The 53,334-nt window shown below is 69.1% G+C and carries 57 protein-coding genes and 1 pseudogene (2 of these 58 running past the window's edge); 40 read left to right on the top strand and 18 right to left on the bottom strand.

Annotation, left to right across the window (positions count from 1 at the left end):
* Both ACMGFE_RS14540 and ACMGFE_RS14535 read left to right on the top strand, forming a co-directional pair.
* On the top strand, positions 1-585 hold the 3' portion of the coding sequence (locus ACMGFE_RS14540) for a protein-L-isoaspartate(D-aspartate) O-methyltransferase (RefSeq protein WP_436925933.1). The gene continues 42 nt to the left of window position 1, outside the view; 585 of the gene's 627 nt are visible here — the last part of the coding sequence; the start codon falls outside the window, past its left edge; the stop codon is at positions 583-585.
* 133 nt (positions 586-718) lie between these two features.
* The gene (locus tag ACMGFE_RS14535; RefSeq protein WP_436925932.1) at positions 719-1,465 is read left to right on the top strand and encodes a protein-L-isoaspartate O-methyltransferase family protein; all 747 of its coding nucleotides are present in this window, start codon (positions 719-721) and stop codon (positions 1,463-1,465) included.
* A 40-nt stretch (positions 1,466-1,505) separates the two neighbouring features.
* On the opposite strand, the gene ACMGFE_RS14530 is transcribed toward ACMGFE_RS14535, so the two are convergent.
* Positions 1,506-1,955, bottom strand: a complete 450-nt coding sequence (locus ACMGFE_RS14530; RefSeq protein WP_436925931.1) for a DUF7382 domain-containing protein — start codon at positions 1,953-1,955, stop codon at positions 1,506-1,508.
* Positions 1,956-2,121: 166 nt separating this feature from the next.
* Here ACMGFE_RS14530 and ACMGFE_RS14525 point away from each other — a divergent pair, with 166 nt between their 5' ends.
* Entirely contained in the window at positions 2,122-2,514 is a 393-nt protein-coding gene (locus ACMGFE_RS14525) for a fluoride efflux transporter FluC (protein WP_436925930.1), read from the top strand.
* Positions 2,502-2,858 carry a fluoride efflux transporter CrcB gene (crcB, locus tag ACMGFE_RS14520; RefSeq protein ID WP_436925929.1) on the top strand — a complete coding sequence of 119 codons (357 nt, stop codon included), beginning with the start codon at positions 2,502-2,504 and terminating at the stop codon, positions 2,856-2,858. The genes ACMGFE_RS14525 and crcB overlap by 13 nt, the downstream gene beginning before the upstream one ends.
* 47 nt (positions 2,859-2,905) lie before the next feature.
* Here crcB and ACMGFE_RS14515 read toward each other — a convergent pair whose 3' ends face one another.
* Complete coding sequence (locus ACMGFE_RS14515) at positions 2,906-4,234, bottom strand: outer membrane protein assembly factor BamB family protein (protein WP_436925928.1); 1,329 nt, start codon at positions 4,232-4,234, stop codon at positions 2,906-2,908.
* Positions 4,235-4,395: 161 nt separating this feature from the next.
* Between ACMGFE_RS14515 and ACMGFE_RS14510 the strand changes: the two genes are divergently transcribed.
* The 5 genes from ACMGFE_RS14510 to ACMGFE_RS14490 all read left to right on the top strand — a co-directional run bounded on the left by ACMGFE_RS14510 (position 4,396) and on the right by ACMGFE_RS14490 (position 8,211).
* Positions 4,396-4,572, top strand: a complete 177-nt coding sequence (locus ACMGFE_RS14510) for an HVO_0416 family zinc finger protein (RefSeq protein ID WP_415379021.1) — start codon at positions 4,396-4,398, stop codon at positions 4,570-4,572.
* 607 nt (positions 4,573-5,179) lie between these two features.
* Entirely contained in the window at positions 5,180-5,530 is a 351-nt protein-coding gene (locus tag ACMGFE_RS14505) for a winged helix-turn-helix domain-containing protein (RefSeq protein ID WP_135366341.1), read from the top strand.
* A gap of 190 nt (positions 5,531-5,720) precedes the next feature.
* Complete coding sequence (locus tag ACMGFE_RS14500; RefSeq protein WP_436925927.1) at positions 5,721-6,020, top strand: DUF7521 family protein; 300 nt, start codon at positions 5,721-5,723, stop codon at positions 6,018-6,020.
* A gap of 102 nt (positions 6,021-6,122) precedes the next feature.
* Entirely contained in the window at positions 6,123-7,979 is a 1,857-nt protein-coding gene (locus ACMGFE_RS14495; protein WP_436925926.1) for a UvrD-helicase domain-containing protein, read from the top strand.
* Between the two features lie 82 nt (positions 7,980-8,061).
* Positions 8,062-8,211, top strand: a complete 150-nt coding sequence (locus ACMGFE_RS14490; RefSeq protein ID WP_436925925.1) for a hypothetical protein — start codon at positions 8,062-8,064, stop codon at positions 8,209-8,211.
* 34 nt (positions 8,212-8,245) lie between these two features.
* Here the strand turns inward: ACMGFE_RS14490 and ACMGFE_RS14485 are convergent, their stop codons facing one another.
* Complete coding sequence (locus tag ACMGFE_RS14485; protein WP_436925924.1) at positions 8,246-9,373, bottom strand: RNA ligase; 1,128 nt, start codon at positions 9,371-9,373, stop codon at positions 8,246-8,248.
* 328 nt (positions 9,374-9,701) lie between these two features.
* Here ACMGFE_RS14485 and ACMGFE_RS14480 point away from each other — a divergent pair, with 328 nt between their 5' ends.
* Both ACMGFE_RS14480 and ACMGFE_RS14475 read left to right on the top strand, forming a co-directional pair.
* Positions 9,702-10,373 (top strand): RNA ligase partner protein, encoded by a 672-nt coding sequence (locus tag ACMGFE_RS14480; RefSeq protein ID WP_436925923.1) that lies wholly within the window; start codon positions 9,702-9,704, stop codon positions 10,371-10,373.
* An 82-nt stretch (positions 10,374-10,455) separates the two neighbouring features.
* Positions 10,456-10,701, top strand: coding sequence for a DUF8593 domain-containing protein (locus ACMGFE_RS14475; protein ID WP_436925922.1), 246 nt, complete (start codon positions 10,456-10,458; stop codon positions 10,699-10,701).
* A gap of 65 nt (positions 10,702-10,766) precedes the next feature.
* Here ACMGFE_RS14475 and ACMGFE_RS14470 read toward each other — a convergent pair whose 3' ends face one another.
* Both ACMGFE_RS14470 and ACMGFE_RS14465 read right to left on the bottom strand, forming a co-directional pair.
* Positions 10,767-11,792 carry a lysylphosphatidylglycerol synthase transmembrane domain-containing protein gene (locus tag ACMGFE_RS14470; protein ID WP_436925921.1) on the bottom strand — a complete coding sequence of 342 codons (1,026 nt, stop codon included), beginning with the start codon at positions 11,790-11,792 and terminating at the stop codon, positions 10,767-10,769.
* A gap of 2 nt (positions 11,793-11,794) precedes the next feature.
* The gene (locus ACMGFE_RS14465) at positions 11,795-13,348 is read right to left on the bottom strand and encodes a sulfatase (RefSeq protein WP_436925920.1); all 1,554 of its coding nucleotides are present in this window, start codon (positions 13,346-13,348) and stop codon (positions 11,795-11,797) included.
* A 565-nt stretch (positions 13,349-13,913) separates the two neighbouring features.
* Here ACMGFE_RS14465 and ACMGFE_RS14460 point away from each other — a divergent pair.
* Entirely contained in the window at positions 13,914-14,951 is a 1,038-nt protein-coding gene (locus ACMGFE_RS14460; RefSeq protein ID WP_436925919.1) for a presenilin family intramembrane aspartyl protease PSH, read from the top strand.
* Between the two features lie 90 nt (positions 14,952-15,041).
* Here ACMGFE_RS14460 and ACMGFE_RS14455 read toward each other — a convergent pair whose 3' ends face one another.
* Together ACMGFE_RS14455 and ACMGFE_RS14450 are read right to left on the bottom strand one after the other, a co-directional pair.
* Positions 15,042-15,410: a NifU family protein gene (locus ACMGFE_RS14455; protein WP_436925918.1), complete on the bottom strand. Its 369-nt coding sequence runs from the start codon at positions 15,408-15,410 to the stop codon at positions 15,042-15,044.
* An 84-nt stretch (positions 15,411-15,494) separates the two neighbouring features.
* On the bottom strand, positions 15,495-15,833 hold the full coding sequence (locus ACMGFE_RS14450; RefSeq protein ID WP_436925917.1) for a cupin domain-containing protein: 339 nt from the start codon (positions 15,831-15,833) through the stop codon (positions 15,495-15,497).
* Between the two features lie 356 nt (positions 15,834-16,189).
* Between ACMGFE_RS14450 and ACMGFE_RS14445 the strand changes: the two genes are divergently transcribed.
* The 4 genes from ACMGFE_RS14445 to ACMGFE_RS14430 all read left to right on the top strand — a co-directional run bounded on the left by ACMGFE_RS14445 (position 16,190) and on the right by ACMGFE_RS14430 (position 20,230).
* A complete protein-coding gene (locus ACMGFE_RS14445; protein WP_436925916.1) occupies positions 16,190-18,634 on the top strand; it encodes an ATP-dependent DNA helicase in 2,445 nt (814 codons plus the stop codon).
* A gap of 19 nt (positions 18,635-18,653) precedes the next feature.
* Positions 18,654-19,175: a KEOPS complex subunit Cgi121 gene (cgi121, locus tag ACMGFE_RS14440; RefSeq protein ID WP_436925915.1), complete on the top strand. Its 522-nt coding sequence runs from the start codon at positions 18,654-18,656 to the stop codon at positions 19,173-19,175.
* 98 nt (positions 19,176-19,273) lie between these two features.
* Positions 19,274-19,714, top strand: coding sequence for a universal stress protein (locus tag ACMGFE_RS14435; RefSeq protein ID WP_436925914.1), 441 nt, complete (start codon positions 19,274-19,276; stop codon positions 19,712-19,714).
* 66 nt (positions 19,715-19,780) lie between these two features.
* Entirely contained in the window at positions 19,781-20,230 is a 450-nt protein-coding gene (locus ACMGFE_RS14430; RefSeq protein WP_436925913.1) for a universal stress protein, read from the top strand.
* 139 nt (positions 20,231-20,369) lie between these two features.
* On the opposite strand, the pseudogene ACMGFE_RS14425 reads toward ACMGFE_RS14430, so the two are convergent.
* Positions 20,370-20,816, bottom strand: a pseudogene (locus ACMGFE_RS14425) (phosphopantetheine adenylyltransferase); the annotation flags it as partial.
* 109 nt (positions 20,817-20,925) lie between these two features.
* Positions 20,926-21,360, bottom strand: coding sequence for a universal stress protein (locus tag ACMGFE_RS14420; RefSeq protein ID WP_436925912.1), 435 nt, complete (start codon positions 21,358-21,360; stop codon positions 20,926-20,928).
* Between the two features lie 125 nt (positions 21,361-21,485).
* On the opposite strand from ACMGFE_RS14420, the gene ACMGFE_RS14415 reads away from it, so the two are divergent.
* The gene (locus ACMGFE_RS14415) at positions 21,486-22,835 is read left to right on the top strand and encodes an oxidoreductase (RefSeq protein WP_436925911.1); all 1,350 of its coding nucleotides are present in this window, start codon (positions 21,486-21,488) and stop codon (positions 22,833-22,835) included.
* A 159-nt stretch (positions 22,836-22,994) separates the two neighbouring features.
* Here the strand turns inward: ACMGFE_RS14415 and ACMGFE_RS14410 are convergent, their stop codons facing one another.
* Complete coding sequence (locus tag ACMGFE_RS14410) at positions 22,995-23,549, bottom strand: MaoC family dehydratase (protein WP_436926100.1); 555 nt, start codon at positions 23,547-23,549, stop codon at positions 22,995-22,997.
* 748 nt (positions 23,550-24,297) lie between these two features.
* Here ACMGFE_RS14410 and ACMGFE_RS14405 point away from each other — a divergent pair.
* Genes ACMGFE_RS14405 through phaC form a run of 4 tightly spaced genes read left to right on the top strand, consistent with a single transcriptional unit; the run spans position 24,298 to position 27,185 of the window.
* Entirely contained in the window at positions 24,298-24,591 is a 294-nt protein-coding gene (locus ACMGFE_RS14405) for an AbrB/MazE/SpoVT family DNA-binding domain-containing protein (protein WP_436925910.1), read from the top strand.
* Between the two features lie 5 nt (positions 24,592-24,596).
* Positions 24,597-25,145 (top strand): hypothetical protein, encoded by a 549-nt coding sequence (locus tag ACMGFE_RS14400; RefSeq protein WP_436925909.1) that lies wholly within the window; start codon positions 24,597-24,599, stop codon positions 25,143-25,145.
* 38 nt (positions 25,146-25,183) lie between these two features.
* A complete protein-coding gene (locus ACMGFE_RS14395; protein WP_436925908.1) occupies positions 25,184-25,738 on the top strand; it encodes a poly(R)-hydroxyalkanoic acid synthase subunit PhaE in 555 nt (184 codons plus the stop codon).
* A 1-nt stretch (position 25,739) separates the two neighbouring features.
* Positions 25,740-27,185 (top strand): class III poly(R)-hydroxyalkanoic acid synthase subunit PhaC, encoded by a 1,446-nt coding sequence (gene phaC / locus ACMGFE_RS14390; RefSeq protein WP_436925907.1) that lies wholly within the window; start codon positions 25,740-25,742, stop codon positions 27,183-27,185.
* Between the two features lie 70 nt (positions 27,186-27,255).
* Here the strand turns inward: phaC and ACMGFE_RS14385 are convergent, their stop codons facing one another.
* Positions 27,256-28,563 carry an alkaline phosphatase family protein gene (locus ACMGFE_RS14385; RefSeq protein ID WP_436925906.1) on the bottom strand — a complete coding sequence of 436 codons (1,308 nt, stop codon included), beginning with the start codon at positions 28,561-28,563 and terminating at the stop codon, positions 27,256-27,258.
* An 80-nt stretch (positions 28,564-28,643) separates the two neighbouring features.
* Between ACMGFE_RS14385 and ACMGFE_RS14380 the strand changes: the two genes are divergently transcribed.
* Positions 28,644-29,093, top strand: a complete 450-nt coding sequence (locus ACMGFE_RS14380; RefSeq protein ID WP_436925905.1) for a TIGR00725 family protein — start codon at positions 28,644-28,646, stop codon at positions 29,091-29,093.
* Between the two features lie 208 nt (positions 29,094-29,301).
* Here ACMGFE_RS14380 and ACMGFE_RS14375 read toward each other — a convergent pair whose 3' ends face one another.
* Positions 29,302-30,624, bottom strand: a complete 1,323-nt coding sequence (locus tag ACMGFE_RS14375; RefSeq protein WP_436925904.1) for a hypothetical protein — start codon at positions 30,622-30,624, stop codon at positions 29,302-29,304.
* Positions 30,621-31,403, bottom strand: a complete 783-nt coding sequence (locus tag ACMGFE_RS14370; RefSeq protein ID WP_436925903.1) for a hypothetical protein — start codon at positions 31,401-31,403, stop codon at positions 30,621-30,623. Before ACMGFE_RS14370 ends, ACMGFE_RS14375 begins: the two co-directional genes overlap by 4 nt.
* Positions 31,404-31,534: 131 nt before the next feature.
* Between ACMGFE_RS14370 and fen the strand changes: the two genes are divergently transcribed.
* Both fen and ACMGFE_RS14360 read left to right on the top strand, forming a co-directional pair.
* Positions 31,535-32,515, top strand: a complete 981-nt coding sequence (fen, locus tag ACMGFE_RS14365; protein ID WP_436925902.1) for a flap endonuclease-1 — start codon at positions 31,535-31,537, stop codon at positions 32,513-32,515.
* A gap of 274 nt (positions 32,516-32,789) precedes the next feature.
* Positions 32,790-33,974, top strand: coding sequence for a twin-arginine translocation signal domain-containing protein (locus tag ACMGFE_RS14360; protein WP_436925901.1), 1,185 nt, complete (start codon positions 32,790-32,792; stop codon positions 33,972-33,974).
* Positions 33,975-34,005: 31 nt separating this feature from the next.
* Here ACMGFE_RS14360 and ACMGFE_RS14355 read toward each other — a convergent pair whose 3' ends face one another.
* Positions 34,006-34,755: a LolA-like protein gene (locus ACMGFE_RS14355; RefSeq protein ID WP_436925900.1), complete on the bottom strand. Its 750-nt coding sequence runs from the start codon at positions 34,753-34,755 to the stop codon at positions 34,006-34,008.
* Between the two features lie 42 nt (positions 34,756-34,797).
* Positions 34,798-35,244 (bottom strand): DUF5680 domain-containing protein, encoded by a 447-nt coding sequence (locus ACMGFE_RS14350; RefSeq protein WP_436925899.1) that lies wholly within the window; start codon positions 35,242-35,244, stop codon positions 34,798-34,800.
* Positions 35,245-35,353: 109 nt separating this feature from the next.
* On the opposite strand from ACMGFE_RS14350, the gene ACMGFE_RS14345 reads away from it, so the two are divergent.
* Positions 35,354-36,763 (top strand): class II fumarate hydratase, encoded by a 1,410-nt coding sequence (locus ACMGFE_RS14345; RefSeq protein WP_436925898.1) that lies wholly within the window; start codon positions 35,354-35,356, stop codon positions 36,761-36,763.
* A 277-nt stretch (positions 36,764-37,040) separates the two neighbouring features.
* On the opposite strand, the gene ACMGFE_RS14340 is transcribed toward ACMGFE_RS14345, so the two are convergent.
* Positions 37,041-37,853 carry a hypothetical protein gene (locus ACMGFE_RS14340; RefSeq protein ID WP_436925897.1) on the bottom strand — a complete coding sequence of 271 codons (813 nt, stop codon included), beginning with the start codon at positions 37,851-37,853 and terminating at the stop codon, positions 37,041-37,043.
* A gap of 372 nt (positions 37,854-38,225) precedes the next feature.
* Between ACMGFE_RS14340 and ACMGFE_RS14335 the strand changes: the two genes are divergently transcribed.
* The 7 genes from ACMGFE_RS14335 to ACMGFE_RS14305 all read left to right on the top strand — a co-directional run bounded on the left by ACMGFE_RS14335 (position 38,226) and on the right by ACMGFE_RS14305 (position 46,381).
* Positions 38,226-38,657 (top strand): HIT family protein, encoded by a 432-nt coding sequence (locus ACMGFE_RS14335; RefSeq protein WP_436925896.1) that lies wholly within the window; start codon positions 38,226-38,228, stop codon positions 38,655-38,657.
* 145 nt (positions 38,658-38,802) lie between these two features.
* A complete protein-coding gene (locus ACMGFE_RS14330) occupies positions 38,803-39,558 on the top strand; it encodes a ParA family protein (RefSeq protein ID WP_436925895.1) in 756 nt (251 codons plus the stop codon).
* Between the two features lie 195 nt (positions 39,559-39,753).
* Positions 39,754-41,904 carry an assimilatory nitrate reductase NasA gene (gene nasA / locus ACMGFE_RS14325; RefSeq protein WP_436925894.1) on the top strand — a complete coding sequence of 717 codons (2,151 nt, stop codon included), beginning with the start codon at positions 39,754-39,756 and terminating at the stop codon, positions 41,902-41,904.
* Between the two features lie 490 nt (positions 41,905-42,394).
* Complete coding sequence (locus tag ACMGFE_RS14320; RefSeq protein ID WP_436926099.1) at positions 42,395-43,702, top strand: MFS transporter; 1,308 nt, start codon at positions 42,395-42,397, stop codon at positions 43,700-43,702.
* Between the two features lies 1 nt (position 43,703).
* Positions 43,704-44,267: a molybdenum cofactor guanylyltransferase gene (mobA, locus tag ACMGFE_RS14315; protein ID WP_436925893.1), complete on the top strand. Its 564-nt coding sequence runs from the start codon at positions 43,704-43,706 to the stop codon at positions 44,265-44,267.
* Between the two features lie 207 nt (positions 44,268-44,474).
* A complete protein-coding gene (locus ACMGFE_RS14310) occupies positions 44,475-46,241 on the top strand; it encodes a nitrite/sulfite reductase (RefSeq protein ID WP_436925892.1) in 1,767 nt (588 codons plus the stop codon).
* A gap of 2 nt (positions 46,242-46,243) precedes the next feature.
* Positions 46,244-46,381 carry a hypothetical protein gene (locus tag ACMGFE_RS14305; RefSeq protein WP_436925891.1) on the top strand — a complete coding sequence of 46 codons (138 nt, stop codon included), beginning with the start codon at positions 46,244-46,246 and terminating at the stop codon, positions 46,379-46,381.
* 160 nt (positions 46,382-46,541) lie between these two features.
* On the opposite strand, the gene ACMGFE_RS14300 is transcribed toward ACMGFE_RS14305, so the two are convergent.
* Positions 46,542-46,874: a hypothetical protein gene (locus ACMGFE_RS14300; protein WP_436925890.1), complete on the bottom strand. Its 333-nt coding sequence runs from the start codon at positions 46,872-46,874 to the stop codon at positions 46,542-46,544.
* 251 nt (positions 46,875-47,125) lie between these two features.
* Between ACMGFE_RS14300 and ACMGFE_RS14295 the strand changes: the two genes are divergently transcribed.
* The 8 genes from ACMGFE_RS14295 to ACMGFE_RS14260 all read left to right on the top strand — a co-directional run bounded on the left by ACMGFE_RS14295 (position 47,126) and on the right by ACMGFE_RS14260 (position 53,199).
* The gene (locus ACMGFE_RS14295; protein WP_436925889.1) at positions 47,126-47,926 is read left to right on the top strand and encodes an alpha/beta fold hydrolase; all 801 of its coding nucleotides are present in this window, start codon (positions 47,126-47,128) and stop codon (positions 47,924-47,926) included.
* A 72-nt stretch (positions 47,927-47,998) separates the two neighbouring features.
* Positions 47,999-48,535, top strand: coding sequence for a TM2 domain-containing protein (locus ACMGFE_RS14290; RefSeq protein ID WP_436925888.1), 537 nt, complete (start codon positions 47,999-48,001; stop codon positions 48,533-48,535).
* 4 nt (positions 48,536-48,539) lie between these two features.
* Complete coding sequence (locus tag ACMGFE_RS14285; protein WP_436925887.1) at positions 48,540-49,064, top strand: DUF2085 domain-containing protein; 525 nt, start codon at positions 48,540-48,542, stop codon at positions 49,062-49,064.
* Between the two features lie 50 nt (positions 49,065-49,114).
* Positions 49,115-49,858, top strand: a complete 744-nt coding sequence (locus ACMGFE_RS14280; RefSeq protein ID WP_436925886.1) for a type 1 glutamine amidotransferase — start codon at positions 49,115-49,117, stop codon at positions 49,856-49,858.
* Between the two features lie 62 nt (positions 49,859-49,920).
* Positions 49,921-50,238, top strand: coding sequence for a chorismate mutase (locus ACMGFE_RS14275; protein ID WP_436925885.1), 318 nt, complete (start codon positions 49,921-49,923; stop codon positions 50,236-50,238).
* Between the two features lie 49 nt (positions 50,239-50,287).
* The gene (locus tag ACMGFE_RS14270) at positions 50,288-51,457 is read left to right on the top strand and encodes an acyl-CoA dehydrogenase family protein (RefSeq protein WP_436925884.1); all 1,170 of its coding nucleotides are present in this window, start codon (positions 50,288-50,290) and stop codon (positions 51,455-51,457) included.
* Positions 51,458-51,550: 93 nt separating this feature from the next.
* On the top strand, positions 51,551-52,075 hold the full coding sequence (locus ACMGFE_RS14265; protein WP_436925883.1) for a hypothetical protein: 525 nt from the start codon (positions 51,551-51,553) through the stop codon (positions 52,073-52,075).
* 146 nt (positions 52,076-52,221) lie between these two features.
* The gene (locus ACMGFE_RS14260; protein WP_436925882.1) at positions 52,222-53,199 is read left to right on the top strand and encodes a phosphotransferase; all 978 of its coding nucleotides are present in this window, start codon (positions 52,222-52,224) and stop codon (positions 53,197-53,199) included.
* A 38-nt stretch (positions 53,200-53,237) separates the two neighbouring features.
* On the opposite strand, the gene ACMGFE_RS14255 is transcribed toward ACMGFE_RS14260, so the two are convergent.
* Positions 53,238-53,334: the 3' portion of a cupin domain-containing protein gene (locus tag ACMGFE_RS14255; RefSeq protein WP_436925881.1), read on the bottom strand. It continues 371 nt past the right edge of the window; the window shows 97 of its 468 coding nt (coding positions 372-468); its start codon lies off the right edge, out of view — the gene reads right to left on this strand; it ends in the stop codon at positions 53,238-53,240.

Raw genomic sequence — 53,334 nt, 5'->3', positions numbered from 1 at the left:
GCCGACCGCGGCCGCGTCGACGACGAGCGCGTCCTCGACGCGATGGCCGCCGTCCCCCGCCACGAGTTCGTCCCCGACAACCGCCGCCAGGAGGCCTACCGCGACAGTCCCCTCCCCATCGGCGAGGGCCAGACCATCAGCGCCCCGCACATGGTCGCGATCATGGCCGACCTGCTCGACCTGCGTCCCGGCGACGAGGTGCTTGAGATCGGCACCGGCTGCGGCTACCACGCCGCCGTCACCGCCGAACTCGTCGGCCCCGAACACGTCTACTCCGTCGAGTACCACGACAGCCTCGCCGATCAGGCCCGCCAACGCCTGGAGCGGCTGGGATACGGGGAGGTGTCGGTCCGCGTCGGCGACGGCAAAGAAGGCTGGTCCGAGCACGCACCCTACGACCGGGCGTACCTGACCTGCGCCCCGCCGTCGCTCCCCGACCACGTGGTCGAGCAGGTCCGTCCCGGCGGATACGTCCTCGCGCCGGTCGGCCGCCGCCGCCAGACGCTCGTCCGCGCCCGCCGGCGCGCCGACGGCTCCCTCGACCGCGAGGAACACGGCGGCGTCCGCTTCGTCGAGTTGCAGTGAGGGTGGGAGTTTCGGAAGCTGTTCGCCGCGGGTCCGTTTTGCGGGAACGCTCCCGCTGCAGTCCCCGGATCGCGCTCCGCGACGCACCCCGCAAGTCGCGCCATTCATTACCGTCGAGGGCGGACGGAAACGCATGGACCCAGCGGTGTTGCGCGACGACATGGTCGACAGCCTGGAGCACGAGAGCAAGGGCTGTCTCCGGAGCGACCGGCTGTCCGTCGCGATGCGCGAGGTCCCGCGCGAGGCGTTCGTGGCCGAGGACCGCGGCGCCTACGCCGACCGCCCGTTCGAACGCCTCGGCACGCGCGTCCTCGCGCCGAGCAACGTCGCGCGACTCCTCGAAGCCCTCGACGTACGCGAGGGCGACTCCGTCCTCGTCGTCGGCGCCGGCGTCGGCTACACCGCCGCCGTGGTCGCCGAACTCGCCGGCGAGCGCAACGTTCACGCGATCGACATCGCCCGTCGCCTCGTCGTCGAGGCACGGGGGAACCTCGCGGAGGCCGGCTACGACGGCGTCCTCGTCGACCGGCGGAACGGCGCCGACGGTCTCGCCGAGTACGCTCCCTACGACCGCATCCTGCTCGAAGCCGCGGCCGTCAGCCCGCCGTCGGCGCTGGTCGACCAGCTCGCCGACGACGGCCGACTGGTCATGCCCCACGGCGCCGGCGACCAGCACCTCGTCGTCGTCGAAGACGGCGAGGTCACCGAACGGCTCGGCGGCGTGGCCTTCCAGCCGATGCTCGTCGAAGGCGAGCAGGCCGACACGGTCGAGCGCAACCGGACCCGTCGCGAGGACCGCGAGTTCGCCCGGCGGAACGCCGAGGGCCGCACCGGCTGGGAACAGGGCTGGATCGACTGGGACGACGCGCCGCGCGGCTGATCGACCGACTCGTCGCGAATCCCTCGACCGCGGTGTCGGGCTACGTTCCGTCCACGACGAGCACCTCCGTGTTCCCGCGGTCGTCGGCGTACTGCCCGCCCGCGGGCGGTTTCACGTCGAACTGTATCGTCCCCTCCCGTTGGTTCGCTCCCAGCGACGGCGAGAGCGACATCGTCGCCGTCCCGTTCGCGTTCGTCCGCGCCGTGGTCACCGAATCGAGCGTCGCGGTGCCGCCCGTCGCGACGACGGTGGCGTTGGCGACGCGGTCGCCCTGCGGGCCGACCACCTCGACCGAGAGCTCGGTCGTGCTGTCGTCGATGACTTCCGGCGTCGGCCGGACGTCGAGTTCGGTGACGCCGAGCGTCTGGATCCCGCCGAGCGTGTTCATCATCACGCTCAGGCTCGCGACGCCGACGACCAGCGCGATGACGAGCCTGATCGGCAGTCCTTCGATAGCGCGTTCGTCTCCCGTGAGCGCTCGTGGCTCCATGGGCGGCCCTGGTCCCGGTCCCACTGATAAAGGTTCGCGCGAGGGTTTACGGACGAGCGCGCGGCGATCCACTGGTTTGGCGATCGGATCTATATCGGTGGGTCGGCGGGGACGCGGCCGAACGGAAACGCACGAGTACCCCGGCGTAGTCGGTCTTGGCAAACGGATGCTCGACGACCACGCGCTGACCCGGCTGGAGCCGCTCGTCCTCATCGCGGTCGGCGGGTTCGCGGGCGCGGCGGCCCGACACTCGGTCGCGCTCGCGCTCCCCGGCACCTTCCCCTGGGGGACGCTCGCGGCCAACGCCCTGGGGAGTTTCGCGCTCGGCGTCTTGCTGTACGAACGCCACTTTGCCGACGCGCTGAGCATGGAGACGCGGCTGATCGTCGGGACCGGGTTTCTCTCCTCCTTTACGACCTACAGCACGTTCGCGGCCGAGACCGCAGGGCTGGCCGGCGGGCAGGCGCCGGTGCTGGCCGCCGCGAACGTGGTGGCGAACTACGCGCTTGGTATCCTCGGCGTGCTCTGCGGTCGCTGGCTCGCGAGGTGGCTGTCGTGAACCCGCTCGTCCTCGTCGGGCTGGGCGGGGTCGCGGGTGCGCTGGCCCGACACCTGTTGGGCGAACGCATCGACGCGCGGACGGGCGACACGCTGGCGGTGAACGTGCTGGGAAGTTTCGCGCTCGGCGCGGTGCTCGCGGCGCCGAGCGGCGACTCGCTCGCGCTCGCCGTCGGGACCGGCTTCTGCGGCGCGTTCACGACGTTCTCGACGTTCGCGTTCGAGACGGTGCGGCTCTACGAGACGGGCGAGCGCCGGCGTGCGGCGGCGAACGCGCTCGTCAACCTGGTCGGCGCGCTCGCTGCGGTGTGGCTCGGGTCTGCGCTGGCCAGTGCGGTGTGGTGAGATGTCGAAACCGGGCCCACTGGGTCCCCGGAACCCGACGCGGGGACTTACTCGCTGAGCGCGTAGAAGGTGCCGTCCTGGCTGCCGATGTAGACGCGACCGCCGGCGACGATGGGGGCCGCCTCGTCGATGTTGTTGCCCGTCTCGAAGGACCACTCCTCGTCGCCGGTCTCGGTGTCGACGGCGTAGACCGAGCCGTCGCGGCTCCCGACGTAGACGGTGCCGTCGGCGACGACGGGGGGCGCGAGTACGCCGTCGGTCGGGTCGGTGAACCGCCAGCGCTCGACCCCGTCGCCGCGAGCGACGGCGTAGAGCGTGCCGTCGCGCGTCCCGACGAACACCTGCTCGTCGGTGACCGCGGGCGTGCTCGCGATCCCGGCACCGAGCGACGTCTCCCAGTCGGTGCTCCCGCGGGTGTTGACCTGCGAGAGTGTCCCGTCCTCGCTGGTCACGTAGAGTCGCCGGTCGCGGTAGGCGACGCCGTTGACGCTGCCGCCCTGGGTGTTGCGCCACTCGACGCTGCCCGAGGGGGTCACGGCCCAGAGGTCGTGGTCGGCGCTCGGCACGTAGATCATGCCGTCGGCGAAGACTGGCGACGCGGTGATGGCGCCGTAGGTGTCCTGGTTCCACTTCTGCGTGCTGTCGAGACCGTCGAAGTTGTAGACGCGGCTGCCGGTCGATCCGACGTAGACGTTCCTGTCGTCGACGACCGGCGCGGTGAAGGCCTCGGTCGAGGTGAGGTCGTAGTCCCAGAACTCCGACCCGTCGTCGGGCTGGAGCGCGTAGAGGACGCCGCCGGAGGTGCCGAGGTAGACGAAGCCGCTCCCGACCGCCGCGGCGCTTGTGACGGGGGAATCGGTGTCTTTCGACCACTTCGTCTCTCCCGTGACCGGGTCGAGCGCGTGGAAGGAGCCGTCCGAGTCCCCCGCACCGCCCGCACCGACGTACAGCGTCCCGTCGGCGAGCACCGGCGTGGCGTTGATCTGGTCCTGGTCGAACGACCGCTTCCAGTCGACCGAGACGCCGTCGTGCGGGCCGCGCGCGTCGGGGTGGTGTCCCCAGTGGCCGTTGTTCCGCATGAACGTCGGCCACGACGCGAACGACTCCGCGCCCGGCGTGGCCGTCGGCGTGTCTGTCGGTTCCGGCGTGTCCGTCGGCCGCTCGGTCGGCGTGTCCGTCGGTTCGCGCGTCGCCGTCGGCGCCTCCGTCGGCGTCGCCGTGTCGGTGCCGCCGTCGATCGGTGTGCCTGTCCCCGCTCGGTCGTCCCCTGGCGTCGCCGTCCCACCGTCGTCGGAACCGCACCCGCTCAACCCGACGGTCGACGCGCCCAGCGCTGCCGCCAGGAACTGGCGGCGACTCGCCCGCTTCCGTGCCATGGCCGAGGTATCGGTGAACTGGTTCATATGTTCTGGGGTTCGTTCGAGCCGCTCACGGCGCGCGAGCGGCCCGCTCGCCGTCTCGCGATCGAGCCGGGAAACCGTGCAAATGTTTCGCACACCAATAGACCTATATGCTGGTGTGGTATACCGTAGCATGTATGGCGTCCGCACCGAGCACCGACGACATGTTCGACGAGTTTCTGACCGATCGTGGACACGACGTCGAGGCGACGGGCTGGGAAGAGAACTATAACAAGAAGCAGTGTCCCGACTGCGGGGGACTGCACGACTCGGCCGCCACAGAGTGCTCGGTATGCGGCTGGGACCCGGCGTAACGCGCGACGACCGATTTTTTCGAGACCGAGTGTGGGGAGCGACAGCGTCGAAGTTCTGCCGAGCTGCGGACTCCACCGACGCGATCGATAGCTCGCAAAACGTCGGAATCTCGGGAGACACCCGTCTCACGAGCGGTTACACTGCACGGAAAGGGGGAACGTTGGGGGGAATAGGGGGGGAAGTCCACCGGAAAGCGGGCAACGGAGGCCGGTAAGGGGGATAACCGGCGGGTCGGGGGACCCGTTCGTTCCCGGGGCCGCGTCGGGGGGATGACGCGTTTGGGGGGAATGCGCCGGGAACGACCTCCGGCAACGCGCTCGTGCCGGCGAGGACCGCATGCGAGCCCGGTGACCCCGGCCGGTCCGCGGGGGAGCACCGAACGCCGCGAGGGCGCTGGTCTGGGCTCCCACCGCGAACCGGGTGAACCCACACCCCACCACTGGCACACACGGATGCGCACGGTGCGATCGGGGTTCGCCGGGCCCGCACTTGGTCCGCACTCGACGCTACTGGGGGCATTCACATAATGGGGCAGGCGCGTTTTCTGAGGCTGAAAGAGCCGACGCTCGAAAGGCCTATGTAAGAGGTCGAGAGATCAAACCGGTAGTGGACGACGAACGGGCCATCGAGGAGATACTCGACACCATCGGCGACGAACACGCCCGCCGGGTGCTCGCCGCGATCAGTCGCGAGCCCCGGTCGGCGAAGGACCTGAGCGAAGAGTGTGACCTGTCGCTGCCGACAGTCTACCGCCGCATCGAGATGCTCAGTCAGTACGACCTCGTGAAAGACCAGACGCTGGTTGCCGACGACGGCAACCACTACAAGGTCTACGAGTCTAACTTCGAATCGACGGTCATCTCCCTCGAGGACGACGAGTACAAGGTGCGCATCTACCGCGAGGAGAACCTCCCCGACCGGTTCAGCCAGCTCTGGGACGACCTCAACCCCGAGTGACGCGGCATCGACGGCGGCGGTCCGACCGGGACGCGGTCCCGTCGTTCGACCCCGATCCCCGTCGCGCGATAGCGGCCGAACAGCCCGCCGACGAGAGTGCCCGTCGAGCGGACCGAATCACGGGACGACCCCCGGACGGGACCGGCGAAACTATATGTGAGACCGTGCTGTCGGACAGACGACGCGAACAATGGTAGAAGTCGTCGCGGTGATGCGGGGGATACTGGCGCTGATGCGGATGGCGGTGTTCGGGCTCTCGCTCGGAATCACGCTGATCAGCTTCCAGGCGTATCGACAGCGGCCCTCCGAGCGGCTGCAGTACGCGTTCATGGGATTCGCGTTCATCAGCATGGGCGTCGCGAGCACGGTGATCGCACAGATCGGCGCTCGCGAGGCCACCGAGACCGTCCGGCTGTTCTTCCAGATGACCGAGTCGATCCCTTTCATCATCGGTTTCACGATGCTGTACATCTCGCTGTATCGGGACTGAGCGGGTCGAGCAACGGGTGTCGCCGGCACGGAACCGGTCGTGCGGTTTCCCGCCGTCGTCAACCCACGTCGTTTATGCGTGTGTAGCCCCTTTCGTGGGCCAATGACTGAAGCGTCCACCCAGGTGACGCGCCTGTTTGGTGGTCCCGGGAGCGGGAAGACGACGGCACTGCTCGACAGGGTCGAGACCCTGCTCGAAGAGAACGACGACGTGGAGTTCCGCGACGTCCTGGTGGTCTCCTACACGCGAGCGGCCGCAGCGGAGATCCGCGAGCGTCTCGCAGAGCGACTGGGGGAGTCGCCGCGAGCGCTCAAGGGGAACGTCTGCACCATGCACGCGAAGGCCTACGAACTGCTCAACCTCTCGCGGGGAGACGTCGTGGGCGAGTCCGACAAGGAGGACTTTTGCGACGAGTTCGGTATCGAGTACGAGGACGAGTACGAGGGGTCGCGGCGCCGGTCGGCCCGTTCGACGACAATCGGGAACAAGATCATCGCGACCAGCCAGTGGCTCCAGCGGACCCGCCGCGACGTGGCCGACTGGTACGACGTCCCGTTCAAGTGGGACGACGAGGTCGTGCGGCTCCCGCCTGACATCGACGAGAACGCCCAGACCGGCAACAAGTACACGCCGACCTGGCCGTCCGACGACGACCGCATCAGCGTCCCCGAGACGATCCGGGCGTGGCGCCAGTACAAGGGCGAACACGACGTCGTCGGCTTCGCCGACATGCTCGAACGCGTCGCCCAGCGGTCGCTGCTGCCCAGCGTCGACTACCTCGTCATCGACGAGTTCCAGGACATCACGACCCTGCAGTACGACGTCTACCAGGAGTGGCGCCCCCACATGGAGACGGTCCTCATCGCCGGCGACGACGACCAGGTCGTCTACGCCTGGCAGGGGGCCGACCCCGATCTCCTGCTGGAGGAGCAGGTCACCGACGACAACATCCTGCCCAACTCCTACCGCCTGCCCTCGCGCATCCTCAACGTGGTCAACCGGGAGGTCAGCCACATCGAGAAGCGCCAGGAGAAAGACCTCAACCCGCGCAAGGAGGGCGGCCGCGTCGAAGGCGTCAAGAACCCCTCGATGATCGACCTCGTCCGCAACGTCCGGCGGACGATCGAACAGGACGAGGAGGGCACCGCGATGATCCTCTTCCGCGCGCGCTACCAGATGTTCCAGTTCATCGACGAGTTTATCGACGAGGGGATCCCCTTCACTTGCCTGACCGACCAGCGGATGTGGACCGACCGGCTCACCCAGTACGTCGAGGCCATCGAGGCGCTCGACGAGGACGAACCGGTCACTGGCCTGCAGGCTCGCCGCCTGGCCGACATGCTCGCCGACTCCGCCTTCGGGACGAGCGAGCGCGACGAGCTGTTCGACGAGCTCGACGAGATGGAGGAGGCGTCCGACGTCGAGGACCTCGAAGAGCTCTCGGTCGAGCCCGAGACGATCCGCGACTTCGCGCCCTTCGTGCCGGACCCGCGCGCGGCCGCCGACATGCTCCGGAAGGTGACGAGCTTCCAGGAGCGCAGCGTCGAGGCGTACTTCGGCGGCGAGTACGCGGGGATGCAGACCGACCGCGTCCGCGTCGGCACCATCCACAGCGCGAAGGGTCGCGAGGCCGACCACGTCTTCGTCGCGACGGACCTGACCGAGAAGGTCGTCGAGCAGATGGCCGCGACGGTCGACCAGTCCGACCGGGAGGTCCCCGGCGACGAGGAGTTCACCAAGCACACCTCGCCGGTCCCCACCCTCACCGACAACGAACGGCGCGTGTTCTACGTCGGGATGTCCCGCGCCCGCGAGCGGCTGATCATCATGGAGAACCTCGTCGACGGCGCCCCCACGCTCCCCATCGACGTGCTCCTCAACAACGAGCCGACGGGCGACTCCATCGACGACGTCATCGCCGACGCACAGGAAGTCGACGACGCCGTCGCCGCCGACTGAGCGGGCGACACCGCGCCGGTCGGGCAGCACTCCGACCCACACCTTCTTTGCGGTGCGTGACCAATTCACACGGAGAGCGACCGTGCCCGAAGAGTGTGGTATCTGCGGCGAGCGGGTGCCGTTCAGCGAAACCGTCCACCTGATCGTCAACACGCAGAGCGACGCCGGGACATTCGACCGGTACGTCTGCCGGTCGTGTTACGAGTCGGAACTCGAACCGGTGATCGGGTGAGCGGCGGGCCGGACCGCCGCGCACTCGGCGCGATTCACTCGTCGATAGTACCGCCGTCGAGGTAGTACTCGGTCTTGTCCCGCGTCGCGCTGGCGAGTTTGACGAATTCGACGACGCGCTCGTCGCCCTCGCGTCGGTCGTCCCGGACGTCGAGTTCGAGTCCCTGGTCGCGAAACTGCGCGAACAGGTGGTCGAGGACTTCGGGGTCGCCGCGGACGACGTGTTCGTCGCCGACTGGGTCGCCCCGCTCGACCGCGCGGACCGTCTCGACCGCCGGTAGGAGGATCGACTCGCCGAGGGCCCGGGCGCGCTCGCGAACCGCCTCGGCGTCCTCGTCGCGCTCGACCGCCTGGAACACCTCGCGGATCACCCGCGAGAAGAGGAACTCCCGGCCGTAGTCGAACGGGAGCGCGAACGCGTGTTCGAGGTCCGAGCGGTGGATAGCGGAGGTAGTGTACTTCAATCGTCGCTCGCCGTCCGCGGAGGCGAGGACGACGCCCTCCCGTCCCCGCTCGTCGAGTTCGTCGATAGCGTCGCCGACCGCGGCCACCGCGCCCGCGGGGTCGTACGTGCCGAACGACCGGACCTGTTCGAGGCCGTACTCCTCGCAGAGCGCGCGCCGCTCGGCCACCGGGAGCGGGTCGCCCGTCTCCCGGTCGCGCAGGTCGAAGACGCGGAAGGCCACCGAGTCGACCTCCCCGTAGTCGTGTGCCGTGTAGGGGTTCTCCGGCCCGACGAGTTCGCCGCACACCTGCAGGTCCGAGTGGTCGTCGAAGAAGTCGGCCAGCGGGTAGCGCTCGCGGACGGTCTCGGACGTGTAGCGACAGACGTGCCCGCTCCGGGTGAACGCCAGCGGACCGAGTTCCGCCCAGTCGCCCGCGTCCACGTCGGCGACGCGGACGTTGTAGCCGTCGAGTTTCTCCTCGACCGCGACGGGGCCGTCGAAGTACTCGGGGACCCCGGGGTCGAGGACGAGCACGCGCGGGATGGAGGGGAACCCGCGGACGACGGCGTCGCCGAGGATGACCGTCCCCCGTTCGACGCCGTGGCGCCCGTCGGGCAGGTAGCGGTACTCGCGCCCGCGGTAGCGCTCCGCCTGGAAGTGCTCGAAGAGGTCGTCCGCGTCCGCGACGCCGAAGACGGCGGCCCAGTCGGGGCCCATGATCTGTCGTTCGAGCGCCAGGCGTTTAGACTCCGCGGCGGGCGCTCAGTACAGCCATCTTTTTCATCGTCGGGTGTCCTCGCTCGCTCCGCTCGCTGCGGGCACCACTCCTCGAAAAACATGGGTGAAAAAGGCTGAATCCTCGCTTCGCTCGGATTCGGTGTCCTCGTGAGCGCCAGCGAACGAGGGATTGTCAGAGCGGAGCTCTGACAGTGAATCGCGCTCGCTCCGCTCGCGCGAATGCCAGCGGTCAATTCGCAGATCGAACCGACCACCGTCGAAGCGCGGCCCCGGAGATTATTGAACTCCAAACGCGTAGGACTCGACAATGGCGGACTCGCCGCTCAAACAGCGGTTCGTGCTCGACACGTCGGTGTTCATCACCGAGGAGATCCGCGACGAGGGCCAGGACCTGGAGGACGCGTGCCTCGAACTGCTGACCCTGATCGCGGACGCGAAGCTGACGCTGAACATCTCCTGTTACATGCCGCCGACCATCGACGAGGAGCTGACGCAGATGCTCGCCGAGCGCGACGTCGACGAGGAGATCTTCGCGAAACTCGACACGTGGGTCATCACGAAGGCCCCCGCACGCTACGAGGTGCAGATCCCCGCCCACATCGTCTACCAGTTCGTCGACGAGATGTCCGACCGGGTGAACCGCGGGCTCCGCGTCGCCGAGAAGGCGGTCCGCGAGGCCGAGCAGTCGACCGGCGACCCCGTCGAGGACCACGACCACATGACCGAGGTCGACCGGGTCATCTCCGACCTGCGCGACGAGTACCGCCGGGCGCTCCGCCAGGGCGTCCTCGACTCCCGCGAGGACTTCGACCTCCTGATCCTCGCGCGGGAACTCGAAGCGGGGGTGGTCACCGAAGACCAGGGCATCGTCGGCTGGGCCGACGACTTCGGCCTGCGGTATCTACAGGGCCAGAACTTCCCCGCCCTGCTCGAAGAGTACCTGATCGCCAGCGGTCACGAGGACTACGTGGAATCGTGAACGTCCTGCGCGGGCTCCCGACGTGCGGCCTGCGCCAGCAAGGCGGGATTACAGGTCGTTCACTCACGTACCAGGAGACGCTATGTCATCAGATGTCAACATCACCGATTCGGACGAAGGGAAGAAAGTTGTCGACAGCAGTGGCAAAGAGATCGGCCGCGTCGCCGAAGTGAGCGGCGGGCAGGCGCACGTCCAGCCGGATCCGGGCGTCTCTGACACAGTAATGTCGAAGCTCGGGTGGGGCAGCCGCAGCGAAGACAGCTTCCCGCTCGACGAGAACCACATCGACTCGGTCACGGACGACGAGATACGGCTCGGCTCACTCTGACCGGGCGCGGTCCGTTCGCCGCTTCCAGCGGGTTCGGCCGGTAGGGGCCCAACCGCCGATAGTTCTCAGGAGCGCGAGATCACGTAGAGCGCCGCGAGGCCGCCGGCGAGCACGGCGAACACGTAGCTCGCGAGCCGGTAGATGATAGCGATGGAGAGGCCCGTCGCGAACGAAAATCCGCCGAGCGTGCCGAGCAGGCCGGCGAGCGCGGCCTCGACGCCGGCGAGCCCGCCGGGCGAGGGCGTCAGCCCGGCGAGCGTGCTCGCGGGGACGATGAAGAAGACGAGGAACAGGGAGATGGACTCGCCGACGGCGAGGACGGCGAAGTACAGCGGGAGCGCGAAGAACAGCCAGCCGACGTAGGAGTAGGCGAGCGCGTGTGCGAGCGCCCCTCGGTCGTCGGCGATGCGCTCGAACGCCGCGTTGAGTTCGCGCAAGCGCTCGCGGAGCCCCTCGATGCTGACCAAGCGAGTGCGATTGGCGACTGGGGCGACCACGCGGAGCGCGAAACGGCCGACGCGCCGGCGGGAGCGCCACCCCACCGCCGCCGCGACGGGCGCGCCGACGGCGAACACCGCGAGGACGCCCGCGACGCCCTGGACCCGACTGGAGAGCGTCGTCCGGAGGACGAGAATAACCGTCCCGAGCGCGGCGAAGGTGAAAAACGGCAGCAGATTGAGGAGGTCGGCGGTGACGACGGAGGCCAGCGAGTCCTCGTAGCTTGCCTCCGTGTCCCGCGAGAGGACGTACGCGATAAAGGGCTCGCCGCCGGCCTGGCCCAGCGGCGTGACGTAGTTGGCGAACGTCGCCGCGTAGTAGGTGACGACGAGTTTGCGGAAGGGGACGTGGTAGCCGACGACGCCGAGGACGACCTGCCAGGCCTTCGCCCACGCGACGAGACCGACGGCGGTCGAGAGACACCCGGCGGCGAGCCACCGGGGGTCCGCGTCGGCGAGTTCGCGCTGGATCTTCTCCAGCCCGATGCCGTAGGCGATCAGCGCGAGGACGACGAGCGCGATGGCGAATCCGCCGACGATCTTCAACGCCAGCTGACGGTCGACCAGGTCGGTGAACCCCTCGGACCGGCTCACGGTTACTCGATGTACCCCAGGTCCGACAGGCGGTCTTTCGCCTCCTCGCCCATGTCGTCGAGGACGTCCTCGTCGGTCACGTCCGCCCACTCGCCGTCCATCTCGGACTCGAAGGTGACCAGCGCGTCCTCGGTCGCGGCGACGACCTCGTCGTCCGTGCCGGCCACGTCGTCGAGTTCCTCGGGGTCGGAGTCGATCCGGTAGGCCTCGTCCGGGATCCGCTCGTTGCGAATGAACTTCCCGTCCGTCCGCCGGGCGGCGCGCATCCGCGAGTAGAAGCGCGAGTCGGTGTCGAGTTCGATCCCGGCCGCCTCGGCCTTGCTCTCCAGCTGGTTCAACTCGACGACGGGCCGGTGGTAGTCGACGAAGGCGTAGTCGTCGAGTTCGCCTGCGTCGTGGGCCGAAAAGCGGGACTCGGCCCCGCGCGGCGCGTCGACCGCCGCGAACTCCCGGTAGTCGGCGCGCAGGAGCGACCGCGCGGCGTCGAACGGTTCGCCGCCCGTCGCGGCCGAGACGCCTGCGTGGTCGAGGACCGTATGGTAGAGGTCCTGCAACTCGACCTGCGTCTCGTCGTCGCGCTCGGCGTCGAGGTCGGGGTGTTTGACCATGAGCGGGACGTTCACGAGCGGGTCGTAGATGCAGAACTCGTGGCCGTACAGGTCGTGTTCGCCGTGGAGTTCGCCGTGGTCGGCGCAGACGACGACGAGCGTGTCCTCCCAGCGGTCTGTCTCCTGCAGCCACTCGAACAGGCGCCCGAGGTGGTGGTCGATGTGGGCGATCTCGGCGTCGTAGAGGCCCTCGATGGCCTCCCACTCGTCGTCGTCGATGTCGCGGGCGCCGGAGTTGTACTCCTTGGAGTTCTGGCAGACCTCGGTGGAGTCGACGCCGGGGGCGAACTCCTCGGCGAACTCCTCGGGCGGGTGGTACGGCAGGTGGGCGTCCATCAGGTTGACGAACGTGAACCAGTCGTCACCGTCGGCCTCGCTCCGCTCGACGAAGTCCTGGACGCGGTCGACGATCTCCGGCGTCTTGGAGTCGCCGCCGCCCCCCTCGGCGAAGTACTCGTGGGCGGTGTTGCCGAGTTCGACGAGTTTGTCGGCGAGTGTCCGCAGCGTGTCGTTGTCGTTCATCGTCTTCCAGGCCTTCGAGAGCGGGCCCGAGAGGAACTCGCCGGGCATGACCTGGAAGAAGTTGTCCTGGTCGTCGAAGCCGTCGGTCAGGTTGGTGTAGGGGGTGATCCAGGCGTTCGAGGAGTAGCAGGCGGTGGCGTAGCCGGCGGCGTCGAGGGATTCGGCCAGCGTGGTGGCACCCTCCAGATAGGGGTTCTCCTGGGTGGCCCCGTGCTGGGTGGGGTACAGCCCCGTGAACAGCGAGGCGTGGACGGGCAGGGTCCAGGGCGCCGGCGCGACGGCCTGCTCGAAGACGCGCGCGTCGTCGGCGAAGTCTTCCAGGTTCGGCGTCGTCGGCCGGTCGTAGCCGTACACGGAGAGGTGGCTCTTCCGAACCGTGTCCGTGACGACGAAGAGGACGTTCCCCGGACCGTCTGTCTCGCTCATGAGAGGGGAACCGCCACGCACGGAATTAAAGTCCGTGATTCCGGGTTCGAGAAACTCGATGGGGCTCCCGCACGAGCGGCTCCGTGCCCGTGACTTCGACCACAGCTGACAGTGAGTGGACCGCGGCCGACACAGCACGACAGCCTCTCGCGCACTGTGGTCCCGGGACTCGCTGTGCTCCTCGGTCGCTACGCTCCCTGCGGTGTTTGCTTCGCCCGGGTTCCCCCAGCGCGCGAACCCCTTACAGTCCCGCCCGTATCGGCTGGACAGCAAGTCTGTGCGGGTGGGACTGAAAGGGGCCGCTGTTCTCGACGAAGCACGAGGAAGCAAGCACCGCAACGGAGTGAGGAGCGCAGCGACTCGCGCGAGTCGAGAGCAGCGGGGGCTTTCGTGCTGTGTTGGCGTTCCAGTTCGACGCCGTGCCGTCGCGAGCCGACAGTCACTCTTCGACAACACCTAGCCGGAGTCCGAGAAGTATTTGCACGCGGTGGCCGTCTGACACGACCATGCAACGGCTGGCGGCACACGGGGAGCCGACGACCGCGGTCCGTTCGGGAGTCGACCGATGAGCGAACGGACCGCCGATGCGACCGAACGCACGACGGGAATCCCGTCTGGGACGTACGCCTACGTCGGGATCGTCGCGCTGTACGCGGCCACCATCGTCCTCGGGCTCGCGCTGACCGACGAGGTCGCGGGGATGGGACTGGCGATGTTTCAGGACCCCGGAGACGTCGGGAACGTGGGCGTCTTCGCGGTGATGCTGCTGGTCGCGACGGGCGTCATGGTCGCCGCGTTCCGCTACGGATACGGGGAGGCACTCGTCCGCGTGTTCCTCCTCGGGTCCGCGAGCACGCTCACCGCCGTGGCGTTCGTCGCCCTGACCGGGATCGGAGAGATCGCTGCGAGCGGAAGCGCGCTGATGGGCCTGCCGACGAGCCCCGTCTCGATCGGCGTCGCCGCCCTCACCTTCGTCGTCCTCTGGGTGTACCCCGAGTGGTACGTCAACGACGTCGCCGCCGTGATATTCGGCGCGGCGGCCATCCCGATGCTCGGCCTCGGATTCGGCCCGTTCCCGGTGGTCGTGCTCCTGATCGTGTGGGCCGGCTACGACGCCTACGCGGTCTACGTCTCCGGTCACATGCAGGAACTCGCCGCCGGATTAGGCGACCTGAAGGCGCCCATCGTCTTCGTCGTCCCGCACTCGCTGGACTTCTCGATGCGCGACCCCGACTTCGACCTGATGGGCGGCGGAGCGGACGATGACGGCGCGGTGTCTGCCGACGACCAGTCCGCCGAGAGCCCGGCACGCGCCGAGATCGCGCTCCTCGGGCTGGGCGACGCGCTCATCCCGGGGATGCTCGCAGTGAGCGCGGGCGCGTTCCTCGACGCGCCCGTCGTCGTCCCGGCGCTGAACGCCAACGCACCCGCGATCGGCGCGCTCGTCGGCGGTCTCGTCGGGATGGCCGGCCTCCTGTATCTCGTCCACCGGGTCGAGGGCGCGCACGCTGGGCTCCCGCCGCTGAACGCCGGCGTCCTCGGCGGTTATCTCCTCGGCGCGGTCGCGGCCGGGATCCCCGTCACGACGGCGCTGGGGCTGTAGTCGACCGCGTTTTCGGGCGTTCGAACCTCACCGATAGCGTCGCGACTGGCGAGGTGGAAAAAGACGAGAAGTGGACCGAGGGGCGGGCGTTCAGAACGGGGCTTCGGGGCCTTCGTCGTCGTCGATGTCGCCGCCGCGGGACTCGCCGGGCATGGAGGGGCCGGTGTCGGCGCCCATCATGCCTTCGCCGCCGCCCATGCCGCCGCCGGTGCGGGCGTTGACGGTCTCGATCTCCGGGATCTCCTTGGTCATTCGGGTCTTGATGGCCTGGATGGTCATCGGGGAGATGCCACAGCCCGAACACGCGCCGCCGAGCTGGATGGTGACCGAGCCGTTCTCGCGGTCGATCTCCTCGATGGCCGCGCTGCCGCCGTGCATCTGGATCTGCGGGAAGTTCCGCCGCAGGAAGTTCGAGATGCGCTCTTCGAGGTCGTCGCCGCCCTCGGTTTCGGTGCTCATAGTGTTCCGACGTTAGCGACGACGGGGCTTAGACCTTTGGACTCACGGGTTCGCCGCGTCCGGATCCGCGTGGGACTGCGCCGTTCAGTCCTGCCAGTCGGGGTTCGCCCGCGGCGGCGAGAACACGTCGATGCCGTCGAGCGGTTCCTCGCCGGTGTTCTCCAAACTGTGCGGCTCGTCGGCGGCGAGGTGGTAGGAGTCGCCCGAGCTGACGGGGAACTCCTCGCCGTCGACGACGAACACGCCTGAGCCGCTAGTGATGTAGCCTACCTGCTCGTGCTCGTGGCTGTGCTCCGGGACGACCGCGCCCGGTTCCATGTGCACGTGCTGGACGCTCGTCCGCTCGCCGACAGCGAGCTGTGTGAGGTGGACGCCGTCTACGACTTCGACCGTCTCGTTCGCCGAATGTGCTTCGACCTGCATGGGTTGGTGATGGGCGTGCGCGCACCTAAGCGTGGGTGGTCCTCCGGACGAGAGTGCTCTGTGGGATGTGCGAACGGACCACTGGCATTCGCGCGAGCGGAGCGAGCGCGATTCACTGTCAGAGCTCCGCTCTGACAAGCCCTCGTTCGCTTCGCTCACTGCGCGGACTGCGACTTCCGAGCGTCGTGCTCGAAAATCGAAGATTTTCGGCATCGGGCGAGAGCTTCGCTCTCTCGAACCACCTCGCTCGGCGAGACCACATTTTTGGCTCGGGGGTCGCCCTCGGCGACCCCCGAGCGGAAAGATGGAATCCGGTCCCGACAGTTTAAATCACGGAGCGCACTACCACGCTCGTAATGGACGTCGCGGACATCCCGGGCGTGCCCGACTGGTTGCCCGACCACCTGCGAGCCGACGGCATCGAGTCGCTGTACCCGCCGCAGGCCGAGGCGGTCGACGCCGGCGTGACGCAGGGCGAGAACCTCGTCGCCAGCGTCCCCACGGCCAGCGGCAAGACGCTCGTCGCCACGCTCGCCATGCTCTCCAGCGTCGAACGCGGGGCCCGATCCGCCCCGGACGAGGAGCGCGGCGAAGTCGCGAGCGCGCGCAGGGGGAAGGCACTCTACATCGTCCCCCTGCGCGCGCTCGCCAGCGAGAAGCGCGAGGAGTTCGAACAGTTCGAGCAGTACGGCCTCGACGTCGGCGTCTCGACCGGCAACTACGAGTCGGAGGGGGGCTGGCTCGCGACCAAGGACATCGTCGTCGCCACCAGCGAGAAGGTCGACTCGCTGGTCAGGAACGACGCGCCCTGGCTGGAGGACCTCACCTGCGTCGTCTCCGACGAGGTCCACCTCGTCGACGACGGCCAGCGCGGCCCGACGCTGGAGGTCACGCTCGCGAAGTTGCGACAGCTCAACCCCGACCTGCAGACCGTCGCGCTCTCGGCGACCATCGGCAACGCCGAGGCGCTCGCCGAGTGGCTCGACGCCGCGCTGGTCGACTCGGACTGGCGCCCCATCGACCTGAAGAAAGGCGTCCACTACGGCCAGGCGCTCCACCTCGAAGACGGGAGCCAGAGCGAACTCCCGGTCCGCAACTCCGAGAAGCCGACGGCCGCCATCGTCCGCGACACGCTCGAAGACGAGGGGTCGACGCTCGTGTTCGTCAACTCGCGGCGCAACGCCGAGGCCGCCGCCGGACGGCTCGCCTCGACGGTCGAACCGCACCTCACACCTGACGAGAAGGCGCAACTCGCCGACGTGGCCGACGAGATCCGCGACGTGAGCGACACCGACACGAGCGACGACCTGGCCGACGCCGTCGAGGGCGGCGCCGCCTTCCACCACGCCGGATTGGCCAGTGGGCACCGCTCGCTCGTCGAGGAGGCGTTCCGCGATAGGTTGGTGAAGGTCGTCTCCGCGACGCCCACGCTCGCGGCGGGCGTGAACACGCCCTCGCGGCGCGTCGTCGTCCGCGACTGGCGCCGCTACGACGGCACCGCCGGCGGGATGCAACCCCTCTCGGTACTCGAAGTGCACCAGATGATGGGGCGTGCAGGCCGGCCGGGACTGGACCCCTACGGCGAAGCCCTCCTGATCGCCAACAGCCACGACGAACTCGACGAACTGTTCGAGCGCTACGTCTGGGCCGACCCCGAGCCCGTCCAGTCGAAGCTCGCCGCCGAGCCCGCGCTGCGCACGCACATCCTCGCCACCGTCGCCTCGGGGTTCGCCAACTCCCGCGAGGGCCTGCTGGAGTTCCTCGAACAGACGCTGTACGCTTCCCAGACGACCGAGCGCGGCCGACTGGAGCGCGTGATGGACAACATGATCGAGTACCTGGAGGTGAACGAGTTCCTCGAACGCGACGGCGACGACCTGACCGCCACCTCGCTGGGCCACACCGTCTCGCGGCTCTACCTCGACCCGATGAGCGCCGCGGAGATCATCGACGGCCTGCGCGCGTGGAAGCGCGGCGACGGTCGAGCGCGCTCGGAGAGCGCGAGCCCGGCGGCCGACGAGGAGCCGCCCGGCTTCACGACCGCCGGTGAACTGGCCGACGAGATCGACGACGACGAGGAGGCCGAGCGTCCGGACCCCACGGCGCTGGGGCTCTACCACCTCGTCGCCCGCACCCCGGACATGTACGAGCTCTACCTGCGCTCGGGCGACGAGGAGGAGTACCAGATGCTCGCTTTCGAGCGCGAGGAGGAGTTCCTCGGGTCGATGCCAAGCGAGTTCGACCCGGCGTTCGAGGACTGGCTCTCGGCGCTGAAGACCGCCCGCCTGCTCGAAGACTGGGCCAGCGAGGTCGACGAGGACGAGATCACCGACCGCTACGGCGTCGGCCCCGGCGACGTGCGCGGGAAGGTCGAAACCGCCCAGTGGCTGCTCGGCGCCGCGGAGTCGCTCGCGGGGGAACTCGGACTCGGACTCGCGCCGGCCGTCCGCGAGGCGCGGGTCCGCGCCGAACACGGCGTCCGCGAAGAGCTGACCGACCTCGCGGGCGTCCGCGGCGTCGGCCGCAAGCGCGCCCGCCGCCTCTACCAGGCGGGCATCGAGGACCGCGCCGACCTGCGCGAAGCCGACAAGTCGGTCGTCCTCGGCGCGCTCCGCGGCCGCGAGCGCACGGCCGAGACCGTCCTGGAGAACGCCGGGCATCGCGACCCGTCGATGGACGGCGTCGACCCCGACGCGACCGCCCGGCCGGACGAGAACGACGACGGCGCCAGCTCCGGTCACGGCGCCGACGGGGCAGAACCGGACGACGAGGAAGACCAGTCGAGCCTGGGTGACTTCTGATGGGTCGAGGAGGAGCCTGATGGAACTTGTCGAGGGCGTCGCGACGGTCGAGGATCTGGACGGGTTCGTCGCCAGACTCGGCGATATCGGCGACGACCACGGCGTCACCGTGCAGGCGTTCGACGCGCGGTACGTGGTCGACCGAGCGCACCTGGAGCGAGCGGTCGAACTCGCCGACCGGGCCATCGGCCGCGAGGAGAACGTCGCCCGCGAACGGAGCGTCGAGATCCTGCTGTACGCCGCGGGGACGCGCCAGATCGACCGCGCGCTGGAGATCGGCGTCAGCGAGGGCGAGTGTCCGGTCGTCGTCCTCGTCGATGCGGGAGACGGTGGCTCCGGCGACGCCGAACGGGACGCAGTGGCGGCCGTGCGCGACATGGACGGTCCGGCGACGCTGGGGCCGGCCGAAACGCTCGGGCGATACGACCCCGAACGCGTCCGCGAGTTCTTCGAGGTGGGCGAGGCGGAACTCGACGCGGTCGACGGCACGCTCGCCGACGTCGTCCGCGAGCGCGTCGCCCTCCTCGACGTCGAGAAGTGAGCGACCGGATCGCTTCCGACGACTCGACCGCCGCGCACGGTTCCCGTCGGGTGAGAACCGGCGTCACCAGTTTACGTCTGTGAGCCGAACGTTCGAGTATGTACGAGGACATCCTCGTTCCGACTGACGGGAGCGATGGCGCGAGCAGAGCACTCGACGAGGCCGTCGACCTCGCCGCGGCGTTCGACGCGACGGTTCACTCGCTGTACGTCGTCGACGTGTCGGCGGTCGGCCCCGAGACCGGGGCAGTCGACCTCGTCGAGTCGTTCGAGCAGATGGGCGAGGACACCACCGACGCGGCGGTGACGCGAGCGCGCGACGCGGGGGTCGACGCCGTCGGCTCGGTCGCGACCGGGCGGCCCCACCGCTCGATACTGGACTACGTCGAGGAGAACGACATCGACCTCGTCGTGATGGGCACGCACGGCCGCACCGGGCTGGAGCGGTACCTCCTCGGGAGCGTCACGGAGAAGGTCGTCCGCACGGCCGAGGTGCCCGTGCTGACGGTGCGCGCGGGCGAGGACGAGACCGAGGAATAACGTCGAGTCGCGCCTCGTACGGGCCGCGGAGTAAGATTCAGGACGGTCCGCGACGAACGATAACGTATGCGATTCGTGATAGCTGTCGACGGGTCGGCCGAGAGCGATCGGGCGCTCGACCACGCCGTCGAGATGGCGACGGCTGCGGGGGCGTCGCTGACGGCCGTCCACTCGGTCGACCCGGACGTGTACGACCGGGGCGGGAGCCGACCGCCGAGCGACAGCGCCGACTTCGAGGACCGCCTCGTCGTCGAGAGCGTCGCCGACGCCGAGGAGCGGGGGAATCGACTCCTCGAAGAGGCAGTCGACCGGGCGGCCGAGACGGGCCTCGATGTCGACCGCGAACTGCTCTACGGGGACCCCGTCGAGACGGTCCCGGACTTCGCGATCACCGAGGGGTACGACGGCGTCTTCGTCGGGCATCGGGGGCTCTCCGACGCGCACGAGCGCGTGCTCGGCAGCGTCGCGAAAGGCATCGTCGAGCGGTCGTCGCTCCCCGTGACCGTCGTCCGGTGACCGGTCAGGACGTCCCGCCGTCGCTCCCGTTCTCGGTATCGCTCTTGTCCGCAGCACCGCTCCCGTCCCCGCCACCGCTCCCGCCCGCACCACCGCTCTCGTTCTCGCCATCGCTCCCGTCACCGTCCCCGGTGAGACCGCCGTGTTCGTCGATCTCTCCCGCCACGAGCCGGGTCGAGGAGATCCGCTCGCCGTCCGCCGCGCGGACGAACGGGACGACGAACCCCTCCATCGGGTCGAGTCCGCGCCGGGCGCGTTCGTCGTTGATATCCGCGAGTTCGTGGGCCGTCTCCGGCGAGACGACCAGCGCGTCGAGCGACGGGTCGGTCGACGCGATGCCGTGTTCGTCCCGGAGCTCTCTGATCTCGACTTCGCGATCCCACTCGTCGAGCGCTTCGAGTTCCTCGCGGATCCGCTCGCGCCGGTCCGCGAAGTCGGGGACCGGCCGCTCGCGTTTGCCGCGAGCGAACTCGTCGCTCGTCAGTGCGACGAGGACACCCTCGTCGCCGCGTTCGAGCGCTTTCCTGAACAGGGCGCGGTGACCGTCGTGGATCGGGCCGAAGGTGCCGGCGACAGCGACTCGCATACCGACGCATCGGCCCCGCGGGAGAAGTGTCTCACGGCCACGGAAGCGCCTGTCGAAGATTTCGCGGGCGGAGCCGGTCGCTGCCGGACGCTGCTGGCGGGCCAGGAGGTCACCGGCCGACGACGGCTCCGGGGGTGACGACGGTGTCGGCGGTCCGTTCGAGTTCTCGCCTGACACGGCCGGGGACGCGCCGCCCGGTCAGCACGACCGCGTCGGCGTCTATCTCGGCGGCGTAGGCGGGCAGTTCCTCGTTCGGACGCCCGTGACAGCACCGCGTGTGCACCCTGATTCCGCGTTTCCGACCGCGCGCTTCGGCCTCGACGAGCAGGTCGTGACCGGCGTCTTCCGCGTCGTCGATCAGGATCTCCGTGGAACTCAGTGCCGGCTCCCCGTAGCGGCCGGTGTCGACGACGTAGAGGGCGTGGACAGCCCCACCGCGGCGCTGTGCCACGTCGAGGGCGTATTCGATGGCGTGGTCGATCTCTGTGGTCGCCGCTTCGGTCGAGTCGACCCCACCGAGCGAGAGCAGTATCGTCCCTGTCATTGTGACGTCCGTACCGAGGCCGATCACGCGTAAATAGGTGCGAGACGGTTCGACCCGGCCGCGGACCGGTAGCCGCCGGCACACTACGGGAGTAAGCTTAACCTGCGAACTCGATTAGTCGGCGTATGGCGACGCTCGACGACTCGGTCTCCGTCGGCGGGGTCGACCTCCCCAACCGCCTCTACCGTGCGCCGCTGCTCGAATGCGCCGGTAACGGCCCCGAAGCGGTGGATACGTTCGTCGACGAACTCGAACCGACCGCGGCGTCGGGCGTCGGGCTGATCTTCCAGGGCGCGAGCATCGTCACGGCCGAGAGCGGCTGCGCGGCGCCGAACATGACCCGCTTTCACGACCCCGCGTTCGTCGCGCGCTGTTCGCGGCTGACCGACGCCGTCCACGACCACGGCGGCCGCATCTTCGTCCAGCTGGCCCACGGCGGCCTGCGGAGCATGGCCGTCTGGCACGCCGGCCACCGCGCCCGGAATCCGGACCACGAGGAGCTCGCCGTCTCGCGGCCGCCTCCGCAACTGCGCGCGCTCGACCGCCTCGGCCTCGTCGATTTCGAGCCGGTCGTCATGTCCACGGCAGAGGTGTACGACCTCGCCGACCAGTTCGGGCGAGCGGCGGGCTACGCGGCCGACGCGGGTTACGACGGGATCCACCTCTCCGGCGCGAACATGGGCATCGTCCAGCAGTTCCTCTCGCCGTTCTACAACCGCCGCGGCGACGAGTTCGGCGACGGGCCCGCCGAACCGCCGGGCAGCGGCGGCGTGCGCTTCCTGGAGGCGGTCCACGACGCAGTTCGAGAGCACGCTGGCGACGTGCCGCTGGCGACGAAAGTGCCGGCCGAGACCGCCGCACCCCGATTCGTCCGCCGCTCGCTCTCGCGCGACGACGCGGTCGGAATCTGCGAGCGAGTCGCCGCGATCGGCTACGACGCCGTGGTCCCGGTCGAGGTCTCGACGTTCTGGGACATGAGCGTCGTCCGCGGCGCGTACCCGGACCGCGCCTGGGCGGCCGAAGACCTGCGGCGCGGCTACGCCGAGGCGTTCGGCGGCCCGTTGCGTGCGAAGGCTATCGCTGCGCTGAATCGGTTGCAGAGCCGCCGGTTCCCGCGTGAGGCCGGCTGGAACGCCGACCTCTGCCGACGGGTGCGACGGAGGGTCGACGTGCCCGTCCTCTGCGAGGGCGGCGTCCGCGAACGGGGGGCCTGTGACGAGTTACTGGGCGCGTCGGGCGGGGAACCGGCCTGTGACCTGGTCGGGATGGGTCGGCCGTTCTACGCCGAGCCGCGGCTTGGCGCGCGACTGCTCGGTCAGGCGGGCCAGCGCGGGGATTCGGCGGCGCTGTGTGCCAGTTGTAACAACTGTACCGTCCCGCAGGTGACCGGCGCGCCGGGCACGTGTCGGACGCCCTCGGTCGTCCGCGAACGCGCTCGCCTGGAAGGGGAGGGCGTCTACGAGGAGGGGGACTGAGGAGGGGCAACGACTGGTCGGTGACGGCGAGCCGTTCACACCGTGGGTCCGTCGAAGTCACACCGTGAGTCGCGGACGCCGATCGTACCGACCGCAGAGGCAGTAGCGGTGGTTCTCACAGGTCGGTTGTACACAAGCCGAACGCGCAGAAAACTCGTCTCAGTCGTCGTCGGGGAGTTCGTCGACGAGGACGACGGCTTCGCCGTCGATGATGGTGGTGCCGTCGTCGACGACGCGGGTCGTCAGGCGGTACTGGTCGTCGCCCAGATCTTCGACGATCTCGCACTCGGCGGTGAGGCGGTCGCCGAGGCGGACGGGGTTGTGGAACTCGAGATCCTGGGAGAGGTAGATAGTCAGGCCGGGCAGGCGGGCGAGTCCGGCGCTGATCAGGCCGCCCACGAGCGTCCCGTGGGCGATGCGGCCCTTGAAGCGCGTCTTGCTCGCGAACTCGTCGTCGAGGTGGAGCGGGTTGGTGTCGCCGCTCGCGGCGGCGAACGATTTGACGTCCCGGTCGGAGAGCGTCTTGGTGAATTCGACCCGGTCGCCGACGCCGAGGCGTCCGCGGTCGTGTTCCGTCAACTCGACGTGCCACTCGGGCAGGTCCTCGTCGGCCTCGATCCGGTCGACGGCTGCTACCCCATCCTCGTCGGACGAGGGCGAGACGCCGAACGCCGCGAACGCCGCCCGGTTGGCCGCGACAACGCTGTTGAACATGTGAGACGACGTCTGCGTCCACGTGTCAAGCAGCGCGTTTCGGTGCGGTTCAGAACTCATCGATACCCTCGTTTGGGTTTGATGCTATTAAAACGTAGTGGTACGGAATAACACGGAAACGCCCGAGAGGCGGTCTCTCAGCCGTCTCTACGGGATACGGGGGGCTTACTACCGGAAGTTTCTGCAGCGATAGAAAATCCGACTTCCGCCGAGGCTGGTTACCCTCGCCAGGCGCCAGTAACGACGGATTACCGCACTTGATCGTGCGAGTGCGCGAACACGTCAGCCCGGATAGTTCCCGCGTCCGTTCTCGGTGGTACCCCGTTCGTTCCTCGACGATTCCCGGAACCGGCTCCCGGGGACACCGAGATCTGCCCCCGTGGGATCGCTCACTGGGAATCGGTTCGGTCGCTCACCCGCACCGTGAGCCCACGGTCCTCCCGGGGCCCACTTCCAGGACTGCGCCGCTCCGTCGACCGACCGGGAGTCCCAGCCCGCGGACCAGCCAGCGAGTGCCGATCCGTTCGGACTCAAATCGACTCGGTCCGATCCAACTCGGCCGGCCTGACTCGGTCCGATCCAACTCGGCCGGTCTGACGCTCCCCGATTCGACACGGTTCGATCCGACCGATAGATCCGATTCGAACACCGGGGAAACGCACCCCGATCCATCCAATGGTAGCGAATGGTACCAGATGGTATTCAGCGCAACCCTTATGTGTTCGAGGGGTGTAGATACTGTTGACCGATGACCGACGAGAACGACGGTCCGACGTGGCCGCCGATGTTTCGAGGCTGGCAGGAGGCCGGCGAGCAGGCGATGGAACAGCAGCAAGAGATCATCAGTCAGATGATGCAGACTGGCGCCGGCGGGCTGGACATGAACCAGCTCGGCGCGATGAGTCAGACGGCGACGTTCAAGACTCGCGTCCAGTCCGGCGGCCGGATCTCCATCCCCGACGCCGAGCGCGAAGCGCTCGACATCGAGGAGGGAGACATCGTCCAGACCGTCGTCATCCCGGTCAAGCGAAATCGAGAGTGATACACATGGCATACACGACCCCCATCACCACGGCGTTCGAGATGCAGCGCGCGACGATCGAGCAGAGCCAGAAGGCTCTGGAGCAGACCATCGACTTCCAGCAGACGGTCAACGCGGCCGTCGTCGACAGCTTCGACAGCCAGCAGTCGGCCCAGCGTCGCGGCGTCGAGCTGTCCCAGACGCTCGCCCACAGTTACCTCGACGTCGTCGAGTCGAGCGTCCCCGGCGCCGCCGGCACCGTCGACGAGGTCCGCGCGGCGGTTGACGAGCAGTACGACTTCCTCCTCGACAACCACGCGGAGGTCTTCGAGACCGTCGCCGACGAGTACGAGCAGGGCGTCGACGCCTACGACGAGCTGGCCGCCGACTACGTCGAAGCGCTCGACGAGCAGGTCGCGATGCTGGTCGAGGCCCACGAGGAGCTCGAGTCCCAGTCGGTCGACGTGGCCGAGCAGTGGGGCGAGCAGCTCGAGTCGCTCCAGGACCAGGTCGAGGACCTGCAGGACCAGGTCAGCGACGTCCAGGAGCGCGCCGCGCAGGCCGTCGAGGCGTAGAACACGGTTTTTTCTTTCAGTACACCGGAGACATACCCATGAGCAACACCAACGAGATGCAGGAGATGCAGGATCAGTGGACAGAGATGGTCGAGGAGATGAACGACGCGGTCGCCGACTCCCTCGAACAGAACATGAAAGCCCAGGCCGCGTTCGTCGAGTCGTGGGCCGAGGCCGTCGAGGACTCGGTCCCCGAGGAGGACGCGATGGCCGAGGGTTTCCAGGGCTACAACCGCGCCTACGAGGTGTGGATGGACGCCGCCGAGCAGATGTTCGAGCGGACGACCGACGCCGCACAGGGCGAAGACGTCGCCCCCGCGGAGTACCGCGACATCTGGCTGCAGTCGGCCAACGAGGCGTTCAAGGAGGTCATGTCGACCAGCGCCTTCGCCGCCGCGAACGGCCAGCTCGTCGAGCGCATGATGGAGATGCGCCGCGAGGCCGACGACGTGAGTCAGGACACGCTCTCCCAGATGGGCTTTTCGACCCGGGACGACCTCGACGAAGTCGGCGAGCGGCTCGTCGAACTCGAACGGCGCCAGCACGACGTCGAACAGAAGCTCGACCGCATCCTCGACAACCTGGAGGAGTAAGATGGCGAGCGAACGCGTAGACCCGTTCAACCCCATCTCGATGGCCCTGGACGCCCAGCGCACCGCGCTGGAGACGATGACGCAGGCGACCGAGAGCAACGCCGACCTCCCCGAGGCGCTGGCGACCGTCGAGACCGTCGACGTCGGCCAGACGCCCAGCGAGGTCGTCTACCGGGAGAACAAGCTCGAACTCCTCCACTACAAGCCCGAGGAGGCCGGTATCGAGCCGGAGGAGACCCACGACGTCCCCATCCTCATCGTGTACGCGCTGATCAACAAGCCGTACATCCTCGATCTGCAGCCCGAGCGGTCGGTCGTCCGGCGCCTGCTCGAAGCGGGCCACGACGTCTACCTCATCGACTGGAACGAGCCCTCGCGGATGGACCAGCACCTCACGCTGGACGACTACGTCAACCGCTACATCGATAACTGCGTCGACGAGGTGCGCGAGCGCTCCGGCCAGGACGCGATCAACATCCTCGGCTACTGCATGGGCGGCACCATGTCGGCCATGTACGCCGCGCTCCACCCCGAGAAGGTCAACGCGCTCGGTCTGATGGCCGCGGGCCTCTGTTTCCAGGGGACCGGCGGCATCCTCGAGGAGTGGGGCTCCGACGAGTACTACGACCCCGAGGAGGTCACCGACACGTTCGGGAACGTCCCCGCGGAGTTCCTCGACGTCGGGTTCGCGCTGATGGACCCGGTCGACAACTACGTCTCGAAGTACATCCGGTTCTACGAGAACCTCGAGAACGAGGGCTTCGTCGAGAACTTCGGCCGCATGGAGCGGTGGCTCTCCGAGGGCATCGACGTCGCCGGCGAGGCCTACGACCAGTTCCTCACCGACCTCTACCAGGAGAACAAGCTCTATAAGAACGAGATGTACCTCGACGGCCAGCACGTGAACGTCGAGAACATCGACATGCCCGTCCTCCAGATCATGGGCGAGTACGACCACCTCATCCCCGCCGACGCCTCCAAGCCGTTCAACGAGGTCGTCGGCTCCGACGACGTGACCACCATCGAGTACGCCACCGGTCACATCGGCCTCTCGGTGTCCTCGTCCTCGCACGACGAGGTCTGGCCCGAGGTCTGCGAGTGGTACGCCGACCGCGCCCCCGAGACCGACGAGGAGTCCTCCGAGACCGCCGGCGCCGCGGCCGACCCCGACGACGTGACCCCGGCGGAGGAAGCCGCCGAGGAGGAGGCCGCAGAGCCGGGTCCGGCCGCCGAGGAGGAAGCCGTCGCCGAGACGGCCGCCGAGGACGAACCCACGAGCCCCGACGTGGACACCGTCGCGGGCATCGGCCCGACCTACGCCGACCGCCTGCACGAGGCGAACATCACCACCGTCGCCGACCTCGCGGCCAGCGACCCGGTCGACGTCGCGGACATCACGGGTGCGCCCGTGTCCCGCGTCGAGGACTGGTTCGAACAGGTCGAATAAGGCCACTCGTCACTCGCTCTCGATTCCGCGTTTCGCTTTCGCCGCTCGGTTCCGCCGCCCGTTTTCGCCGTCACTGCAGGTCCGACAGCCGCGCCGCCGCGAACGGGACGACCATCTCGCGGGGCGTGAGACCGCCGTGCATCCCGACGTGCGACACCACGTTCTCCACGGCGGGGTGTACCAGCTTTCTGTTCGGGTGCGTCAGGACGAGGTCACCGGACCGCCGCTCGAAGACCGGACCGTGGTCGAGTCCGTACAGTCCCAGCTCCCGCACTTCCTCGCGGGTGAAGGCGTCGACGCCGTGCGGTTCGAGCGCGTCGACGACGTCGTGGACCGCTCCGTCACGGACGGCGAGGTGCGTCAGTCGGGGGTCGGCGAACGGTGGCGTCGGCTCCCCCGACGGCCGCCGCTCGAGCCCGTCGGTCAGGCCGTCGACGGTCGACAGGTCGAGACAGCCCGCCGGTCCGGGTTCGAGGTCGACCATCCCGTGGTCGGCGGTCGCGATCAACAGCGTCTCCGCGGCCGTGTCCGAGTCGAGCCGGTCGTAGAGTTCCAGGGAGAGACAGCGTGTCAGCGTCGCCAGCGCGTCGTGGTAGGCGCCGGAGTCCGTGCCGAACTCGTGGGAGGTCGCGTCCAGCTGCGGGAGGTACGCGTAGGTGTAGGTCTGCCCGCGGGCGGATTCGAGGACCCGACGCACGGCCCGTGCCGTCTCGCGCGGTCCGTCGGCGGGAGTCTGCTCGGCGCCGCGAAACGTGGCGTCGGCGTAGTCCGTGCCGAGGGTTTCCGGCCCCTGGACGACGTGCGCCGCGACGCCCGCGTCCGCCAGCGTCGGGTAGACGGGCTCGGCGGCCACCAGTTCCGCCGACTCGACCGTCGGCATCCGGTCGCCGGCCGGGTCGGCGACGTCTTCGCGAACGGTGTGCGGGAACGCTCCGACGATGTCGTCGTGCTCGGCGAGGTGAACGTCCCAGCCGAGGACCCCGTGTTCCGCCGGCGTGGCCGCCGTGTGGAGGGTCGTGATAGCCGTCGCCGTCGACGACGGGCAGACGCTCGTCAGCGGCGTCACGGCGCCGCGCTCCGCGAGGCGCGACAGGAACCGGTGGTCGTTCCCGTCGCGGCGCCACCGCTGCCAGCCGAGGCCGTCGAGGAGGACGACGACGACGTGCGAGACGTCCGCGTCGATGTCGATCGGCAGGCCCGCAGGCAGCGATCGACCGACGTCCACGCCGAGGGCGCCCGCGGCCGTGCCGGGTACGTTCGCGAGACAGTACCCCTCGTAGTCGGGGACCACCATCCCGTCGTGGCTCTGGCGGTCGAGGAGGGCGGCGCTCGCGTCGGTCGGGCCGACTGTACCGACTGCGTCGTCCGTGGGAGCCATCGGCTAGTGACTCAAATTTCGAGTGAATAAGTTTTCTGTCGGTAAGTGCTGATTTACGGGGGCGGACGCAAGCCGTCGCCATGCGAGTCAGCGTCATCGGCGGCGGCGTGGTCACCGAGGAGCAAGCGGCGACGGCGGAACGACTCGGCCGGGAACTCGCCGAGCGCGGCCACGAAGTGGTCTGTGGCGGTCTCGGCGGCGTCATGGAAGCGGTCTGTCGCGGCGCGAGCGCGGCCGGTGGACGCACTATCGGGATCCTCCCGACCGAGCGCCGCGCCGACGCGAACGAGTACGTCGACACCGCCATCGCGACGGGGATGGGCAACGCGCGGAACGTTCTGGTCGTCATGAACGGCGACGCCGTGGTCGCCGTCGACGGCGGGACGGGGACCCTCTCGGAACTGGGTCACGCGCTCGACTTCGGCAAGCCCGTCGCGGGTATCGGAACGCACCGGATCGAGGGGATAGCGGGAATCGAACACGTGGAATCGGCGCCAGCGGCCGTGGATTCGGTCGAACGCCGGGCCTGAGAGGGCGCTGGGCCTGAGAGGACGCTGGGCCTGAGAGGACGCTGGGCCTGAGAGGGCGCTGGGCCTGAGAGGGCGCTGGGCCTGAGAGGACGCTGGGCCTGAGAGGACGCTGGGCCTGAGAGGACGCTGGGCCTGAGAGGACGCTGGGCCTGAGAGGACGCTGGGGTCTGAGCGATCGCCGTGCGGTCGTCGCGGGTGGCGTCGTCCCCTACGCGACGTCCAGCGCCGCCAACCCCTCGTCGACGGCGGCGGGCGTCGCCGACGCGATGGCCTCGATGCCGACGTAGACGGCGAGTTCGTCCGCGACGTCCGCGACTTCGACCGGGTCGTCGTAGCGGCTCAGGTCCCGCTCGACGTAGTCGAACCAGCCCGTCAGGTCGGCGAGCACCGTCCGCCCGAGCCGCTCGTCGGCGCACGCTCCCGGCGCGTCCTCCATCGCAGTGACCGCCGCCCGTCGGATCTCGAGGACGTCCTCGACGTCCTCGACCGTCCGATAGTCGCCGGCCTCGACGCGGTCGCGTACCGTTTCGAACGCGCCGATCTCCGCGAGGCCGTCCACCCGCCCGAGGAGCGTCGTCGCGGCGCCGGGGTCGTCCGGTACTCGCACCTCGTACGGGAGGTCCGAGTGGAGGCTCCGGAGGGCCTCGCCGACCACGGTCCGCTCCAGGTCGCCTTCGAACTCGGCGAGCACGTCCGCGTCTTCGCCCGGCAGGTCGGCCAGCCGCGAGTCGATCGTCTCGTCCAGCGAGTCGTGCGCGGCGAGAACCCGCTCGCGGATCGAAGTCGGGTCGGAGAGCGAGTCGACGAACTGCTCGTAGACGTGGCGAGCGTCGGCGAGCGCCGCCTCCCCTTCCTCCACCGCGCCGGCGTGCTCGCCCACGACGAGCGCGGTGTCGAGCTCTTCCCCTGCGGACCTGAGCACGCCGTCGTCGGCGGCGTCCGCGAGCCACCGATCGACGACGTCGTGGACGATCACCGCGCGGACCGGGTCCACGCCGACGAACTCGCGCTGCTCGCGGAAGGTCTCGACGTCTGCGACGTGTGACTCCCACGCCTCGCGCACGTCCGCGGCGGTGAGTTCGTCCCGCGTGTACGCCCAGGTCGCCGCGACAGTTCTCGCGGGACCGCGGGCGTGTGCGAGGAGTTCGAGGCGCTCGCGCGTCCCCGCGACCTCGACCGCTTCCGCGAGGTGGGTCCGCGCGTGTTCGGCGTGGTCGTGCACGTCTTCGCGCATCGCGCCGTTAGGCAGTTCGTCGGCGGTAAGGGGTAGCGGTGCGGCCGCCAGCAGCGAGTACGCTCGCTCGCGCGACGTCGCGACGTGGGCCTGTTTCACGTCGACCGGGAGCGGTTCGGCGATCTGCGGGTAGTCGCGACTCGCGATCTCGGCCACCTCGCCGCCGTCGACCTCGACCGGCCCGGACCCGAGGAACTTCGGGACGCCGCAGCCTGCCAGCAGCGCGGCGCCGCCGACGGCGAGCGCGCCACGTCGAGTCACTCGGGGACCGGCCGGCCCCTCCGTGTCGTCGGTCATCGGTCGCCCCCGTCGGCCTCCGCGGTGGCGGTCGGCGAGGGTGTTCCGGTCGTGGGTCCGGCATCTGTCCCGGTCTCGGTCCCCGACGCGCCCGCGGCCATCGCGCCCGGTTCGCCGCGCTCGCCCGGCAGGGCGAAGCAGTGGCCGCTGCCGACGCCGGTCCCGCTGCCGGTGATCCGGTCGGGGTCGAGCGCGACGGGCAAGCGGACGACCGTCGCCTGCGCGTGGCGGGCGTCGGCCTCGCACGGGACGTCGTGGTCGCGGAGGAACCTGCCGTAGCGCGTCTCGACGTCGTCGTCGCTCCAGGTGACGTGACACAGTTCGAGCCGGTAACACGCGCCGACGGGATAGTTGTCGACGAGTATCGTCTCCGTCTCGAAGTCGGTCGCCGCGACGAACTCCCGGACCGCGTCGGGCGGGTCCGAGAGGTCGCTCCAGGTGGCGTCGTCGTCGATAGTGAACGTCTCCGCGGTGGCGGTGTCGGCGATGAGACCGTCGCTGACGCGATTTGCCTTCCGTGCGGTCTCTGCGTCGGTCGGGAGTTCGTCCGCGTCGTGGGCGAACCAGAGGAAGGGCTCGCCCCGATCAAGTCCCTCGGCGCGCAGGACGAGACGGTCGGGGTCACTGGCGACCTGGTCGCCGCTCCGCCGGGGGACGGCCGGCGTGCCGCTCGGCGGGTTCTCGCGGTTGATGCCGGTTATCGTGTCGTTACAGCCGGCCAGTCCGGCGATCAGGCCGACGGCTCCCTGGAGGGCGCGGCGTCGTGTGAGCGGGGGCATCTGTCGTCTTCCCGTCGTGGCCTCGCCGGTAAATATCTCGTGGCTCAGCCCGCCGGTCGGTCGCGCCCGACGGTCCGTCGCCGTCGCTCGTGTCGGGGGATTCAAATCGGGTTCGGCCGTATCGGGGGCCAATGGGAAACGCAGATCTGCGCGACCTGGCGGCCATCGAGGACGTCTCCTTCGACGACCTGGCGGGGTCGGTCGTCGCCGTCGACGCCCACAACTGGCTGTACCGCTACCTGACGACGACGGTCCGGTGGACGAACGACGACATCTACACGACCGCCGACGGCGACGAAGTCGCCAACCTCGTCGGCGTCGTCCAGGGGCTCCCGAAGTTCTTCGAGCACGACGTGACGCCCGTGTTCGTCTTCGACGGGTCCGTCGTCGACCTCAAGGACGACGAGGTCGAGCAGCGCCGCGAGGAACGCGAGAAGCGCGAAGAGCAACTCGAACAGGCGCGCGAGGAGGGGGACGCCATCGCCGTGGCGCGCCTCGACTCGCAGACCCAGCGGTTGACCGACACCATCCTCAGGACCACCCGCGAGGTCCTCGACTTGCTCGACGTGCCCGTGATCGAGGCGCCCGCCGAGGGCGAGGCCCAGGCCGCGCACATGGCCCGCGAGGGTGACGTCGACTACGTCGGGACCGAGGACTACGACGCACTCTTGCTGGGCGCGCCGCTGACCCTCCGTCAGCTCACCAGCAAGGGCGACCCGGAGCTGATGGACTTCGAGGCGACCCTGGAGACCCACGACCTGACGTGGGAGCAACTCGTCGACGCCGCCATCCTCATGGGCACCGACTTCAACGAGGGGGTCTCCGGCATCGGGCCGAAGACCGCCGTCAAAGCCGTCCGCGAGCACGGCGACATCTGGGGCGTCTTCGAGGCTCGCGACGTCTACGTCGACAACGCCGACCGCATCCGCGACCTCTTCTTGAACCCGGCGGTCACCGACGAGTACGACTTCGACCGCGAGATCGAACCCGACATGGAAGCCGCTCGCGCGTACGTCTGCGACGAGTGGGAGGTCGGCGCCGACGAGGTCGAGCGCGGCTTCGAGCGCATCGAACAGTCGGTCGTCCAGACCGGTCTCGATCGCTGGACCTGACGAGCCGGTCCGCGCCCGGTCGACCGGGTGCGGTGGTCCCTCCGACGACACTGCCTGTTTCAGTGGTCGTAAGCTGGGCGTTTCGAGGCACGTGACGGTCTGTTCCCTGCCGGAAACCACCGCTGTCGTCACCGAACATAGTCGCTACTGTCGACACGTCACCACCCTACTCACAGTAATCCGTGTTGGACGCCTGCTATCCCCGAATTACTGGCAAAAACTGTTTCCGGAGTTTATCCGCGAATCTCCCTAGTTCCCGCCGCAGGAATCCAGTATGGCAGACGAGAACACAGCGGAGACGGCGACAGATGAACCGAGCCGACGAACGTTTCTGAAGTCCGGCGCGCTGGCGACCGGCGCGCTCGCGGTCGGGAGCGGTGCCGTCGTTAGCGGGACGGCCCAGGAGGGAGACGACGAGGACGGCGACAGCCAGTCGGAGACCGACCCGTTCGCGTCGGTGCAGTTCACCAACCAGGAGACCGGCGGAACCGACGTGGTCGTCGACGAGGCGACGTTCTCCGAGCCGGGCTACGTCGCGTTCCACGACCTGACCCTCTTCGAGGGCGACGTCCTGGAGAGTGTCGTCGGCGTGACAGAGCGACTGGACACGGGCGTCCACTACCAGACGGAGGCCCAACTGTTCGACGTGCCCGGCGCCGATTTCGAGCAGACGAGTCTCGAAGGAACGGGCGCCCTCGTCGCGATGCCCCACCGCGAGAGCGGCGACGACGACACCTACGACTTCGTCGAGAGCGGCGGCGAGGAGGACGGCCCCATCGCGGAGGCCGGCCTCCCCGTCGTCGACCTGGCGTTCGTCGCCGCGACTGGCGACGACGGGGGCACCGACACGGCGACGCCCGACGGCACCGCGACGGAGACACCGACCGAGACCGAGGCGCCCGACGGGAACGTCGGCGAGACCGCGACGGACACGGGCACCGAAGGAGAGTCGATGCCCTTCGCGACCGTGGACTTCGAGAACCAGATGCTCGACGGCGACACCGTGTCCGTCGGGGAAGCGGTGCTCTCCGAGGGCGGGTACGTCGCGCTCCACGACGCGCGTCTGGTGGAGGGCCAGACGCTCGAGAGCGTCGTCGGCGTCTCGGACTACCTCGAACCCGGCCGCCACCGGGAGATCGAGGTCACGCTCGACGACCCGGACGCGGTCGCCGAGGTCACCTTCCCGCCGGCGCCGGTGAAGCCGCTCATCCCCATGCCGCACATGGAGACCGACGGCGACGAGACCTACGACTTCGTCACCAGCGAGGGCGCCGAGGACGGCCCGTACACCGAGATCGGCCAGGCGGTCGTCGACCTCGGGTTCGTGGTGCCGGAGGACGACGGGACGGCGACCGAGACTGCCGGCGCCGAGACCGAGGCGCCGACGGGCACCGACGAGATGACCGACACGGACACCGCGACCGAGACCGAAACGGCCACCGACACCGACGGAACCTGAGCGGAGGCGTGACCGAGCGGCGCCGGGGTCTTCAGGGACAGTCCCCCGACCACTGGTCGTCCTCGGGGATCACGGGCACGTCGACCGAGGCTGCCGACCCGTAGTCGCTGAACCGCATCGTCGTCGTCGCGGTCGCCGTGTTCCCGCCCCGGGACACCTCGAACCGGATCCGCGTCTTCCGCGGACGGTTCGTCTCCGCGTCGAGCCAGACTCGCACTTCGGCGTTCTCCACGTTCGGGCCGCCGAACAGCGACCGCGACCGGCGCTCCTGGTACTGCGTGAGCGCCTCGGCGGTCGGTTCGCCGACGAGGAGCGTCGTCTCCCGGCCGTCGACGGTCTCGGTCCCGTTGTAGTACAGCGACCCCGATTCGAGCAGGGAGAGCTGTCGGACGGCCGGCGTCAGCGTCGACCAGTCGTCCGCCTCCTGTTCGTCGACCGCCCACCGGTCGAACATCCCGCCGCACTCCTGGTACCGCGTCCGGTTGTCCAGGTACGACTCGTAGACCTCGCCGTCGCGCTCGGCGAACCCGTGCATCCGCCGTGCGGCGGCGTCGACGGTGCCGTTCGTTCGGACGTCGACGCGCTCGGTTCGGTCGTCGACGGTCGCGACGACGGAGACGTCGCCGTCGAACCGATACGTCTCGGTGTCGTTGATCGCCGCGGCCGCGTCCGCGAGCGCGGATTCGGCGCGCTCGTCGCGAGTGTGGTTCGGGCCGAGCAGCGAACACCCGGCCAGGAGGACGCAGACGGCGATGGCGAGGTGGAGGGCGGGGCGGCGCATGACCGGCCCATCGACGGCCGCCGGCAAGTGTCTTGGGTGGCCTTACTCCACTCGACCGCCGGCGAAGCGCCCTTCGTAGACCGTCCGGCCAGCGAGCCGGATCGCTTCGGACCCGTCGAACCGCCCGAGGTCGCCGTTCGCGCGGCACTCGTACGCGAACTCGCCGCGCTCGAAGTCGGGGCCGCGGAACGGATCGGACTCGGAGACGCGTTCGAGCACGTCGCGGAGGAAGTCGTACACCTCGTCCGCGCCCACGTCGTCGGCCGTGAGGTACCCATCGTAGTGCATCCCCCACACGGGGTCGCCCCGGTAGTTCACTACTTCCGCACCGAGGAACTCCCGACCCCCGACGTAGCGGTCGACGTACCGCCAGTCGCCGCGCTCGTATTCGATCACCGTCCGCTCGTCGTCGGTTTCGATGCCTTCGGCCGTCGCGTATCCGTTCGCGTGCGCCTCGGCGACGAACGCCCGGAGGTCGCTCGAGTCCATGGCGAGGGGCCGCGGCCGGTAGTGACAAAAGCCTGTCCCGATCGGCCTCGGTTACGTGGGGTGAGCGCGCTTCGGTGGCTTTTACGCCACTGCGGTCGTCGGTCTACGCATGTCAGACGACGAGTTCCGCACGGAGGAGGACAGCCTCGGCGAGATGCAGGTGCCGGCCGACGCCTACTGGGGCGCCCAGACTCAGCGCGCGGTCGAGAACTTCCCGATCAGCGAGGAGACGTTCGGGCGGCGGTTCGTCCGCGCGCTCGGGGTCGTCAAGAAGTCCGCGGCGCTGGCCAACAGCGACCTCGGCCTCGTCGACGACGACAAGGTCGAGGCCATCGTCGAGGCGGCCGACGAGGTCATCGCCGGCCAGCACGACGACCAGTTCCCGGTCGACGTGTTCCAGACCGGGTCGGGTACGTCCTCGAACATGAACGCCAACGAGGTCATCGCCAACCGCGCGACGGAGATCTACGGCGGCGAGATCGGCACCCGCGAGATCCACCCCAACGACCACGTCAACTACGGGCAGTCGAGCAACGACGTGATCCCGACCGCGATGCACGTCGCGAGCCTCGAAGCGGTCGAGAACGACGTCCTCCCGGCGCTAGAGACCCTCGCCAACGCACTGGCTGACAAGGAGGCCGAGTTCGACGACGTCGTGAAGACCGGCCGCACCCATCTCCAGGACGCGACGCCGATCACCCTCGGCCAGGAGTTCTCCGGCTACCGCACCCAGATCGAGAAGGGGGTCGAACGCGTCGAGAGCGTCACCGACCACCTGAGTGAGCTCGCCCTCGGCGGGACCGCCGTCGGTACCGGCCTCAACACTCACCCCGAGTTCCCCGGCAAGGCAGCCGAGTACATCAGCGAGGAGACGGGCATCGAGTTCCGCGAGGCCGACAACCACTTCGAGGCCCAGGCCGCCCACGACGCGATGTCCGAGGCCCACGGCGCCCTGCGGACCGTCGCCGGCAGCCTGAACAAGATCGCCAACGACCTGCGGCTGCTCGCCTCCGGTCCCCGGAACGGCCTCGGCGAGATCGACCAGCCGGAGAACCAGCCCGGTTCCTCCATCATGCCCGGGAAGATCAACCCGGTCGTCGCCGAGGCGGTCAACCAGGTCCACAAGCAGGTCGTCGGGAACGACGCTGCCGTCTCCGCCGGTGCCGCCGAGGGCCAGATCGACCTCAACCTGTACAAGCCGATCCTCGCGAACAACTTCCTGCAGTCGGCGCGGCTGATCGCCAACGGGAGCGAGGTGTTCGCCGAGAAGTTCGTCGCCAAACTCGAAGCCGACGAGGAGCACTGCGAGGAGCGCGTCCAGCAGTCGATGGCGCTCGCGACCGCGCTCAATCCCGCCATCGGCTACGACAAGGCCAGCAAGGTCGCGAAGCAGGCGATGGCCGAGGACAAGACCATCAGGGAGGTCGTCGTCGCCGAAGGGTACCTGAGCGAGGAGGAAGCCGACGAGGTGCTCGACCCGCGGAAGATGACGGAGCGAGTGATCCTCGGGGACGAGTAGGGAGGTGCGAGCGGAGCGAGCACCTCCAAAATACGAGCGGGGGGCGGAGCGACCCGCGAGTAGCGTGGCCCGAACGGAGTGAGGGCCACGTTATTGCGAGCGGCGACTGGAAGGAGCCGCGAATAGCGAGACTCGAACGAAGTGAGAGTCTCGGGAAAGGCGAGCGGCGTCAGCCGCGAGCCAAGCGTGGTTCGAGCGTCGCGAGAACAACGTTACAACGAGCGGCGACTGGAAGGAGCCGCGGGCGCCGAGGCCGGTTCCGGGGTATTTCGAGCGACTAGTTTTCTTCGGTGTCCCACACCGGGGGATCGACGGTGGTGTTCCCGACGCGTTCGTAGGCGAAGGCGTAGCGGACCCGGCGCGGGTGGCCCAGCGAGTGGACGGTGTAGGAGACGTCGAGCGAGCGGACGAACCCGTCGGTCGAGACCACGGCGGTGACGGTGTAGTTGGTCACCCGGTCGCCGACGGGGCGGGTCCAGTTGCGGCCGACGATCTCGTAGTGGCGCCGGTCGTCGACGCCGACCGCGGCGACCCTCGCGGACTCGACGGCGAGGTATCGCTCGATTGCCTGTGTCGCGCTCACGCCGATGTGCCGGTGGGCGGTCGCGTCGATGGGGTGGCGACGCTGGTGTTCGAAATCGCGCCAGCCGACGTACCGGTAGCGGACGATCCGGTCGGTGCCGTCGGCGTACTCTGTGTAGTTGGCGACGTTGGTCAGTCCGGTGCGGAGGCGGACGCGCTCGTCGCCGGTCCAGACGCGGTAGACGGTCGCCGACTCGACCTTCGCGACCGTGCGGTCGAACAGCGGGACCGTCCCGTTCGAACGGGTGGTCGTCCCGCGGCGCTCGCGCCAGACGTACGAACGGCCGGCCGTCGCCGCGCGGTGGGCCGTGACGAGCGCGTCGACGTCGGCGACCGAATTCCCACTGAGGCCGGGCGCGATCCCCCACCGCTCGGGTGTCGGCGTGACTTCCGGGACCGGCGCAGGCGTGAGCGTGTCCGTCGCGGGGCCGGGCGACTGCTGGCCGAACAGCGAACCGCAGCCGGCGGTGAGGACGACCGCGAGCGCGACGAGGAGGCGCCACCGCATCGACCGCGCTACGGGCTGGGGCGGCAAAAACCGTCGTATCGAGCGGACGCTGTTCAGTATCGCACGCGAACTGACCACTGGCATTCGCGCGAGCGGAGCGAGCGCGATTCACTGTCAGAGCTCCGCTCTGACAAGCCCTCGTTCGCTGGCGCTCACGAGGACACCGAATCCGAGCGAAGCGAGGATTCAGCCTTTTTCACCACCGGAAGACGGTTCTGCTCGTTCGCTTCGCTCACTGCGCGGACTGCGACTTCCGAGCCTCGCCTCGCTCCGCTCGGCGAGACCATGTTTTTGGCTCGGGGGTCGCCTTCGGCGACCCCCGAGCGAAAAAGATGGCTAAGCTTGATTGGGGCTCGCGCCGACGCCTCGCACATGAGCGACGACTGCATCTTCTGTTCGATCGTGGCCGGGGAGATCCCGAGTCGCACCGTCTACGAGGACGACGACGTGCTCGCGTTCCTCGACGCGAACCCACTCGCGCCGGGGCACACGCTCGTCATCCCGAAAGACCACCACGAACACGTCCAGGACATGCCGAACGACCTCGCGGGCGACGTGTTCGCGGTGATGCACCGACTCGTCGAGCCGATCGAGTCGGCCGTCGACGCCGACGGGTCGACGGTCGCGTTCAACAACGGCGAGGTCGCGGGTCAGGAGGTCCCCCACACGCACGGGCACGTCGTCCCGCGCTTCGACGACGACGGCGGCCGCCCCATCCACTCGATCTTCGGTAGCGGCCCCGACCTCGACGACGACGAACTCGACGACATCGCCGCGTCGATCGCCGACGACGCCGAGGACTGACGCGCATCGGCCGGCGACGGGCGACCGCGATGGCTGATCGGCGCACCGCTGCACGAGCGCATCAGCGCCGCGTCGATATCTCGACACCGAACGGTCTGTCGAGCAACACGTATCTTTTTCAACGGGTAGGTGGCAATGGCGGAACATGACCGGAACGCAGGGGAGTGGCGAGGTGTACGCGGTGGTGAGTGCGGTCGGCGGCGCCGGGGCGACGCGACTCTCGGTCGAGTTCGCCGGGGCGCTGGCGCGGGACGGCCGCGACGTCGCCGTCGTCGACGCGGCGTTCACGACGCAGGGGCTGGCCGCGCTCGTGCCCGAGCGGATCGACCCGGACGTGACGCGCGTGCTCACCGACGACCGACCGCTGCGCGAGGCGGAGACGACGCTGTCGCTCGACGTGCCGGGGTCCGTGACCGTCGCGCCCGCGCTGGCTTCCTTCGAGCGGCTGGCGCGGGCGAAGACTAGCGAGTGCGCTCGTCGACTGGCCGAGCGGCTGTCGGCGGCGGCCGACCGGTACGACGCCGTCTTCGTCGACGTCCCGCCCGTCGGCGCCAACCAGGCTGTCGCCGCCGTGACAGCCGCCGACGCCGTCGCGCTCGTCGTGCCCGACAGCGAACGCGGCGTCGACGCCGTCCCACGCCACTGCGACCGACTCGGTGACGTGGACGCCGGCGTGGACGCCATCGTCGCCAACCGGGGCGACCCGGAGTCCCCGACCGTCGGAGGGGCCGACGCCGTGGTCCCGCCGAGCGAGACGGCGGCGCTCTCCGGGGCGCCGGCCGCCGTCGAGACGACGCCCTTCTCGGTTTCGGTCGGGTCGGCCGTCGAGACCGTCACCGGCGTCGACGTCGACCTGCCCGAACCCGACTCCTCCTCGGTGACGGATTACCTGCCCCGGTGACGAGCGGCGCCCCTCTCTCGGTCGGAACCGCCGGGCCCAGGACGAATCCCTGGTACCGTGTTTTAATTGTTCAAGGGATAGCGTTTTGTATAGTGGTTATGCGATACTATACGACAGAATGGTTCGCGTTCGTCTACAATATTTGGTTGATGCAGAAGTATATTCAATCCCGCTTCTGCAGGCGGTGAGCGGCCGATGAGCGACTGGGTGCCGACTACGTGTATGCGGTGTGCGGTCGGTTGCGGCCACCTCCAGCGCGGTGCAGACATCGGCAACGGCATCGACGTCGTGCGCGGCGACGCCGCACACCCCGTCAACCAGGGACTGGCCTGTCAGCGCGGCGTGCGGGAGTCGGCCGACCCGGACGGCGAGTGGTTGACCCGGCCGCTGGTGCGCCGCGAGGGGGAACTCGTCTCGACGACCTGGGACGTGGCGCTGTCGGAGGCGCTGCAGGCGTTCAAGGGCGCGACCGACGACGGCGAGGTGGCAGTGCTTGGGAGCGGCCAGCAGACCAACGAGGCCGCCTACGCGCTGGGGAAACTCGCCCGCGGCGGGTTCGGGACGCGCTACTACGACGCGAACACGACGCTGTGCATGGCGAGCGCCGTGACGGCCTACTACCAGGCGTTCGGCAGCGACGCGCCGCCGTGTAGCTACGACGACATCCCCGAGGCCGAGGCCCACGTCGTCTGGGGCGCGAACCCGGCGGCCGCCCACCCGGTCATGTTCCGGTGGATCCGACAGGCCGCGAGCGCGGACGGCGTCGAGTTGCTCGCCGTCGACCCCGTCGAGACGGAGACGGCCGAGGCCGCAGACGCGCACGTCGCGCCGGACCCGGGGCAGGATCTGGCGCTCGCGCGGGCCGTGCTCGCGCGTATCGTCGAGACCGACCGGGTCGACGAGGCGTTCGTCGCCGAGGCGACCGAGGGCTTCGACGACCTCCGGGCGGCGCTCCCCGACAGCGGGGCGGCGGCCGAGCGCGCGGGCGTCTCGACCGGAGACGTGGCGCGACTCGCCGACGCCTTCGAGCGTGACGTGCTCTGTTACTGGGGGATGGGCGTCAACCAGCACGTCCAGGGGACCGACATCGCGCGGGCGCTCATCGACCTGTGTCTCGCGACGGGCAACCTCCGGCCGGGCAGCGGGCCGTTCTCGCTGACCGGTCAGGCCAACTCGATGGGCACTCGCGTCTGTTCGTGCAAGGGCACCTGGCCGGGCCACCGGCCGTTCCAGGACCCCGACGAGCGCCGGACCGTCGCCGAGGCGTGGGACGTGCCGGTCGAGCGCCTGCCCCCGGACCCCGGCCCGGGACCCGTCGGCATCGCCGACGCGCTCGGTGACGAGGTCAAGGTGGCCTACACGGTCGCGACCAATCCCGTCGCGGGGATGCCCGACGCGAGTACGGCAAGAGAGAGCCTCGAAGACGTCTTCCTCGTCGCCCAGGACGCCTTCCGGACGGAGACGACCGACCTGGCCGACGTCGTCCTGCCGGCGGCGACGTGGGGCGAGTCCGAAGGGACGGCGATGAACATGGAGCGGACGGTCTCGCGCGTCCGCGCGGCGACCGAGGCGCCCAGCGGCGTCTGGAGCGACCTGCGGATCGTCTCCACCATCGGCGCACGCCTGTTCCCGGAGCTGTTCGAGGACCCCGACCCCGACCCGGAGACGCTGTTCGACGAGTTCGCCGCCCTGACCGCGGGCACGGACGCCGACATGTCCGGGATCACTTACGACCGACTCGACGACCTCAGGGCGGTCCGCTGGCCGGCGCCGGACGCCGACGCCGACGCGGGGTATCGCTACTACGACGGTGACGACGGCGACCGCGGGTACGTCCCGCGCGACGACGACGCCACAGCGGGCGCGGACGCCGACGCCGACGAGTCCTGGTCGTTCCCGACCGCCAGCGGGCTGGCGAGCTTCTCGACGGCGTGCCAGGGGGAGCTTCCGGAACCCGTCGACGACGAGTACCCGCTGACGCTGACGACGGCCCGCGAGTCCGCGGCCTACAACACGGGCGTCCGCTCGCGCGACGTGGACGACCTCGACCCGGTCGTGGCGCGGATTGACCCCGAGACGGTCGCCGCGAGCGACGCGATCAGGGACGGCGAAGTCGTCGTGGAATCCAGACGAGACGCGATCCCCGCGGCCGTCGACCCGGACCCCGCCGTCCCCGAGGGCCTCGTCTGGCTCCCGATCCACCACCCGGCGACGAACCGGGTGACGATCGACGCGCTGGACCCCCAGTCGAACGAGCCGAACTTCAAGCAGTGTGCCGTCCGCCTGGTCGCGCCCACCGACGAAGCGGCCGCGACCACCGACGAACCGGTGCGCGCCGACGACTGACCGGCGACCCGCTGTTGTTCTCCCGGCGCCCGACGTACAGCGTCCGACCGTGAGTCCGCAGAGAACCGGTTCCCGGCCGTCGCCGCGCGCGCACGGCGAGCACTGGCCCGCGACGCGGGCGACGCGTCGGCGCTCGGCCACCGAAGGGAAGTCGACGGACGTCCGGTTATCTCCCCGGGTTTTCGACGCATTACATCCTTATACCCACAGTATCTATCCCCATACTGTCCGTCCGTCCAGCATCGCCAACCAATTGTTTATGAATTCAACGACTAGCGTTATATGGTTGGGCTGTCCAACCAAAATCTGTGAAAAGGTGGACGTTCAAAATGCAATTGGATGAGATACTGGACGAACGAACGGAAAGGATAGTTAGTTACGGTTCGGCGGGCTGTCGGCCGTCGGGGTCGGCGGGCGCCTGCGGGGAGACGGGCGCGCCGCGACCGGCACTCGCAGTCCCGGAGGGGGGAGACGCGTGGGACTGATCAGGATGACCAAGTGGCGGACGCTGGTGCTCGCCACGGTCGGGTTCAACTTCTCGTTCCTGATCTGGTTCTCGTTCGCCCCGTTCACCGGGCCGATGGCCGAGGAGTTCGGCCTCTCGCTGGCCGAGATCGGCATCCTCGCGAGCGCGGCGATCTGGCTGGCACCGTTCGGCCGGATCCTGACGGGCTGGCTCTCCGACAAGTTCGGCGCGCCGGCCGTGTTCGCCATCGTCCTCACCTACGTGGGCGTGTTCTCGATCGCGAGCGCGTTCGCACAGAGCTACACCGTCTTCTTCGTCGAGCGGCTCATCGTCGCGACGGCGGGGATCACCTTCGTCATCGGCATCCAGCACGTCTCCGAGTGGTTCGACGAGGAGAACCTCGGGACCGCGGAGGGGATCTACGCGGGCATCGGTAACGCCGGCGCGGCGGGGGGCGCGCTCGTTCTCCCGCGCGTGTTCGGTTCGAACTGGAGCGGGCCGCTGTTCGAGACGAACTGGCGAGCGGCCTTCTTCTACACCGGCTGTGTGTCGATCGTCCTCGCGGTCGTCTACTACACGCTCGGCGAGGCCGCCAGAAGCGACGAGAAGCGCCAGGCGACCGCGGACAACGCGAGCTTCGAGGGGTGGTTCTACACCGCGACCCGGTACGGGACGGTCGTCCTCGCGCTCGCGTACGTGATGACCTTCGGCCTCGAGCTATCGATGAACGGCTGGCTCGCGACGTACTACCGCGAGGGGTTCAACACGGACAACCTGGTCCTGGCCTCGACGTTCGCGGCGACGTTCTCGGTCGCCGCGGGCCTGTTGCGACCCATCGGCGGCTACGTCAGCGACGTCCTGGCACGCAAGGAGAAGGACATCATCCCCCTGTTCACCGGTCGCTACCGCGAGCAGTGGACGTTCGTGACGCTGTGTTTCGTCGTCTGCTCGATGTTCGCCATGACGCTCGCCGGGCTCTCGGGACAGGTGTTGCTCGCGGTCGGCGCCGGCTTCGTCGTCGGCATGGCCTGCGCCTTCGCCGAGGGGTCGATCTTCGCGCAGGTACCGGCGATGTTCCCCAACAGTTCGGGCGCCGTCGCGGGCGTCGTCGGCGGCGTCGGGACGGTCGGCGGGATCGTCTACCCGCTCGTCTACTCGGCGCCGTTCCTGGCGAACCTGCACCTGGGGTACTCCGTCGTCGCCGTCTCGATGATCCCCATCGTCCTGCTCGCGGCGTGGGTGTTCCAGCCCCGCATCGCGGAGGTCGCGACCGAGAGCGGCTTCGTCGGCGGTGGCCCGAGCGGCGACTCGGCCGCCGCGGGAGACGACTGAGATGCGGTCGGCCCTCCTGTTGAGCGAGGTCGGCGGCGCGGATCCGGCGACGCCCGACGCACCCCTCGGGCGGGTCGGCGCGGCCGTCGAACCGGTCGTCGACGAGGTCGTCGTCGCCTGCAGCCGCGGTCAGCGGGCGCGGGTCGCGAACGCGTTGGGTGACGTCGAACACCGGCTCGCGGCCGACCCGATCGCGAACGATGGGCCGGTCGCATCCATCCGGACCGGCGTCCGCGTCGCGAACGGGGACGCTGTCGCCGTCGTCGCCGGCGACGTGCCGACCGTCGACACGTCGCTGCTGGACGACCTCTTCGACGCGTGCGACGCCGCCGCAGTGCCCCGGAGCGACGGTCGGCTCCACCCGCTCCATGCGGTCTACGACGCAGACGCCGTCCGCGTCGCCTGCGAACGGACGCTCGCCTCGGGGTCGGGCCGCCTCTACGACGTGCTCTCGCGGCTCGATCCGGTCGTCGTCGACGCCGAAGCGCCCGACGTCGACGCCCATCCGCTGACCGCGGGCTCGCACGCGGACCTCACGACCGCCACGGACCGACTCGGCACCTGACCGCCCGGTCGCGACCGGCGTCCGACCCCACCCAAACGCGTTTAAGGTCTTTGTATTTCGAGCGTTCGTCCGGATACCGACCCAATAGTATTACTTTGTAAACGATTACGCTTATGTTCGTCGCAGTCCGCTAGTTGAAACGTAAATCAGAGGACGTGCGTTCAAGAATTTGCTAGAATTTCGGACAAACACAAACGGAGGAACTCAATGCCACACAAGAAGGAAGCCTGGAAGGACGAACTGTACGGCGACGCGGTACGCGAGAAACTCGAGGAGTTCGCGGAGCGGGGGTGGGAGTCGATCCCCGAGGAGGAGCGCGACGAGTGGTTCTCCCGCTTCAAGTTCTGGGGGGTGTTCCACCACCGCGGCGGCCAGGAGTCGTACTTCATGATGCGGCTGACCAACTGCGGGGGCGTGCTCGAACCCGGCCAGCTGCGCGCCATCGGGGAGGTCGCCCGCGAGTACGCGAAGGGTCCCGTCGAGAACCCCGAGTTCGGCAACGGCTGGATCGACTTCACGACGCGCCAGTCGATCCAGCTCCACTGGCTCAAGCTCGAGGATGTCCCGGAGATCTGGGAGAAGCTCGAAGCGGTCGGCGTCTCCTCGCGGTCGGCAGGCGGGGACACGATGCGCAACATCTCCGGCTGTCCGGTCGCCGGCAAGGCCGAGGAGTACGTCGAGAGCCGCGAACTGCTGGACGAGATCCAGGCCGACATCCGCGACGACGACGACCTGTGCAACATGCCCCGGAAGTTCAACATCTCGGTGACCGGGTGCAAGCAGGGCTGCGCCCAGGACTCCATCAACGACATCGGGCTCGAACCGGCCCACAAGTTCATCGAGGGCGAGGAGGTCACGGGGTTCAACGTCCGCGTCGGCGGCGGCCTCGGCGGTCGCGAGCCGCGCCGTGCGCGTTCACTCGACATGTTCGTCACGCGCGACCAGGCGAAGGCGACCGTTCGAGCGTTCGTCGAGCTCTACCACGAAGCGGGCAACCGCGAGAACCGCTCGAAGAATCGCGCGCGCTTTTTCGTCGACGAGCGGGGCACCGACGAGATCCGCGAGGCCATGGACGAGCGGCTGGACTTCGAGCTCGAACGCGCGGGAACGGACTTCCGGGGCGAGTACACCTACAACGCCGGCAAGCCGGCCGAGCAGGGCGCCCACGACCACGTCGGCGTCTACGACCAGACGGACGGCAGGAACTACGTCGGCCTCTCGGTCTCCGTGGGCCGGATGCCCGCCGAAGACGCGATCGAACTCGCGGACCTGGCCGACGCGTACGGCTCCGGCGAGATCCGGCTCTCGCGCCGCCAGAACCCGCTCGTCATGGACGTGCCCGACGGCCGGCTCGCGAATCTCCTCAACGAGGACCTGCTGGAGACGTACCAGCCCGAGCCCAACCCGTTCGTGCAAGGTGCAATGGCCTGCACGGGGACGGAGTTCTGCTCGATCGCGCTGACCGAGACGAAGGCGCGGACGGCCCGCCTGCTGCAGTGGCTCGGCGAGAACGTCGACCTGCCCGCCGACGTCGACCGCATCAAACTGCACTACTCAGGGTGTACGGCCGACTGCGGGCAGGCGATGACCGCCGACATCGGGATGCAGGGCATGCGCGCCCGGAAAGACGGCGGGATGGTCGAGGCGATGGACGTCGGCGTCGGCGGCGGCGTCGGCGAGGACCCCTCCTTCATCGAGTGGGTCCGCCAGCGGGTGCCCGCCGACGAGGTGCCCGGAATGATCGCCAACCTCGTCGAGGCCTACGCCGCGCTGCGCGAGGAAGGCCAGACCTTCCGCGAGTGGGTCGACGCAACCGGCCACGAGACCATCGTCGAACTCGCCGAACCGGAGGAGGTCGAGGGCTACGACGACCCCTGTCTCACCGACGCCAAACAGTCGTGGTACCCCTTCGCCGACGGCGAGAGCCCCGCGCCCACCGACGCCGAGGGACAGCCCCTCTCGGCGGACGACTGACCATGCGGGACAACGAACGCCCCGCCGAGCGAGATTCGAATCGCCACGACGCCGCGCCCTTCGACGTCGCGCCGGAGCTGTTCGGCGCGACCGCGGCCCCCGGCGAACGGCGTCGGGTCAGCGACGACACGGCCCAGTAGGGCGGCCGGTCCGCACCGTTCCGTCACTCCGTCCAGTCTCCGTCTGCCCGCCCGCGTTCGTCCGCTGTTTTCCGTGTCCCCGTTGTTCGACGGAGTGCCATTCGCGAACCGACCAGCGCGGAAGAACGGATTCGACTGCGCCGACCGAGGAGAGCCGATGTCAGTCCGCGTGAGCGGCGTAGCCGGAGGAGTCGGCCGTCGACTGCGTGTCGTCGCTCCTCGCCGCGCGCGCGGCGGCGCCGTCCGTGGGATTGTACGAGTGGGGCGAGCGGAGGAGTGCGATGAGCGACCACATCGTGGCCGCGGCGGTGGACCCGACGGCCGACATCGTCATCCCGAGCGTGAAGAAGGTCGTCCCGTAGACGAGACCGATGAGCGCGGAGGGGAGCGCCGTCCCCAGCGGCACCCGGGCGCTCGCGTCGCGCAGCGTCGGGAGGAGCACGCACAGCGAGAAGACGCTCCCGCCGAGGAACACGAAGTCCTGCCAGATCATTGTCCGTCACCGTCCGAGCCGTTGCGAGACTGCGTCGTTGTCATCGACCGACCGTAGGATACGGGGTGGTTAAAACACTTACTCACTCTCGAGTAAAAATTTTCGTTACGGTTCGAGACCGTGACACGGCCGGCGCTACCACGACGCACGTTCCGGCCGCGGATCGACACGGAGCCGCCTCGAAACCACCGAAAAGTCGGTCCTACCGAGAACCGGGAGCGCCTTACCGCGCGCGTTCGAACGGCGGGACAATGGCAGTCGTCACCAACGGAGGCGTCGACCTCTACTACGAGGCGAAGGGGGAGCCAAACCCAGTTGACGAGGTCGAGCGCGAGGCGGAGACGGTCGCGTTCGTCAACCCGGCGGGCTACGGCGCGTGGGTGTGGGGCTGGCAACACGCCGCGCTGGCCGAAGGCTTCGAGACCGTCGTCTGGGACCTCCGGGGCACCGGCAGGTCGGACGCGCCCGAGGGGCCCTACAGCGTCGAGACGCTCGCGGACGACCTCGAAGCGGTGCTCGCGGACCACGGGGTCCGCGACGCGCACGTCGTGGGGGCGGGGCTGGGCGGGATGGTCGCGCTGGAGTACGCCGACCGGTACGGCCGCGCGGCGACGCTGACGCTGTTCGGTACCGCAGCCAGCGGCGACCGGGTCGACGCCGACGCGCTCGACTCGCTGTTCGCGCCGCGGGACGACCCCGACGCGCTCCGGGCGTCCCTGCGGAACGCGTTCGCCGCCGACCTGGACGCCTACGAGGACGTGGCGAACGAAATCGTCGGCTGGCGCCGCGAGGAAGACGCCGACCGCGCGGGCTTCGAGGCCCAGACCGCCGCGATGTGCGCCTTCGACCGCTCTGACTCGCTCTACGAGATCACGACGCCCGCACGAGTGTACCACGGCGTCGACGATGCGGTGGTCCCACTCGACGCCGGACGGGACCTGGCCGACGGCCTTCCCCGGGGCGAGTTCACGGCCGTCGAAGGGGGGCACCTCTGTTTCGTCGAGGAGAGCGCGGCAGTCAACGACGCGCTCCTCGGCGCGTTCGACGGCTGAGCGGCGTCCGCCGGCGCGGTGTCGGGGCAGTCACCCGGTAGTTTTACACACGTGACAGCCGTCTTTGGGGATATGTCAGGCGACGACCCAGAGTCCGACAGGGACGACGCGGAACACGACGTCTCCGAGGAGGGACAGTCCGGCGACGGGCAACCAGCCGCCGGCGGATCCGACGACAACTGGGTCAGCGACAGCGTCGACGACGCCGCCGGCTCCGGAGGTGGCGGCGGACGGCCCACGGACACCGGCCGGGACGACCAGTCGGCTAACGGCGGCCGATCGGCGACCGGGGAGAAAGGTCCCGGGGAGAAGTTCTGTGCCGAGTGCGGCGCGGTCATCAACGAGCAGGCGGAGATCTGCCCCGAGTGCGGCGTCCGCCAGCCGGGAATGGGGTCGGGCAGCGACGACGAGCGGCTCATCGCCGCGCTGCTCGCGATCTTCCTGGGAGGTATCGGCGCCCACAAGTTCTACCTGGGCAAGAACGGGCAGGGGCTGCTCTACCTCTGTTTCTTCTGGACAGCTATCCCCGCCCTGCTCGGCATCATCGAGGGGATCATCTACCTCACGAAGAGCGACGAGGAGTTTCGCGAGCAGTACATGCAGGACTGAACAGGTGCCACGTCGCCGCTCTCGACGCCGCGCCGAACTCCGCGCGGGCCTCGCCCGCACCCGACGGTACCTCCTCTCGCATCACGAACCTGGCGAGTACTATCGGTGTCACTCGCTCTCGCTCGGAGGGCGGACGGTCCACGTCTGCGCGCGCTGTAGCGGCGTCTATCCGGGGATCCTCGCCGGCGTCGCGCTCGTCCTGACCGGGACCGGACCCGCGGCGTGGCCGTGGCTGGTCGCCGCGGGGCCGGCGCCCGCGCTGGTGGACTGGGCGGTCACGACGTTCACCCGCCGCCGGGGCTCGAACGCCCTCCGGACCGCCTCGGGCGCCCTGCTCGGCCTCGGGTACGGCGTCGCCGTCCCGTGGTTCCTGACCGACCGACCGCTGTGGCTCCTCGGCGTCGCCGCAGTGTACGGCGGGGTCGCCGCGGCGTTGCTCGTCCGCTCGCGCGGACGTGCGGACAGCAGTGACAGCGGCGACGGCGAGGGGCCGGGCGACGGTCACGAGAATAGCTCACACGGCGCGTAGTACTGCCCCGGTGGACAGGCTTTTACTCGCCGAGTCCGAGACTTCTGACGATGACACGGCCGCGCATCGCCCTGTTGAACGCAGCCCACGAGGCCGCGGGCAACCGGCGGAACTTCCGCCGGGAGCTGGCCGCCGACCTGACGGAGTTTCACCTCCCCGGCGGCGACCACCCGGAGACGTACGACTTCGACGGCGTCGTCGTCACCGGCTCTCGCGCCTCCGTGTACTGGGACGAGGAGTGGATCGACCCCACGAAGGAGTGGGTCGAGACGGCGATCGACCGCGGACTCCCCTGTCTGGGCGTGTGTTACGGCCACCAGCTGCTCGCCGACGTGCTCGGCGGTCGCGTCGAGTCGATGGGCGAGTACGAGATCGGCTACCGCACCGTCGAACACACCGGCGACGACGTCCTGTTCGACGGCGTGGACCCCGAGTTCACGGTCTTCACGACCCACTCGGACGCCGTCGTCGAACTCCCGCCGGGCGCCGAGCGCCTCGCGACGAACGACTACGGCGTCCACGGCTTCCGCAAAGAGCGCGTCTTCGGCGTCCAGTTCCACCCCGAGTACGACGTGCAGACCGCCGAGGAAGTCACGAAAGGCAAGGACCTGCCGGACGAGCGTATCCAGCGCGTCCTCGACGGGATCACCCCCGAGAACTACGACGCCGCCTGCGAGGCCAAGCAGGTGTTCGACAACTTCGTCGACTTCGTCCGCGAGGTCGACGTGAACGACGTCCAGGCGCCGAACACCGACGACACCGTCGGCGAGGACGCCGTCGCCGCCGACGACTGAGCGGCGCGGGTACGCATCTTTTTCACTGGGACGGCGAATATCTCGGCCGGGAGACTGATCTGATGACCGATTCGACCGACGGATTAGCAGCGCTGCGGGACGACATCGACCGTATCGACGACGACATCGTCGACCTGATCGCCGAGCGCATCGAAACCGCAGAAGACATCGCGGCAGCCAAATCGAGCGAGGGACGGGACCTTGTCGACGAAGAGCGCGAGGAGACCGTCAAGTCCCGGTACGCGGAGCGTTTCGAGCGACACGAACTGGATGCGCAAGCGGGCAGCGCGCTCGCGGAGTTCCTGATCGAGGTGTCCCTCGAACGGGAACGGGAGCGATCCGGCGAGGCGTACGAATCCGACCCCTCCGCCCGCAATTGACGATCCGGACCCAGCGAGTGTTTTTCACGGAACCCGCCTAACGTCCACTATGCTCGATTACGTGGATCTCGAAGCGGATCTGAGCGACGAGGAGCGGCTCATCCGCGACACGGCCAGGGAGTTCGTCGACGAGGAAGTGCGTCCGGACATCGGCGACCACTTCGAGGCCGGCACCTTCCCCGAGGACCTGATCACCGAGATGGGCGAACTCGGCTTCTACGCGCCCAATCTCGACCACGAGGCGACCGCGAACGTCGGCGAGCGCGCCTACGGCCTGCTGATGCAGGAACTGGAAGCCGGCGACTCGGGGATCCGGTCGATGGCCTCGGTCCAGGGCGCGCTGGTCATGTACCCCATCCACGCGTTCGGTTCGGCGGACCAGCAAGCGCGCTGGCTCCCGGACCTGGCCGACGGCTCCGCGGTGGGCTGTTTCGGCCTCACCGAACCCGACCACGGCTCGAACCCGAGCGCGATGGAGACACGCGTCGAGCGAGCCGACGACGGCGAAGGCTACGTCCTGAACGGCTCGAAGACGTGGATCACGAACGCGCCCATCGCCGACGTGGCGCTCGTGTGGGCCAGGGACCGCTCGGCCGAGGGGAACCCCGTCCGCGGGTTCCTCGTCGAGACCGACCGCGACGGCATCACCACGAATCACATCGACGGGAAGCTCTCGATGCGTGCCTCGGTCACGGGCGAGATCGGGTTGAACGACTGCTACGTGCCCGCGGAGAACGTCCTCCCGGACGTGGCGGGGATGAAGGGGCCGCTCTCGTGTCTCACCCAGGCGCGCTTCGGCATCGCGTGGGGCGCGGTCGGCGCGGCGCGCGACTGCTTCGAGGAGGCCCGCGCGTACGCCAACGACCGCGAGCAGTTCGGCGGTCCGATCGCGCAGTTCCAGCTCCAGCAGGACAAACTCGCGGAGATGGCGACCGAGATCACGACCGCGCAGCTGCTGGTCTACCGGCTCGCCGACCTCAAAGAACGGGGCGACCTGCGGCCCCAGCAGGTGTCGATGGCCAAGCGCAACAACGTCCGGACCTGTCGCGAGGTCGCTCGCACCGCCCGCGAGATGCTCGGTGGCAACGGCATCACGACCGACTACTCGCCGATGCGCCACCTCGCGAACGTCGAGACGGTGTACACGTACGAAGGGACCGACGACATCCACACGCTGATCCTGGGGGAGGATCTGACCGGCATCGCGGCCTTCGAGTGATCGGGAGGCAGGAGTCGGCGCGATGGCGGTCAGCGACCGGCATCGCGGCTTACTCCCCGTGAACTTATAGGGGAACACCGCGACCACCCGGCGATGGCAAACGGGTTCACGGGCGCGCTCGCCGTGTTCGTCTACTTCGGGTTCGTTCTCGCGTCGCCGGCCGTCGCGCTCGTCGCGTGGGGGCTCTCGCAGCGCCGCGACTCGTTCCAGACGGCGCTCGGGACCGTCGCGGCGGGGTCGGTCGGCCTCCTCGCCGCGGTCGCGACCGCGCTCGCGCTGTTCGTCAGTCCGAGCGTCGGCCTCGTCTTCGCCGGGGTGGCAGTCGGGGCCGTGCTCGTGCTCGCCGTCTTTCCGACGCTCATCGGCCAGCAACTGCTCGACCGGTGGACGCTCCTCGGTCCCGACGAGGCGCTGGAGTACGCGACGCTCGGCTGGCCGGTCGCGATGGTCGCGAGTTTCGTCCTCTTCGTCGCGCCCGGCGCGGCCGGCGGCGCCGACGTCACCGCTCTCACCGGCCTCGCCGGCGCGCTCGCGTGGGTGACGCTCGCGCTCGTCGTCACGCTCGGGCCCGCCATCGCCGGGCTCGCCTTCTACCACGTCGTCGAGCGGTACGCCTGACCGGACGCGTCGCCGGTTCCCGGTGACTGCACCCGTTCGGCGGCACAACGTTTTTGTCCGAGAGGGTCCCAGCATCGGTCGTCTTCTCCCCGGCCGGAGCCGCGGCACCGCTCCGGCCGGCCGCCGCCCGTCACGCGGCGAAAGCCATGACACAGGACGTCCACAGCGCGCTCGCGACGAACTTCGAGCGCTACGAGATCCGCGAACAGCTCCACGACGTACCGCCCCACGCCGTCTACGAGGTTCGCGTCGACGGTCGACGGGCCGTCTGCAAGGTCGCCCGTGGCGACACCGCCGACCCCGAGACGGAGGCGGCGGTCATCCACCACGTCGACCGCCACACCGACCTGCCGGTGCCGAGCGTGCTCGCCGCCGGCGAGGGCTACTTCGTCGCCTCGTGGCTCGACGGACTCCCGGCCGACGACGAGGTCCCCAGCCCAGACGAGACCGACGCGGCGTACGCCCGGGCGCTGGGATCATCCCTCGCCCGGTTGCACGACGCGACGGCCGGGACGTTCGTCCGGCCCGGCTTCCCCCGAGCCGATAGTGGCGACGGCGACCCGCTGGCAGTCGACGCGCGTGACCGCTGGGTCGGCGTCGTTCAGGGCCTCCTCGACGAGTTCGAGGCCTACCTCGTCGACACCGAGTGGGTCGACCCGGTCCGCGAGGTGCGAACCCTGGTCGAGGACTATCCCGACCTGTTCGCCGGCGCCGGCGACCCCGTGCTCTGCCACGGGAACGCCCTGCCCGACCACGTCGGGTTCGGAACGGACGCGAGCGGCGACCCGACCGACATCGCGGCGCTCGTCGACTTCGAGCACGCGCTGGTCGCGCCTGGCGAGTACGATCTCTGGCGGACGGCGATTCCGGTCTTCGGCCGGCCGGGCGCCGACGCGCCGCGACCCGCTCTGTCGGCGTTTCGCGCCGGCTACGAGTCCGTCCGGCCGCTCCCCGACGGCTTCGAACGACGGCGCGACGGCTACCGACTCGTGAATCTCGCGTCGTACTTCGTCGCCCTCGACGTGCAGAACGGCGGGATCGGTCCCGACGAGCGTCCCCAGGCGGACGGAATGGCCGATGTGGTCTCCGAGACGGTCGGATCGATACGCGACCGGAGAGTGTAGCGCGAAGCGGCCGCTGACTGCCCTTCGGTGGCCCCGGTTCAGGTGAAGCGACCGGTCTCGGTCCCGCAGTCGGAACAGCGGGTGACCAGACCCTCGCGGTCGTCGGCCATCTCGACCGTGTTCTCGGTGCGACCG

It is taken from the genome of Halosimplex amylolyticum, assembly GCF_051414035.1.
GTDB classification, from domain to species: domain Archaea; phylum Halobacteriota; class Halobacteria; order Halobacteriales; family Haloarculaceae; genus Halosimplex; species Halosimplex amylolyticum.
Note: the sequence above shows the minus strand (reverse complement) of the source record. Positions and strands in the feature narration are given on the sequence as shown.

Bases quoted from the DNA above. Each gene is read 5' to 3' on its own strand.
- ACMGFE_RS14265 (WP_436925883.1), top strand. From the start codon at position 51,551: ATGGCAAACGGGTTCACGGGCGCGCTCGCCGTGTTCGTCTACTTCGGG.
- ACMGFE_RS14355 (WP_436925900.1), bottom strand. From the start codon at position 34,755: ATGCGCCGCCCCGCCCTCCACCTCGCCATCGCCGTCTGCGTCCTCCTG.
- ACMGFE_RS14340 (WP_436925897.1), bottom strand. From the start codon at position 37,853: ATGCGGTGGCGCCTCCTCGTCGCGCTCGCGGTCGTCCTCACCGCCGGC.
- ACMGFE_RS14270 (WP_436925884.1), top strand. From the start codon at position 50,288: ATGCTCGATTACGTGGATCTCGAAGCGGATCTGAGCGACGAGGAGCGG.
- ACMGFE_RS14410 (WP_436926100.1), bottom strand. From the start codon at position 23,549: ATGTTCAACAGCGTTGTCGCGGCCAACCGGGCGGCGTTCGCGGCGTTC.
- ACMGFE_RS14450 (WP_436925917.1), bottom strand. From the start codon at position 15,833: ATGCAGGTCGAAGCACATTCGGCGAACGAGACGGTCGAAGTCGTAGAC.
- ACMGFE_RS14525 (WP_436925930.1), top strand. From the start codon at position 2,122: ATGCTCGACGACCACGCGCTGACCCGGCTGGAGCCGCTCGTCCTCATC.
- ACMGFE_RS14475 (WP_436925922.1), top strand. From the start codon at position 10,456: ATGTCATCAGATGTCAACATCACCGATTCGGACGAAGGGAAGAAAGTT.
- ACMGFE_RS14380 (WP_436925905.1), top strand. From the start codon at position 28,644: ATGCGAGTCAGCGTCATCGGCGGCGGCGTGGTCACCGAGGAGCAAGCG.
- mobA (WP_436925893.1), top strand. From the start codon at position 43,704: ATGCGGTCGGCCCTCCTGTTGAGCGAGGTCGGCGGCGCGGATCCGGCG.
- cgi121 (WP_436925915.1), top strand. From the start codon at position 18,654: ATGGAACTTGTCGAGGGCGTCGCGACGGTCGAGGATCTGGACGGGTTC.
- ACMGFE_RS14435 (WP_436925914.1), top strand. From the start codon at position 19,274: ATGTACGAGGACATCCTCGTTCCGACTGACGGGAGCGATGGCGCGAGC.
- ACMGFE_RS14375 (WP_436925904.1), bottom strand. From the start codon at position 30,624: ATGACCGACGACACGGAGGGGCCGGCCGGTCCCCGAGTGACTCGACGT.
- ACMGFE_RS14275 (WP_436925885.1), top strand. From the start codon at position 49,921: ATGACCGATTCGACCGACGGATTAGCAGCGCTGCGGGACGACATCGAC.
- ACMGFE_RS14420 (WP_436925912.1), bottom strand. From the start codon at position 21,360: ATGACAGGGACGATACTGCTCTCGCTCGGTGGGGTCGACTCGACCGAA.
- ACMGFE_RS14535 (WP_436925932.1), top strand. From the start codon at position 719: ATGGACCCAGCGGTGTTGCGCGACGACATGGTCGACAGCCTGGAGCAC.
- phaC (WP_436925907.1), top strand. From the start codon at position 25,740: ATGGCGAGCGAACGCGTAGACCCGTTCAACCCCATCTCGATGGCCCTG.
- ACMGFE_RS14400 (WP_436925909.1), top strand. From the start codon at position 24,597: ATGGCATACACGACCCCCATCACCACGGCGTTCGAGATGCAGCGCGCG.
- ACMGFE_RS14405 (WP_436925910.1), top strand. From the start codon at position 24,298: ATGACCGACGAGAACGACGGTCCGACGTGGCCGCCGATGTTTCGAGGC.
- ACMGFE_RS14305 (WP_436925891.1), top strand. From the start codon at position 46,244: ATGCGGGACAACGAACGCCCCGCCGAGCGAGATTCGAATCGCCACGAC.
- ACMGFE_RS14320 (WP_436926099.1), top strand. From the start codon at position 42,395: ATGACCAAGTGGCGGACGCTGGTGCTCGCCACGGTCGGGTTCAACTTC.
- ACMGFE_RS14500 (WP_436925927.1), top strand. From the start codon at position 5,721: ATGGTAGAAGTCGTCGCGGTGATGCGGGGGATACTGGCGCTGATGCGG.
- ACMGFE_RS14430 (WP_436925913.1), top strand. From the start codon at position 19,781: ATGCGATTCGTGATAGCTGTCGACGGGTCGGCCGAGAGCGATCGGGCG.
- ACMGFE_RS14335 (WP_436925896.1), top strand. From the start codon at position 38,226: ATGAGCGACGACTGCATCTTCTGTTCGATCGTGGCCGGGGAGATCCCG.
- ACMGFE_RS14480 (WP_436925923.1), top strand. From the start codon at position 9,702: ATGGCGGACTCGCCGCTCAAACAGCGGTTCGTGCTCGACACGTCGGTG.
- ACMGFE_RS14385 (WP_436925906.1), bottom strand. From the start codon at position 28,563: ATGGCTCCCACGGACGACGCAGTCGGTACAGTCGGCCCGACCGACGCG.
- ACMGFE_RS14510 (WP_415379021.1), top strand. From the start codon at position 4,396: ATGGCGTCCGCACCGAGCACCGACGACATGTTCGACGAGTTTCTGACC.
- ACMGFE_RS14495 (WP_436925926.1), top strand. From the start codon at position 6,123: ATGACTGAAGCGTCCACCCAGGTGACGCGCCTGTTTGGTGGTCCCGGG.
- ACMGFE_RS14260 (WP_436925882.1), top strand. From the start codon at position 52,222: ATGACACAGGACGTCCACAGCGCGCTCGCGACGAACTTCGAGCGCTAC.
- ACMGFE_RS14295 (WP_436925889.1), top strand. From the start codon at position 47,126: ATGGCAGTCGTCACCAACGGAGGCGTCGACCTCTACTACGAGGCGAAG.
- ACMGFE_RS14360 (WP_436925901.1), top strand. From the start codon at position 32,790: ATGGCAGACGAGAACACAGCGGAGACGGCGACAGATGAACCGAGCCGA.
- ACMGFE_RS14330 (WP_436925895.1), top strand. From the start codon at position 38,803: ATGACCGGAACGCAGGGGAGTGGCGAGGTGTACGCGGTGGTGAGTGCG.
- ACMGFE_RS14530 (WP_436925931.1), bottom strand. From the start codon at position 1,955: ATGGAGCCACGAGCGCTCACGGGAGACGAACGCGCTATCGAAGGACTG.
- ACMGFE_RS14460 (WP_436925919.1), top strand. From the start codon at position 13,914: ATGAGCGAACGGACCGCCGATGCGACCGAACGCACGACGGGAATCCCG.
- ACMGFE_RS14515 (WP_436925928.1), bottom strand. From the start codon at position 4,234: ATGGCACGGAAGCGGGCGAGTCGCCGCCAGTTCCTGGCGGCAGCGCTG.
- ACMGFE_RS14310 (WP_436925892.1), top strand. From the start codon at position 44,475: ATGCCACACAAGAAGGAAGCCTGGAAGGACGAACTGTACGGCGACGCG.
- ACMGFE_RS14445 (WP_436925916.1), top strand. From the start codon at position 16,190: ATGGACGTCGCGGACATCCCGGGCGTGCCCGACTGGTTGCCCGACCAC.
- fen (WP_436925902.1), top strand. From the start codon at position 31,535: ATGGGAAACGCAGATCTGCGCGACCTGGCGGCCATCGAGGACGTCTCC.
- ACMGFE_RS14465 (WP_436925920.1), bottom strand. From the start codon at position 13,348: ATGAGCGAGACAGACGGTCCGGGGAACGTCCTCTTCGTCGTCACGGAC.
- ACMGFE_RS14280 (WP_436925886.1), top strand. From the start codon at position 49,115: ATGACACGGCCGCGCATCGCCCTGTTGAACGCAGCCCACGAGGCCGCG.
- ACMGFE_RS14485 (WP_436925924.1), bottom strand. From the start codon at position 9,373: ATGGGCCCCGACTGGGCCGCCGTCTTCGGCGTCGCGGACGCGGACGAC.
- ACMGFE_RS14395 (WP_436925908.1), top strand. From the start codon at position 25,184: ATGAGCAACACCAACGAGATGCAGGAGATGCAGGATCAGTGGACAGAG.
- nasA (WP_436925894.1), top strand. From the start codon at position 39,754: ATGAGCGACTGGGTGCCGACTACGTGTATGCGGTGTGCGGTCGGTTGC.
- ACMGFE_RS14455 (WP_436925918.1), bottom strand. From the start codon at position 15,410: ATGAGCACCGAAACCGAGGGCGGCGACGACCTCGAAGAGCGCATCTCG.
- ACMGFE_RS14300 (WP_436925890.1), bottom strand. From the start codon at position 46,874: ATGATCTGGCAGGACTTCGTGTTCCTCGGCGGGAGCGTCTTCTCGCTG.
- ACMGFE_RS14370 (WP_436925903.1), bottom strand. From the start codon at position 31,403: ATGCCCCCGCTCACACGACGCCGCGCCCTCCAGGGAGCCGTCGGCCTG.
- ACMGFE_RS14415 (WP_436925911.1), top strand. From the start codon at position 21,486: ATGGCGACGCTCGACGACTCGGTCTCCGTCGGCGGGGTCGACCTCCCC.
- ACMGFE_RS14345 (WP_436925898.1), top strand. From the start codon at position 35,354: ATGTCAGACGACGAGTTCCGCACGGAGGAGGACAGCCTCGGCGAGATG.
- ACMGFE_RS14350 (WP_436925899.1), bottom strand. From the start codon at position 35,244: ATGGACTCGAGCGACCTCCGGGCGTTCGTCGCCGAGGCGCACGCGAAC.
- ACMGFE_RS14290 (WP_436925888.1), top strand. From the start codon at position 47,999: ATGTCAGGCGACGACCCAGAGTCCGACAGGGACGACGCGGAACACGAC.